The sequence below is a fragment of the Desulfonatronovibrio magnus genome (assembly GCF_000934755.1).
Classification (GTDB): domain Bacteria; phylum Desulfobacterota; class Desulfovibrionia; order Desulfovibrionales; family Desulfonatronovibrionaceae; genus Desulfonatronovibrio; species Desulfonatronovibrio magnus.
Genome location: NZ_KN882175.1, coordinates 562,422 through 619,135 on the forward strand (window position 1 = coordinate 562,422; position 56,714 = coordinate 619,135).

47 protein-coding genes (1 of these 47 only partly in view) are annotated in these 56,714 nt (G+C 44.8%); 5 read left to right on the forward strand and 42 right to left on the reverse strand.

From position 1 onward, the window contains the following. Both LZ23_RS14345 and LZ23_RS14350 read right to left on the reverse strand, forming a co-directional pair. Positions 1–2,171: the 5' portion of a hybrid sensor histidine kinase/response regulator gene (locus tag LZ23_RS14345; protein ID WP_045215133.1), read on the reverse strand. 460 nt of this gene lie to the left of the window's left edge; the window shows 2,171 of its 2,631 coding nt (coding positions 1–2,171); its start codon is at positions 2,169–2,171; the stop codon falls past the left edge of the window. After that, positions 2,161–3,360: an amino acid ABC transporter substrate-binding protein gene (locus LZ23_RS14350; RefSeq protein WP_045215134.1), complete on the reverse strand. Its 1,200-nt coding sequence runs from the start codon at positions 3,358–3,360 to the stop codon at positions 2,161–2,163. The genes LZ23_RS14345 and LZ23_RS14350 overlap by 11 nt, the downstream gene beginning before the upstream one ends. Positions 3,361–3,551: 191 nt before the next feature. Between LZ23_RS14350 and upp the strand changes: the two genes are divergently transcribed. Continuing rightward, complete coding sequence (upp, locus tag LZ23_RS14355) at positions 3,552–4,178, forward strand: uracil phosphoribosyltransferase (protein ID WP_045215136.1); 627 nt, start codon at positions 3,552–3,554, stop codon at positions 4,176–4,178. A gap of 150 nt (positions 4,179–4,328) precedes the next feature. Next, complete coding sequence (locus tag LZ23_RS14360; protein ID WP_045215137.1) at positions 4,329–5,579, forward strand: uracil-xanthine permease family protein; 1,251 nt, start codon at positions 4,329–4,331, stop codon at positions 5,577–5,579. A 153-nt stretch (positions 5,580–5,732) separates the two neighbouring features. Here the strand turns inward: LZ23_RS14360 and LZ23_RS14365 are convergent, their stop codons facing one another. Further along, the gene (locus LZ23_RS14365; RefSeq protein ID WP_045215139.1) at positions 5,733–6,821 is read right to left on the reverse strand and encodes an AI-2E family transporter; all 1,089 of its coding nucleotides are present in this window, start codon (positions 6,819–6,821) and stop codon (positions 5,733–5,735) included. A 283-nt stretch (positions 6,822–7,104) separates the two neighbouring features. On the opposite strand from LZ23_RS14365, the gene zupT reads away from it, so the two are divergent. Beyond that, the gene (gene zupT, locus LZ23_RS14370; protein ID WP_045215140.1) at positions 7,105–7,908 is read left to right on the forward strand and encodes a zinc transporter ZupT; all 804 of its coding nucleotides are present in this window, start codon (positions 7,105–7,107) and stop codon (positions 7,906–7,908) included. 27 nt (positions 7,909–7,935) lie between these two features. Here the strand turns inward: zupT and LZ23_RS14375 are convergent, their stop codons facing one another. The 18 genes from LZ23_RS14375 to mraZ form a co-directional block, all read right to left on the reverse strand. Continuing rightward, entirely contained in the window at positions 7,936–8,190 is a 255-nt protein-coding gene (locus LZ23_RS14375) for a DUF6899 family protein (RefSeq protein ID WP_045215142.1), read from the reverse strand. 5 nt (positions 8,191–8,195) lie between these two features. Next, on the reverse strand, positions 8,196–8,492 hold the full coding sequence (locus tag LZ23_RS14380; protein ID WP_045215549.1) for a MoaD/ThiS family protein: 297 nt from the start codon (positions 8,490–8,492) through the stop codon (positions 8,196–8,198). Between the two features lie 77 nt (positions 8,493–8,569). Continuing rightward, a complete protein-coding gene (locus tag LZ23_RS14385) occupies positions 8,570–10,201 on the reverse strand; it encodes a radical SAM protein (protein WP_052507405.1) in 1,632 nt (543 codons plus the stop codon). Positions 10,202–10,458: 257 nt separating this feature from the next. Continuing rightward, positions 10,459–11,685: a cell division protein FtsZ gene (ftsZ, locus tag LZ23_RS14390; protein WP_045215145.1), complete on the reverse strand. Its 1,227-nt coding sequence runs from the start codon at positions 11,683–11,685 to the stop codon at positions 10,459–10,461. Between the two features lie 402 nt (positions 11,686–12,087). Beyond that, positions 12,088–13,314 carry a cell division protein FtsA gene (gene ftsA, locus LZ23_RS14395; protein WP_045215551.1) on the reverse strand — a complete coding sequence of 409 codons (1,227 nt, stop codon included), beginning with the start codon at positions 13,312–13,314 and terminating at the stop codon, positions 12,088–12,090. 61 nt (positions 13,315–13,375) lie between these two features. Then, positions 13,376–14,200: a cell division protein FtsQ/DivIB gene (locus LZ23_RS14400; RefSeq protein ID WP_045215147.1), complete on the reverse strand. Its 825-nt coding sequence runs from the start codon at positions 14,198–14,200 to the stop codon at positions 13,376–13,378. Then, positions 14,200–15,078 (reverse strand): UDP-N-acetylmuramate dehydrogenase, encoded by an 879-nt coding sequence (gene murB / locus LZ23_RS14405; protein ID WP_045215149.1) that lies wholly within the window; start codon positions 15,076–15,078, stop codon positions 14,200–14,202. Before murB ends, LZ23_RS14400 begins: the two co-directional genes overlap by 1 nt. Further along, the gene (gene murC, locus LZ23_RS14410; RefSeq protein ID WP_045215150.1) at positions 15,075–16,442 is read right to left on the reverse strand and encodes a UDP-N-acetylmuramate--L-alanine ligase; all 1,368 of its coding nucleotides are present in this window, start codon (positions 16,440–16,442) and stop codon (positions 15,075–15,077) included. Before murC ends, murB begins: the two co-directional genes overlap by 4 nt. Continuing rightward, on the reverse strand, positions 16,439–17,542 hold the full coding sequence (gene murG / locus LZ23_RS14415) for an undecaprenyldiphospho-muramoylpentapeptide beta-N-acetylglucosaminyltransferase (RefSeq protein ID WP_045215152.1): 1,104 nt from the start codon (positions 17,540–17,542) through the stop codon (positions 16,439–16,441). The genes murC and murG overlap by 4 nt, the downstream gene beginning before the upstream one ends. Next, entirely contained in the window at positions 17,542–18,651 is a 1,110-nt protein-coding gene (ftsW, locus tag LZ23_RS14420; protein ID WP_045215154.1) for a putative lipid II flippase FtsW, read from the reverse strand. The genes murG and ftsW overlap by 1 nt, the downstream gene beginning before the upstream one ends. Then, complete coding sequence (gene murD / locus LZ23_RS14425; RefSeq protein ID WP_045215155.1) at positions 18,651–19,964, reverse strand: UDP-N-acetylmuramoyl-L-alanine--D-glutamate ligase; 1,314 nt, start codon at positions 19,962–19,964, stop codon at positions 18,651–18,653. The genes ftsW and murD overlap by 1 nt, the downstream gene beginning before the upstream one ends. Before the next feature lie 79 nt (positions 19,965–20,043). Then, positions 20,044–21,120, reverse strand: a complete 1,077-nt coding sequence (mraY, locus tag LZ23_RS14430) for a phospho-N-acetylmuramoyl-pentapeptide-transferase (RefSeq protein WP_045215156.1) — start codon at positions 21,118–21,120, stop codon at positions 20,044–20,046. Positions 21,121–21,415: 295 nt separating this feature from the next. Then, positions 21,416–22,816, reverse strand: coding sequence for a UDP-N-acetylmuramoyl-tripeptide--D-alanyl-D-alanine ligase (locus LZ23_RS14440; RefSeq protein ID WP_084591074.1), 1,401 nt, complete (start codon positions 22,814–22,816; stop codon positions 21,416–21,418). Further along, positions 22,813–24,255, reverse strand: a complete 1,443-nt coding sequence (locus LZ23_RS14445) for a UDP-N-acetylmuramoyl-L-alanyl-D-glutamate--2,6-diaminopimelate ligase (RefSeq protein WP_045215159.1) — start codon at positions 24,253–24,255, stop codon at positions 22,813–22,815. Before LZ23_RS14445 ends, LZ23_RS14440 begins: the two co-directional genes overlap by 4 nt. 29 nt (positions 24,256–24,284) lie before the next feature. Next, positions 24,285–26,240 (reverse strand): penicillin-binding transpeptidase domain-containing protein, encoded by a 1,956-nt coding sequence (locus LZ23_RS14450; protein ID WP_045215161.1) that lies wholly within the window; start codon positions 26,238–26,240, stop codon positions 24,285–24,287. Between the two features lie 136 nt (positions 26,241–26,376). Beyond that, positions 26,377–26,652 (reverse strand): hypothetical protein, encoded by a 276-nt coding sequence (locus LZ23_RS14455; protein ID WP_045215162.1) that lies wholly within the window; start codon positions 26,650–26,652, stop codon positions 26,377–26,379. 1 nt (position 26,653) lies between these two features. Then, a complete protein-coding gene (gene rsmH, locus LZ23_RS14460; protein ID WP_232300502.1) occupies positions 26,654–27,601 on the reverse strand; it encodes a 16S rRNA (cytosine(1402)-N(4))-methyltransferase RsmH in 948 nt (315 codons plus the stop codon). A 1-nt stretch (position 27,602) separates the two neighbouring features. Beyond that, on the reverse strand, positions 27,603–28,058 hold the full coding sequence (gene mraZ, locus LZ23_RS14465; protein WP_045215164.1) for a division/cell wall cluster transcriptional repressor MraZ: 456 nt from the start codon (positions 28,056–28,058) through the stop codon (positions 27,603–27,605). A 490-nt stretch (positions 28,059–28,548) separates the two neighbouring features. Between mraZ and pyk the strand changes: the two genes are divergently transcribed. Beyond that, on the forward strand, positions 28,549–29,955 hold the full coding sequence (pyk, locus tag LZ23_RS14470; RefSeq protein ID WP_045215166.1) for a pyruvate kinase: 1,407 nt from the start codon (positions 28,549–28,551) through the stop codon (positions 29,953–29,955). Positions 29,956–29,957: 2 nt separating this feature from the next. Further along, complete coding sequence (locus LZ23_RS14475) at positions 29,958–30,971, forward strand: HD-GYP domain-containing protein (protein WP_045215167.1); 1,014 nt, start codon at positions 29,958–29,960, stop codon at positions 30,969–30,971. A gap of 511 nt (positions 30,972–31,482) precedes the next feature. Here the strand turns inward: LZ23_RS14475 and queD are convergent. From queD to pyrH, 21 genes are all read right to left on the reverse strand, one after another. Beyond that, positions 31,483–31,866: a 6-carboxytetrahydropterin synthase QueD gene (queD, locus tag LZ23_RS14480; RefSeq protein WP_045215169.1), complete on the reverse strand. Its 384-nt coding sequence runs from the start codon at positions 31,864–31,866 to the stop codon at positions 31,483–31,485. Between the two features lie 27 nt (positions 31,867–31,893). Continuing rightward, positions 31,894–35,364, reverse strand: coding sequence for a DNA polymerase III subunit alpha (gene dnaE / locus LZ23_RS14485; protein WP_045215170.1), 3,471 nt, complete (start codon positions 35,362–35,364; stop codon positions 31,894–31,896). 2 nt (positions 35,365–35,366) lie between these two features. Beyond that, a complete protein-coding gene (locus LZ23_RS14490) occupies positions 35,367–37,061 on the reverse strand; it encodes an AMP-binding protein (protein ID WP_232300503.1) in 1,695 nt (564 codons plus the stop codon). Further along, positions 37,058–37,555 carry a siroheme decarboxylase subunit alpha gene (gene ahbA, locus LZ23_RS14495; protein ID WP_435050742.1) on the reverse strand — a complete coding sequence of 166 codons (498 nt, stop codon included), beginning with the start codon at positions 37,553–37,555 and terminating at the stop codon, positions 37,058–37,060. The genes LZ23_RS14490 and ahbA overlap by 4 nt, the downstream gene beginning before the upstream one ends. Next, positions 37,552–38,637 carry a heme b synthase gene (ahbD, locus tag LZ23_RS14500; RefSeq protein ID WP_045215173.1) on the reverse strand — a complete coding sequence of 362 codons (1,086 nt, stop codon included), beginning with the start codon at positions 38,635–38,637 and terminating at the stop codon, positions 37,552–37,554. Before ahbD ends, ahbA begins: the two co-directional genes overlap by 4 nt. 1 nt (position 38,638) lies before the next feature. Further along, positions 38,639–39,616 (reverse strand): porphobilinogen synthase, encoded by a 978-nt coding sequence (hemB, locus tag LZ23_RS14505; protein WP_045215175.1) that lies wholly within the window; start codon positions 39,614–39,616, stop codon positions 38,639–38,641. A 251-nt stretch (positions 39,617–39,867) separates the two neighbouring features. Next, positions 39,868–41,052, reverse strand: a complete 1,185-nt coding sequence (ahbC, locus tag LZ23_RS14510; protein WP_045215176.1) for a 12,18-didecarboxysiroheme deacetylase — start codon at positions 41,050–41,052, stop codon at positions 39,868–39,870. 188 nt (positions 41,053–41,240) lie between these two features. Then, a complete protein-coding gene (locus LZ23_RS14520; protein WP_045215179.1) occupies positions 41,241–42,125 on the reverse strand; it encodes a YIP1 family protein in 885 nt (294 codons plus the stop codon). A gap of 424 nt (positions 42,126–42,549) precedes the next feature. Continuing rightward, the gene (gene fliS, locus LZ23_RS14525; protein WP_045215181.1) at positions 42,550–42,933 is read right to left on the reverse strand and encodes a flagellar export chaperone FliS; all 384 of its coding nucleotides are present in this window, start codon (positions 42,931–42,933) and stop codon (positions 42,550–42,552) included. A 95-nt stretch (positions 42,934–43,028) separates the two neighbouring features. Next, positions 43,029–44,771, reverse strand: coding sequence for a flagellar filament capping protein FliD (gene fliD, locus LZ23_RS14530; protein ID WP_052507406.1), 1,743 nt, complete (start codon positions 44,769–44,771; stop codon positions 43,029–43,031). A gap of 156 nt (positions 44,772–44,927) precedes the next feature. After that, positions 44,928–45,878 carry a flagellin N-terminal helical domain-containing protein gene (locus tag LZ23_RS14535; protein ID WP_045215182.1) on the reverse strand — a complete coding sequence of 317 codons (951 nt, stop codon included), beginning with the start codon at positions 45,876–45,878 and terminating at the stop codon, positions 44,928–44,930. An 86-nt stretch (positions 45,879–45,964) separates the two neighbouring features. After that, entirely contained in the window at positions 45,965–46,687 is a 723-nt protein-coding gene (gene tsaB / locus LZ23_RS14540) for a tRNA (adenosine(37)-N6)-threonylcarbamoyltransferase complex dimerization subunit type 1 TsaB (protein WP_045215184.1), read from the reverse strand. Between the two features lie 214 nt (positions 46,688–46,901). Continuing rightward, positions 46,902–47,834 carry a glycosyltransferase gene (locus tag LZ23_RS14545; RefSeq protein WP_045215186.1) on the reverse strand — a complete coding sequence of 311 codons (933 nt, stop codon included), beginning with the start codon at positions 47,832–47,834 and terminating at the stop codon, positions 46,902–46,904. 251 nt (positions 47,835–48,085) lie between these two features. Further along, positions 48,086–49,303: a glycosyltransferase gene (locus LZ23_RS14550; protein WP_045215188.1), complete on the reverse strand. Its 1,218-nt coding sequence runs from the start codon at positions 49,301–49,303 to the stop codon at positions 48,086–48,088. An 89-nt stretch (positions 49,304–49,392) separates the two neighbouring features. Then, the gene (locus LZ23_RS14555; protein ID WP_157493238.1) at positions 49,393–49,842 is read right to left on the reverse strand and encodes a hypothetical protein; all 450 of its coding nucleotides are present in this window, start codon (positions 49,840–49,842) and stop codon (positions 49,393–49,395) included. A 9-nt stretch (positions 49,843–49,851) separates the two neighbouring features. Then, positions 49,852–50,919 (reverse strand): RIP metalloprotease RseP, encoded by a 1,068-nt coding sequence (gene rseP, locus LZ23_RS14560; RefSeq protein ID WP_045215191.1) that lies wholly within the window; start codon positions 50,917–50,919, stop codon positions 49,852–49,854. A 3-nt stretch (positions 50,920–50,922) separates the two neighbouring features. After that, positions 50,923–52,125 carry a 1-deoxy-D-xylulose-5-phosphate reductoisomerase gene (gene dxr / locus LZ23_RS14565; protein ID WP_045215193.1) on the reverse strand — a complete coding sequence of 401 codons (1,203 nt, stop codon included), beginning with the start codon at positions 52,123–52,125 and terminating at the stop codon, positions 50,923–50,925. A 12-nt stretch (positions 52,126–52,137) separates the two neighbouring features. Then, the gene (locus LZ23_RS14570; protein ID WP_045215194.1) at positions 52,138–52,941 is read right to left on the reverse strand and encodes a phosphatidate cytidylyltransferase; all 804 of its coding nucleotides are present in this window, start codon (positions 52,939–52,941) and stop codon (positions 52,138–52,140) included. Next, positions 52,938–53,639 (reverse strand): undecaprenyl pyrophosphate synthase, encoded by a 702-nt coding sequence (gene uppS / locus LZ23_RS14575; RefSeq protein WP_045215196.1) that lies wholly within the window; start codon positions 53,637–53,639, stop codon positions 52,938–52,940. Before uppS ends, LZ23_RS14570 begins: the two co-directional genes overlap by 4 nt. 1 nt (position 53,640) lies before the next feature. Next, entirely contained in the window at positions 53,641–54,195 is a 555-nt protein-coding gene (gene frr, locus LZ23_RS14580) for a ribosome recycling factor (protein WP_045215198.1), read from the reverse strand. Positions 54,196–55,367: 1,172 nt separating this feature from the next. Continuing rightward, positions 55,368–56,081: a UMP kinase gene (pyrH, locus tag LZ23_RS14590; protein WP_045215201.1), complete on the reverse strand. Its 714-nt coding sequence runs from the start codon at positions 56,079–56,081 to the stop codon at positions 55,368–55,370. Positions 56,082–56,714 lie beyond the last annotated feature (633 nt).

Consider the following 56,714-nt stretch of genomic DNA (forward strand, 5'->3'; position numbering starts at 1 on the left):
GTTCCTGAGCCCACCTCGCTATGGCAGAAAATATACCCGTTATGCTCCTTGATGATGCCGAACACCGTAGGCAGACCAAGCCCGGTTCCCTTGCCCAGTTCCTTGGTGGTGTAAAATGGATCATACATTCTTTCTCTGATCTTTTCATCCATGCCTGCCCCGGTATCACTCACGGAAAGAGCAACATACCTGCCTGGAGCAACATCCCTGCAAGGACTGCTTAGCGCTTTCACATTATCAATATTCACCTGCTCAGTGCGTACTATGATGTCTCCAGATCCATCTATTGCATCACCGGCATTTTTGATAAGGTTCATCAGCACAAGCTCAATCTGGTGGCGGTCAATTAACACTTCGCTTATGTCGGAATCAAGATCGTGAGTCAGATTTATCATTTTGGGCAGTGCATGCCTGAGAATTTCCATTTCCTGCAGTACCAGGTCATTGAGATTGACTTGTGACAGTTGGGGCTCCATTTTTCTGCTAAAGGCCATGATTCTTTTAACAAGGCTTACGCCCCTGTCCACAAGAGCTGATATACGTTTAAGAAATCTTTGGATGCCATGGTCCTCATGTCTGGCATTCATCAACTGCACCTGACCTGAGACTGCCTGTAAAATATTATTGAAATCATGGGCAATGCCTCCGGCCAGAACTCCAAGGGCTTCCATCTTTCTGGCCTGATGGAGTTCCTGCTCCATCTTCCTGTTCTCTGCTGCCTGCAGCTCCTTCTGGGTCATATCCATAAGAAATGAAACCACCCGTCCGTCAGGCAAAGCGGAAAAGCTGAGTTCTACCTTCTTATGGCTGCCGGACCTGTCTTTAATTCCCACCATTCTGGTAACTGTCTGACCTGAAGCAGCATTTATCCAGTCTTTTCTAAGACACTCCAAATCCTCAGGATCTTCTGTTATCCTGGCTAACCATGAGCCAAGTTCATGAACATCACTTCTTTTATACCCGGTCAGCTGGAAAAACTGCTGATTTACATCCAGGATTTCTCCAGAATTGCCAACCACCATCTGAGCCAGAGGAGAACTGTCAAATAATGAGTAAATAAGCATGCGCTCTTTCTCAAGAGACTTCTCAGTCTGCTTGAGTCTGGAAATATCAGACCCTGTGTAGATCATCCAGTCCTGTCCAGACTCATTATCAGTAAAATGACGACTATACCACAATATATGCAGTTTTTTGCCTGATCTGGTCAGAATGCTCATTTCTTCGCCATTCACTGTAAAGCCTGTCTTATGATGCTCAAACAGTTTTTTTATGAACTTGCTTCTTCTCTTGGGAACTATTTCCCATAATCCTTTGCCCACAATTTCATCGCGACTGAAGCCGCTCAGGGAGCAAAGGTAGTTATTGGCCATGGCCACGCGTCCGTTTTTATCCACTACCACAATTATAATACTGATAATTTCAAACAGATTGGAGATAAACTGATTCTTGGATTTGATGGAGTTCATCATCCCTTCTATAGTTCTGCTCAGGTATGTGAACTCTGCAACGCCCTTGTAATCCGGAGACTCTTCATTTTTCAGCCTGCTGATAATCTTGGAAAGCGGTGCTGAAACATTGACTATAATTAAAAGCATGATCAGCAGCACACCGGCTCCCAATATGCTCAGCACACCCCAGTAGACAGCTTTGATATGCCCCAGCATAGACTCATAGTACTGGGTATCCTGCATGATATAAATATCCCAGTCCCAGAGTTCAAAATGAAGCCTGCCGGTAAGATAGTCTGAACCTTTTAGTGTGGACACGGAAATGGCAGGTAGATCCTGGAAAAAGTCATAAATTGTTTTATCTTCTTTGGTTGTGTTAAAAGACATGACCGCTTGTCCGGATCCTGTGAAAATGGCCCCGGATAGCTGCTGGCTCTCAAGATAGATTTCAATTTCAGACATGGTTCTGGCCTGAACAATGGTATAATTCAAATGAGAACCTGAAGTTATAAGCAGAAAATCATTAAGATTACCGTCGCAGATGTCATAGATGCTATCCATCATCCAATGCATTTTTTCGCGCATATGTCTGTCCAGAAAGTCATCTACAGTGCCCACTACCAAGCTTTGCAGCCAGAAGGAAATAACTAACAGCCCGAGCAGAAGAGGAACAATCATCCTGACGAAAATACTCTGCAGCGGACTGCTTTTATCACCGTCCATATTCCAACCTCGGCTGTGAAGTAGACAGGCTCGGAGGCCAGACTATCTCCTGCTGACCTCTTTGCCACTGAACAGTAAAAGGTACATGTCTGATCTGGGCCCCCCTGTAATTCACTCCGTAGCGGCCAAGAACAGTAAATGCCCTTTTTTGTGCCAGTACCTCGCGCAATTGCTGCAAATCAAAACTGCCGCTTGTTTCCATGGCTCTAACCATCAGCTGACCTGCCGCATATGCCGTAGCTGCGTGATAGTTGGGAGCCTGACCGTAACTCAGCTCAAAGTCTGCGTTAAAGCGGTGCACTCCAGGATATACTAAATTTGAATGATAACGCCATATGGCTGTGGAAAATGTATTTTCACTGAGCTCTCTTAGATTTTCATAATATGCGTCACTAACCGGACCCACTGTGGAATAGTATGCTGCAGGTTTATAATCTGCATCCAGGATGGCCCTGCGCATCATGACGGAAGCCTCAAAATAGCCGAACTTCATAAGTGCTTGAGCATCCTTTTCCCTTGCCCTGGCTGCCACTGCGACAAACTCGTCGTAATCAAGCTCCACTTCCTCAAAAATGGTAATATTCATACCCAGGCGCTGGGCCCATTGCAAGGCACCTTGAGCCGCACTTCTGGAAAAAATATCCGGAGAATTGATCATGGCGATATTTCTTATGTTACGCATGGACATTATCTCTAAAAAACCCTGAGCATATTGATCCGCAGGACTGTATAAGCCAAAGAGATACTTATAGCCATGTTCCCACAATGAAGGTGCAGAAGCTCCTGAAGCCAGCACAGGAATTTTATATTCCTCAAAAAGAGGGACAACTGTTTCAGTATGTGCACTGGAATATGGTCCAAAAACAAAATCAGCCTTGTCCGTGGAGAGCATTTGCTGGTAATGGTCATAAAGTTTTTCAAGACACCCCTGATTATCCAGAATGCTGACCTGCACTTGACGGCCCAGAATGCCGCCGGCGGCATTGACGTGTTTTTCCCAGAGAAGAAAGCCCTTTTTCTGCATTGCGCTCATATGGGCATGAGAACCTGTGAGGTCCAGGCTGACTCCAAACACAACATGTTCAGGCTCTGCAGCAGCCTGAGCATGAGTATTGAATAACCCGGAGATACCGAAAACAATTACAAATAAAACCTTTACTAATACAGTAGCGCAAAATCTCGAGCACATGTTTGATCCCCCCGGCATTGCTTACAAACAATATCACATTCTGCAGCCAATATATCCGCTCAATGTTGTGCATAAAGCATTAAACACTTTTTGACACAAAATCATACTTGACCTTGCTTGGATGAAAATTCTATACAAACATAATTTTGTTTTAAAATCCAGTAGCAATTTATCCCAAAAGGAGGTTTTCCTTGGCTGTTCACGTGGTTGATCACCCTTTAGTCCGGCACAAACTCGGCTTGATTCGCCAAAACGATGTTGGCACTAACAACTTTCGTGCCTTATGCCTTGAATTGACTCGTTTTTTATTCTATGAAGCCACTAAAGATCTTGAACTGGAGTCCAAAACAGTACAGGGCTGGGCCGGTCCGGTTCCAGTCCAATCCGTCAAAGGCAAAAAAATAACTCTGGTGCCCATCTTGAGGGCTGGACTGGGTATGCTTGACGGTGCCTTAGATCTCATACCCGGAGCCAAGGTAAGCGTGGTAGGCTTTTACCGCAACGAAGAAACTCTTGAACCGGTTAAATATTATGTGAAACTGGCTTCAGACATTGCCAACCGGACAGCCATCATACTTGACCCCATGCTGGCTACCGGAGGAACCCTGCTGGCCACTATAGATCTGCTCAAGTCTTCGGGATGCCGTACCATCAAGGGAGTATTTCTAGTGGCTGCTCCTGAGGGCCTGGCAAAGGTAACCGACAAGCACCCTGACATTGATATTTACCTTGCTGCAATAGACGAGAAACTCAATGCTCAGGGCTACATTCTTCCTGGACTTGGGGACGCTGGGGATAGAATCTTTGGTACAAAATAGGCGCTTTTTTCAAGGCGCCTGTTTTTTTGTAAAACTTTAGCTTTTTACATGTGCCAGGAAACCGGCCTTTGAAAATTGCATAAAGCTCCACTGTGCTTTTTTCAAATACCGGGCGAACTGCTATTTTTTTAAAAGGAGATAAAATACAAGATGGACAATTCCACCACCATGCCATACCAACTGCGCATCAAAGACAGCCTGATGGGTGCGCAGATTCTGTTCGTGGCCTTTGGAGCTCTGGTTCTCGTCCCCCTGCTCACCGGACTTGATCCCAGTGTAGCCCTTTTTACAGCCGGTCTTGGCACCCTGATCTTTCAATTCATAACCGGCAGACAAATTCCCATTTTTCTGGCCTCTTCCTTTGCTTTTATCGCTCCTATTATTTATGGAGTACAAACCTGGGGCATTCCTGCCACCATGTGCGGTCTCATGGCTGCGGGCCTTTTGTATGTACTGCTGAGTATAATCATTTCCCTGCGCGGACCTGGGGTTATTCTTCGCGTTCTGCCTCCCATTGTAACTGGTCCGGTGATAATGGTCATAGGCCTGGTCCTTGCACCTGTGGCGGTCAACATGGCCCTTGGTAAAACAGGAGACGGTTCTGTTCAGTTAGTTCCGGAAACAACAGCACTGATCATATCCATGCTTTCTCTTGGAGTAACCATAGCTGTTTCAATATTTGCAAAGGGAATTATCAGGCTGATTCCCATACTTGCCGGGATCATGGTTGGATACGCAGTCTGTATTCCTCTTGGGCTGGTAGACTTTTCACCTGTCAGGGAAGCGTCCTGGATTGCTGTCCCCAATTTCACCTTTCCTGAATGGAACTGGCACGCCATCCTGTTCATAGTGCCTGTGGCCATTGCACCAGCCATTGAACATTTTGGAGACATTATGGCCATCAGCTCTGTAACTGGCAAAAACTATATTGAAAAGCCCGGCATCAATAAAACACTTCTTGGGGATGGTGTTGCTACTTCAGTAGCCTCCATGCTGGGCGGACCTCCAAATACCACTTACTCTGAAGTTACAGGGGCTGTAGCCCTGCTTAAAATATTCAATGTGGGAGTAATGACATGGGCTGCTATCTTCGCCATTTTACTGGCCTTTGTGGCCAAATTGGGCGCACTTCTTTCCACTATTCCGGTTCCGGTCATGGGTGGAATCATGATCCTGCTTTTCGGGGCCATCATGGTTGTGGGAATTGGCAGTCTGGTTCGGGCCGGGGTTGACATGATGCAGCCCAGAAACATGGCCATAGCCGCTGTTATTGTTGTTTTTGGAATTGGCGGAATGTCATTTTCTGCCGGAGAATTCTCATTGCAGGGTATTGGACTGGCCGGAATAGTCGGGGTTGTTCTGAATCTGGTCCTGCCGAGAAAACAGGCAATAGCTGATTAGATACTGAAGGTTGATAGGCTGTAACTAAAAAAACTCAAGACATTTTTTAAATCAGAAATACCAATGTGCAATGCCGTGAGCCTTCAGCCTTCAGCCTTCAGCCTTCAGTCTTCAGCCTTCAGTCTTTATGCTTCAGCCTTTATTCTTGAACGTTCAATCTGCGGCTTCCTCATCAGCCAGATCATTTAAATCTGCATGGACCTGTTTTGGCCAGGCGCGGATAACAGCCTGAACCAGGGTTGCAAGAGGTATGGCAAAAAAGATGCCCCAGAATCCCCACAGACCTCCAAACACAAGGATTGCAGCAATTACACCTACAGGATGAATATCCACTACCTCAGCCAGAAGAAGAGGGGCCAGAACATTGCCATCCAGCATCTGAATAATGGCATAAACAATAAGAACCCAGACAAATTCTGAACCCAGCCCCCATTGAAAATACGCCACCAGGGCAACTGGTACCGTAGCCACTGCAGCCCCCACATAGGGTATGAGCACTGAAAAGCCCACTATGGCTCCAAGAAGAACAGCATACTGTAGTTTTAAAATGGTAAATATCAGGTAAGTACAGATCCAGACAATAATAATTTCCCAGGTTTTGCCTCTTATATAGTTGGCAATCTGCATGTTGACGTCTTCCCACACCTGTACAGCAAGGGAGCGGTCTCTCGGCAGAAATGAAGAAAACCATTCCAGAATTTTTTCTTTATCTTTGAGAAAGAAAAATACCAGCAAAGGCACAATAACTAAGTAAACCAGCAATGTGATCAGCCCCATCACTGAAGCAACCGATATAGACAATATGTTTTGAGCCAGTTTACCAACTTCGCCTCTGATGACTGAAAAAATTTCAAATACCTGTTCTTCCGAAATAAACTTGGGATAATGTTCTGGAAGCTGAAGTAAGAGGTTCTGAGCTTCTGCTATCATCGAGGGCAACTGCTGCACCAGCTGGGTGATTTGCTTGGTCAGCATGGGAACCAGCCAGAAAAAGGTAAAAAACAGGATCATTACAAAAAACAAAAAAGTAATGATGACTGCAAGTAATTGCGGAGCTCCCCTTTTTGTGAACTGCTTGACAACGCCATCCAGCAGGTAGGCAATTATCAGTCCCGCAAAAAAAGGAACGAGCATCTTGCCCAAAAAATAAATCACTGCAAATCCTGAAAGCAGCAGGACAAGCAGTATAACTACTTGCGGGTTGTTAAACTGGTTTTCAAACCAATTTTTGACTAATTGCATAAATCCCCCAATACCGTATCAGCTTTGCTCTTTTGAGAAAACATAAGGCAGACATTCCGGCACTGAACTTTTACAAAATATCACAATTCGTAACAGTTTAGCCATTTGCATGTGGCACGGCTTCCTGCCCGGAGGCATACAGCCCGGAGGGGGACTGGCTCTCCCAGCCCTTGTTTTATTAAGTCTGTGTTTTACATCAACAAAAAACAAGGGCTGGGGTGCCTGTCCCCTGCTTACCTTAGAAAAGGGCTAAACTATTACCACAATTCTATCAGGAGTTACCATGTTTGAAGAAAATATCATGCTCGCTTTTTCCCTGACCCTCTTGGCCGGATTATCCACGGGCATAGGCAGTTTCATTGCTTTTTTCACTAAACATACCAACAAGGCTTTTTTATCCATAGCCCTGGGTTTTTCCGCCGGAGTCATGATTTATATTTCATTCGTAGAACTCATGCCCGAAGCTTTAGAAATGCTTGAACCTGAGCACGGTCACAACCTGGCGGCCTGGATCATGACCGCCGGCTTTTTTGCCGGAGTATTCTTCATTGCCGTGATAGACCGTATGGTGCCGGAACATGAGAATCCCCATGAAGCAAGAAGAGTAGAAGATTTAAATGAAGGTATAGACAGAGGCAAAATGCACAGGATGGGAATTTTTGCTGCCCTGGCCATTGCCATACACAACTTTCCCGAAGGCATGGCAACCTTTTTTGCCACCCTTGCTGATCCTACTTTGGGAATAGCTATAGCCATCGCCATTGCACTGCACAACATCCCGGAAGGAATTGCCGTGGCTGTGCCCATTTATTACTCCACTAAAAGCAGAGCCAAGGCATTCTGGCTGTCACTTTCCACCGGTCTGGCCGAACCCCTTGGCGCATTGATCGGCTTCATGATTTTGCGGCCCTTCATATCTCCCACATCCATGGGCTTTATTTTTGCCTTTATCGCGGGAATAATGGTTTTCATTTCTTTAGATGAACTCTTCCCCGCAGCCAAGGAGTACGGCAAAGGGCATCTGGCCATCTATGCCCTTATTGCGGGCATGCTGATTATGGCCATTACTCTGCTTTTGCTGATGTGACAATAAGCAGGACTTGGGATGGTGGTGTTAAATATCGCTGTTTTCCCTTATTTTAACTTCTTCATAAGGAGCAAGAACCTTTCTGTACCATTCCAGCTTGGCATGTTCCATGGCTGAAGAACACATGCTGATATTCTCATAGCTTTCGCCCATGCGCTCTAAAATAAGCTTTGACAACTTATAAATGCAGTAATTGAGCTCACCCTGGTTCTGCACCTGGGATGCAAGCTGGCTGATGGCAGAGTCAAATACTTCTCTTCTTGTCTGACTGATATATGGCAATACTTTTACTCCTTCCTGTCTGACTTATTATCCCTGATACCCAGCAAAACCCGGTAAGGTCCCGGAGTACCGGGTGGGATCAGTGCTACACGATCATTGTCCTGCAGAGGAATATTCAGAGGCTGCACCCGACCATTGATAAAAGCAGCCTCTACAAGACTTTTGTCAATACCCAGCCTGGTCAAAAGATGATCTACAGTTTCATTTTCTTCAATTGCCATACACTCATCCAGGGCCTTGACGCCCAGCTTATCCAGCTCTGCCTGAAGAAATGAAAATGCTCTGAAACATATGCTTGCCATAAATAACACTCCATGAATCGCAACATTTTCGGCCGCTTCTCGCAGGTTCTGTCCCGGTCCACCCGCGGATAAGAAGCTCACATAAACTTTTCCATGCCGCAGCGCCTGCATTTCAGGCATCCTGTATCAGGACAGGGTTTAGTTTGCATAACTCTGAAATATTTTTCCCATTCCTGCATTAGATAAGACTTGCTGACTCCAACATCCAAGCCATCCCAGACAAAACTCTGATCTAAGGACAAGTCCTGGTCAATGTATTCTTCCATCCTGCCCGGCCATTCCCGCAATGCTTTCTTCCAGCTGCCTGTTTCAGCAGCAAGAATGATCAACTCGTATAACTTTTCATCTCCCTTTGACAACAACCCCTGAACCCTTGCAGCAAAGGGCTTTTCCGCCTGAAATCTGAGCCCCTTGTATCCTGTACACATTTTTTTAAATATCTTGACCTTTTCATTGAAAAAATTTTCCTTATCCATGCGTGACCATTGCAGAGGAGTCCAGGGTTTGGGTACAAACATGGACACGCTGATATTAATCAGATCCAGGCCCTTATGTCTATTGCCCATTCCTTCTTTTCTAGCCTGATTCAGTCTTTTGAGAAAAACCGACAGATCATTAAAATCATCAATTTCTTCTCCTGGCAATCCCAGAATGAAATATAATTTCAGAGTATTGTATCTCTGAGTGCTTAAATTTTTTACAACCTGAAAAAATATATCCTCATCAAAATTTTTATTAATTGCTGTTCTGATTCTCTGACTGATCCCCTCCACAGCAAGAGTTATGCTTCTGGCCCCTGCTCTGCGCAAAAACTGAAGAAAATCTTCATCCAACCCACTGGCCCGCATGGATGACAGGGAAAACTTTATACCTTTAGAGTAAAGCCAGTGCAAAAAATGCTTTAAGTCCGCCCAGTCTGTAAGAGCGGTACCAACTAAACCTACCTTTCCAGGAGATTGCTCACGCACCAGTTTTTTTAAATCTTCCAGTCTGGACTGCCTGTGAGGGCGATAAATAAATCCAGCTGCGCAAAACCTGCACCCATAGGGACACCCTCGATTAACTTCCAGCAGCAGGCTGTCCTTGAAGACTGATGCACCTGAAACAAATGTTGAAAAAGCAGGTTTTTCAAGGGTTCCTGTCAGGCCCGGCATAATCAGCCTTTTAACAGGAAGTCCAGTTTCAGAAGTAAGTATTCCCGGGAGAGTTTTGACCTGCTCCAATGCAGCCTTTGAGCCAAGATTATCTAACCAGCAATCCCTGATTACTCTGGCGGACAAGCTGAACCCTGCCTCGGATTCCCCAACAAAAATAAAGTCAAACCCGGGCAATAAAGGATATGGATTGAGAAATGCAACAGGCCCACCTGCCATGATAACAGGCCAGTCACTTCTCTGGTCTGCGTAAAGGGGAATACCCTCAGCATTTAAAATCTTAATTATATTGGGAAAATCACCTTCAAAATTAAGACTGAAGCATATTAACGGGAACTGCACCAGAGCTCTGCCTGTATCAGGACTGCAGGCACGGGTCATGTCCTGGCTGAGAAAAAACCTCTGCACATAAAACCCGTCATCAGCTGACAGTTGCTGATAAACCATCTGCCACCCCAGAGTGGACAGTGCAACGCGCTCCCGTTCTGGAAACACCAGTGCCACTGGCAAACGTCCGCCCCACTCTCCTGCCTCTTTTAAAACACTGCCGGACATATCGTTAGTCCGGGTGTGCATTAAAAGCTGAGCACTTTTCGAAACTGTTCACGAAAAAAGTGACCCTTTGGAATCAGCTGCATGATAATACTGTTTTAAATGAAACATTGCCGGTTAAATAGCTCTAAGCGCAAGCGAGGAACATTCAGCCTGTGATCTTATGCCAGCAGGCCTTTCCTGATGATGAGCCTGCAAGCCGTTAACTCAATTTACGCTTGTTTCAATTACCAGCTTGCATGTTTGCATTTTCAAGTCAGCTAATCAGCCTGCCTCCTGATAAATGAAGGTATCTCAAACTCATCCTCATCAAATATAAACTCCTCATTTTTTTTGGTAGACCCTGTCTTTCCATCAGCATTGGCAAGACTATCAATATTCTTCTTGGTTCTCAAGTATGTAGGGATATTCAGATTTTCTCTGCTGTCGGGATTTACCTGCATGGACCGCGGTCTTTTGACCAGTCTGGTATTGGTTTTCTGGGTATCCAGTTTGGTAACATTGGGATTTTTATCTTCAACCTTGTCAAAGGCTCCTTCAATGCCTGTGGCAATAACGGTAATCCTGATTTCGTCCTCAATCTCCTGATCAAAGACTGTTCCAAAGTAGATCTGGGCATCCTCATGCGCTGCCTCATGAATTATCTCAGCAGCTTCACTGACCTCGTCAATGGCCAGATCAGTACCACATGTAACATTCATAAGAACTCCCCTGGCTCCATCAATGGATACATCCTCTAATAAAGGACTGGTTATGGCTTTCATGGCTGCTTCCCTGGCCCGTCCTTCACCCTTGGCAATGCCTGTACCCATCATGGCCAGCCCCATCTGAGACATTACCGCCTTGACGTCTGCAAAATCTAAGTTAATGAGTCCAGGGACCATAATCAGATCGGAAATGCCCTTAACGCCATAATAAAGTACTTCGTCGGCCTTTTTCAGCATTTCAAGAAAAGATGCCTTTTTCGAGGCCAGCGATAGAAGTCGGTCATTAGGAATGGTAATAATACTGTCCACCACTTCCTTGAGAGCTTCAATACCTTTATCGCCCTGACTGCGCCGCCTTTTGCCCTCAAAATAAAAGGGCTTGGTCACAACAGCAACCGTAAGAGCCTCCATCTCCCGGGCAACCCTGGCAATGACCGGTGCTGCTCCTGTACCTGTGCCACCGCCCATTCCAGCAGTAACGAACACCATGTCGCACCCTTCTAAGGTCTCTTTGAGCTGATCAATACTCTCCTGAGCAGCTTCCTTGCCAACTTCCGGATCAGCTCCGGCTCCCAGTCCCTTGGTCAGCTTCTCGCCCAGCTGAATCTTGTGCTCTGCTCTAGAATGCTTCAAGGCCTGAACATCAGTGTTGGCTACTATAAAGGTCACACCTTTCATTGCCGAACAAATCATATTGTTGACAGCATTTCCACCGCCACCTCCAACACCTACTACTTTTATCCTGGCATTGCCTTCCATTTCTATTTCCTGAAATTCCATGGCTTCCTCCTTACCCCTGTATATTCTTTGTTCAATTTCTATATTTTTATCGGCATGAACCTGGCAACAAAACTTAATAAACTCAGCATTTGGCCAAATTTGGACTGGTGCCCGCACAAATGCGTGAACCTTGCTGCAGGGTTTACCGCCGGTAGCTTTTCACATCCTGTTGTATTTTCAAGTGTGCCCCCTGAAATAAACTGATTAGATCCATCATACCTGTTTATCGCTTTTATGGAAAGCAGGGGACAGGCACTCCGGGACCCACTTGAGCATCAATTTGTGCTCAAAATGACTCATTTTTTGGGCAAGTGGGTCCCGGAAGAGCCAGTCCCCATGCCACAACATCCAAAGCGCTAAACATATTCGATCCATCAATGAACATGGTTTGAGCATGGGGCATCATTTGATGTCCACAAACCACTTGCGCATCTTGGTCAAAATGCGGTTAAACATATTTTTATCTCTTATGCGGAAACTTTTTTCAGTGCTCTCTTTTTCAGCACCATAAATCAACACGCCTACTGCAGTAGCAAACATGGGATTATTGACTACATCCTTAAGTCCCCCTACTTTTCTGGGATAACCAATTCTGGTAGGCAACCCGAAAATTTGTTCTGCCAATTCCTGTGAGCCTTCAATAAGAGAAGCACCACCGGTAAGGACTACGCCTGCGCCAATGGAATTTTTAAAACCTGAACGAAGCAGCTCCTGATCCACGAGCACCAGCAGCTCTTCCATGCGAGGCTCACATATTTCAGCCAGAACATGTCGGGACAGCTTCCGAGAAGGTCGTCCTCCAACGCTGGGTACCTCGATAACTTCATCTTCTTCGATCATGTCTGCCAGAGCACAACCATATCTGGTCTTGATTTTTTCTGCTGCCACCATGGGTGTTCGCAGACCAAAAGCAATATCATTGGTCAGATTGGCTCCTCCTATGGCAATAACGCCAGTATGTTTAATGGAATCATTGCTGAATATGGCAACATCAGTGGTGCCGCCGCCAATATCCACCAGGGCTACTCCTATCTCTCTTTCTTCCTCGGTAAGCACAGCCTTGGATGAAGCAAGAGATTCAAGAACTATATCTGACACATCAAGACCGGAGCGGTGGCAGGATCTAACAATATTTTGAGCACTGCTAACAGCTCCGGTCACTATATGCACCTTGACCTCTAACCTGACTCCGGCCATTCCAAGAGGATCAGCAATACCTCTCTGATCATCCACAATATATTCCTGCGGCAAAATATGTATTACTTCCCGATCCAGAGGAATGGCTACAGCCTTGGCCGCGTCAATGACCCTTTCTACATCACGGCTGCCCACTTCGCCACCTTTGACAGCAATAACCCCATGACTGTTAAAGCCCTTTATATGGCTGCCGGCAATGCCTGCATACACTGCCCTGATTTCACAGCCTGCCATGAGTTCCGCCTCTTCTAAGGCCTTTTTTATTGACTGGACAGTCTGTTCAATATTCACCACCACTCCTTTGCGCAGACCAGTGGACGGACTTGTTCCAATCCCCACAATATCCACGCCTTCGGGTGTCATTTCGCCCACAACAGCGGATATTTTTGTGGTGCCCAGATCTAGCCCTACGATTAGATCAGCTTTGGCCATAACTCCTTCCTTATTTTTAACAGTTTTGCCCTTTGCAAGTGGTCCGGGCATTTTTTCCGACTCAATCCCTGTAGGCCACCCATGCATGACTGCCTGCAATAATGATCCTCTGCACTGAATCGGTTTCCCCTCTGGTTCGCAAATCAGCCCAAAGTCGGTTCAACTTAACTGGACCGGAGCGTAAATTTTTTCTGTCCATAATTATTTTCATTCTTTGAGATTCCACCCGCATTTCAACGGTGCCTGAGTTCCGGATGTTAATCCAGGAAATATCCTGCAATGAAAATGGAAATGCCCGGTTCTCCAGCATCATGACCAGTGATTCAAGATCTTCTTCTCTTTTGTCTCGTTCAATATATAGAACCGGCAAAGAGACAAACCTGCCCGGGCTGAGACTGGTAATGATTCGCCCCCGGGCATCTGCATAACACATTTTTTCACCGTCCTGAATCCAGAAATAGGCCTGCCTCTCACTGATATTGATAACCAGCTTATCAGGAAAAACCCGCTGCAATGATACGCTTTCAACCCATGGATTGACCCGGAGCCTTGATTGCAGTTCCGACATACGCAGCTGCAGAACATTATCACCGGGGTTTACCTCCATGAGCTCTGTAAGCTTGGCATAGGTCAGCTGCTTATTCCCGTTGACTTCAATATGCTTAAGAGCAAAAAAATCACTGTGCATGGCCAGGTTATAACCATACAGAATCCCAATGCTGACGGTTATCAGAAAAATTATGCTCAGAGCCAGCAGAAACGAGGCACCCATAAGTCGCAAAAGGCCCATAAAAAGACCTTTAATCAGGCCCTTTTTTCGAGGCTTTCTGTACTTATTGGAGCGAACAGAACGATGACCAGTTCTGACGCTTGCGCTGTATGCCATCAGATAACCCTGATTTCCAGTTCCAGGTTTACTTCAAACTTTTTTCTGACCTTTTCTGTTGCCTCATTTATCAGATCAAGAGCCTCTGAGCTTTCAGCTCCACCCATATTAATTAGAAAGTTGGCATGTCTGCCGGAAAAACAAGCATTTTTTCTTGCTCTTCCCCGCATTCCGGCCTTATCGAGAAGCTGACCCGCAGCCATGTTGTGACTTGGATTTTTAAATACACAGCCTGCTGTCTGCTCTAAAACCGGCTGGGTCAATTTTTTCTTCAGATAATTTTCCTTGATTCTGTCTCTGACATCACGCGGCTTAGCTTGAGTCAACTGAAAACTGGCCCTTATTATTATGTATTGACTGTAATCATAATTAATTTTGAATTTTCTGTAACTGTATGTAAAATCTTCTTTATCTAACTCTGCAACACCATGCTCAAGACTCCAGACTGTCAGCCCTGTAATGTGCGCCAGGGTTTCAGATCCATAAGAACCGGCATTCATGGCCACAGCCCCCCCCACAGTGCCCGGGATCCCGGCCAGACCTTCCAGGCCGCTCAGCCCCCGGACAGCACACCATCTTAGAAATCCCGGCAAACTCTGAGCTGCATCAACTGATACCAGAACGTCGTTGTGAAATTGTTTAATAATTCTGGTTTCACTTCTGCCTGCCCAGCTCAACAAAACCAGATCTCGCTCACCATCCTGAAACAATATATTACTGCCGCGCCCCACAACTAATATGTCCTGTCCAAGTTCAGAACATATAGTTTGCAGCTTTTCCAGATCTCTAATATTTTCCAGATATACTGCAGAAGCAGCCCGTCCTCCCATACGCAAGGTGGACATGCTTCTCAGATCGGGCCGGTCAATAATTTTCATGCTGCGCCTTTGAGAAAAGCTTCCCCTGTCTTCCAGACATTGCCTGCACCCATTGTAATAAACAGATCACCGGGTTTGAGAATGTTACTCAGTTCCCCCTGAACTTCCTCCAATGTTGCAAAATAGTTGACCCCGGTTTTGCTTATCTGTCTGATACCCTGAGCCAGGCTCTGACCGTTGACACCTGGAATGGGTGATTCTGATGCAGGATAAATTTCTGTCAGCAACAATTCATCAACACCTGCCAGCACTTTGCAGAAATCCCCAAAAAGAGCCTGGGTTCTGGTAAAACGATGAGGCTGAAAAAGGACTACCAGCCTCCTGTCCGGATAACATTGCCTTGCGGTTTCAATGGTCGCCTTGATTTCCGTGGGATGATGTCCATAGTCGTCTACCACCATGACCTGATTTTTTATTCCCTTGATTTCAAACCTGCGACCAACTCCACCAAAGGATGACAAACCTGTCAGAATATCCTCGGAACCAAGACCGCAATGCATTGAAATGCCAATGGCCGCCAGGCTGTTGAGAACATTGTGCCTTCCCGGGTGACTCAATCTGACTTTTGCCCAGTATTCATTCTTAATCATTACATTGAATTCCGAGTCCTGACCCCTGGACAAAATTTCAGCCCTGATATCGTTGCCTTCATTCAGTCCATAAGTCACAACTGGACGATTGACCTGCTGAAGTAATGACTTTACCCCGGCATCATCACCGCATACTACATTGACACCGTAAAATGGAACGCTGTTCATAAAATTGACAAAGCATTCCTTAATTTCTTCATAATCTTTGTAGTAATCAAGATGGTCTGCATCAACATTTGTAACTATGTTCATAATGGGTTTGAGGCAAAGAAATGAACCGTCTGACTCGTCTGCCTCGGCAATGAGATATTCTCCGGTTCCTGGCAGGGCATTGCTGCCGTATGAATTGAGCAGTCCTCCGATAATCACAGTGGGATCTAATCCTGCTTCTTTAAATATTGTACCGAGAAAAGAAGTTGTGGTGGTCTTGCCATGCGTTCCGGCAACAGCTATTCCAGTCTTGAGACGCATAAGCTCAGCCAGCATTTCCGCGCGCGGTATTACCGGTATGTTATGCTCTCTCGCGGCTTTTACTTCTGGATTATCATCTTTTACTGCTGTGGATTTGACCAGTACCTGAGCATCTCCAAGATTTTCTGACCTATGACCGTAATAAACTTCAGCCCCAAGCAATTTCAGCCTGCTCACAGCACTTCCATTTGACAGGTCAGAACCAGTAACCTCATAACCCAGATTGAGCAGGACTTCAGCTATGCCGCTCATTCCGGACCCGCCAATGCCTACCATATGTATTTTATTTATATTGCCCTTCATGCTCTGTCTGTTTTGCCCTGTTTTTCTGATACCAAATATTCTATCTGTTTCACGATTTCCTCTGCAGCCTCGGCCTTGCCCTCACGCATGGCTGCTTTACCCATGTTTCTAAGTTTATCAGGTGCAGCCAGCAAGTCTCCGATTACTCTGGCAGGATGTATTTCACTTAAGTAACTCTGGGCCAGAACCAGTGCTGCTCCCAGGCCTTCCAAGTGTCTGGCGTTAATCATCTGATGATCATGCGTGGCATAGGGGAACGGAACAAGTACTGAAGGCCTGCCCATGGCGCACAACTCAGAAATGGTAGATGCTCCTGCCCTGCAGAGCACCAGTGTAGCAAAGCTGTAGGCATCAACCATATTGTCAATAAATGGTTCCACCCTGGCTTCGGGAAATTCCCGGTCATAAACCTTTTGGACCCTGGCAAAATCATTTTGTCCGGTCTGATGCCATATCTCCACTCCCAGTGCTTTAAATTCACTCAAACTGCTGACAACGGCATCATTGACTGCCCGGGCTCCCTGACTGCCGCCAAGAACCAGAAGACGCCTTTTATGTCTATCCAGTTCCGGACTGTTTCTCGATGCTTCAACAAATTCTCTGCGCACAGGATTTCCGGTCTGAACAGTTTTTTCCGGAGGGAAATATCCGTTTATATCAGGAAAGCTGAGCATCACTTTGTCAACTCTTTTACTTAATATTCTGTTGGTCACGCCTGGAATGCTGTTCTGCTCGTGAATGGCTGTAGGATATTTCAGCCATCTTGCTGCCAGTACCGGCATGAATCCGGCATAACCTCCAAAGCCAATTACTATTTGAGGTTTGAAAGAACGGATAAATTTCATGGACTGAGCCAGACTTCTAACCATCCAGACCATTGCCCCAAGAGATCTGATTCCGCGACCCAGAACTCCTCTCGCTGGAAAAGCTTTAAATTTGATACCTGCTTTTTGTGTTATTTCCCGTTCAGGACCATACTCACCACCTGCGAAAACAATTTCGCAACCTGGATACATTTCTGAAATTTTTTGAGCCGTGGCAATGGCAGGAAATATATGGCCTCCAGTGCCCCCGGTGGTCAGCAGGACCTTCTTGAGCATCATTTCTCCCTTGAGAGATTAAGTAAAAACCCTGCGCAAAACATGGCAACCAGCAGACTGCTCCCTCCATAACTGACAAAAGGCATGGGCAGTCCCTTGGGTGGAAGCATGCCCAGAACCACTGCAAGATTGAGCAGACTTCCAAGCATAAGTATCGCACCCATGCCAAATCCTGCAAAACGATCTTCAAGTCGGCTTTGTCTTATGGAAATGACAAGCGTTCTCCAGATTACTATTCCCAGAAGCACAAAAAAGAGCGAGATGCCGATAAAACCCAGCTCCTCGCCTATCACCGCCATAATAAAGTCATTGTGCGCTTCGGGCAGAAAAAAAAGTTTCTGCCTTCCTTCTCCGAGACCCAGCCCCCATATTCCGCCTGATCCAAATGCATATAGAGACTGCACTAATTGATATCCTGAATCCTGAGCATCCTGAAAGGGGTCAAGAAAAGAAAACCATCTTCTAAACCTGTATGGAGACTGCACTATGAGAATAGCGGCTGTAATTGCCGCCAGAACAGAAGAGGAAAAGAGATAAATTAACTTGGTTCCACCCACCAGACTCATCAGAAAAAACAAAGCTGCAATATAAACGGCACCGCCAAAGTCCGGCTGGGCCAGCAGCAATAGACAAAACATTCCGGTAATCAGGGTGGGAGGCACAAAACCTACACTGAAACTTTTGACCTTATCCTGCTTGCCTGCGAAAAAACTTGCCAGATAAAGGACTAAGGCCACCTTGGCAGCCTCTAACGGCTGAATATTTATTGCCCCCAGGCTGAGCCATCTCGTTGCACCTCCTGCACTGACACCAAGGGGAGAGTAAAGGGTAAGCAGAAAAGCGACGAGTGTTCCGAAAATCCAGAAATATTTCAGCCTGTAAAAAACGTTTATGGGAGTCAGGTAAACCAGCAGCATGACAATGGTTCCTGCTGAGGCATAAATTACCTGTTTTCTGAAAAAAAAGTATTTGTCAGCATAAAACCTCTCGGCCATGATGGCACTGGTGCTTAGTATCATGGTTAATCCCAGCCCGCACAAGATCATTACCGCAAATAACAGCCACAAATCCGGGGTGCTGGTATGATTTCCTCTATGCTGTTCAGTCATCACTTATCCGTATTTCTGGTGGAAATATTCAGTTTTTCAAGCACTAATGACTTAAAAGTATCCCCTCTATCTTTATAGTCAGAAAATTGATCAAAACTGGCTGTACCCGGAGACAACAACATGGTCTCTCCCTGTTGCATCTCTGAAAGGGCCTTGTCTAAAGCCTGATCCATAGTGGGAAAGTACTCTACATCAGTATGATCTCTCCAGGCTTCTTGAAATATTTCTCGACCGCTCCCGTAAAGATAGACCTTGGCCACTCTGGCTGTTACCAGCGGAACAAGTTGAGAAAAATCTCCTCCTTTGTAAACTCCACCTGCCAGGAGCCTTATGGGTTTATCAAAGGCATTTAAAGCTGCAGAAACAGCAGTTGTGGTCGTAGCTTTTGAATCATTGACAAACACTTTGCCCTGATATTTTAAAAATACCTCCTGCCGGTGTGCTGGAGGATTAAAATCATAAATGGCATCCTGAAATGTTCCAGGCTCTATTCCAAAATATCTGCATGCCTGAAATGCTGCTTCCATATTGGCCTGATTGTGTTCTCCGGCAAGAGCGGGACATGAAAATCTCTTACCAGGTACAAAATAAATCCTTTTACCCTTTAACAGGCCTGCAGCTTCCATCCTGTCCTGTAAAGCCAAATCAATTACCGCCAGATCATTTTCTGCCTGCTTTGCAAAAAGCCGGGTTTTAGCATTGAAATAGTCGGCAGAGCTTTTATGGTGGTCCAGATGGTTATCTGAAAAATTAAGAAAAACACCCACCCTGGGGTGAAAACCACTACAAGCTTCAAGCTGAAAACTGCTGACTTCGAGAACAAGGATATCACATTGATTGCTGTCTAAAACATATTCACTTAAGGGAGTTCCCAGGTTGCCCCCGGCAAACACCTTGAAGCCGGATTTTTTTAAGGCATGAGCTGTAAGCAGAGTTGTTGTGGTCTTGCCATTGGTGCCTGTAACAGCAATAATCGGCTCATGGATAAACCATGAAGCAAATTCCAGTTCAGAATAAAGAGGAGTATTCTCAGGAAGCAAATTTCCAACACTTTGAACAGGAATGCCAGGACTGATAATTACCATTTGCTGACCAGTAAAATGCTCTTTTTCATGGTCGCCGCATATAAACTCCACATCTGACAATCCCATCTCTTGGAGCCTGGTAGTATTATAGCCCTTGTCTTTTTCCAGCACCCGGACATGTGCTCCGAGAGCTTTGGCCAGCAATGCTGCAGACAAGCCTGAACGACCTGCTCCCACCACTGCTATATTGTGGCCCCGAAGTTGTCCCGAATGAATAAGCTGTTTCATAATCCTGATCCTGCTCCCTGCCCCTCGACCCCCTGACCTCTGCCCCCTGACTTCTGATCTCTGACCTCTGATCTCTGACTTACCGAAGCTTAAGAGTACTCAATGCCGCCAATGCGAACAATATTGATAAAATCCAGAATCTGATGATAATCTTTGACTCAGGCACCCCTTTTAACTCAAAATGATGATGCAGTGGAGCCATGCGAAAAATTCTTTTGCCTCCGCTCATTTTAAAGTATCCTACCTGCAAAATAACTGAAAGTGTTTCTATAACAAACAGTCCACCGACAATTATCAGCAAAAGCTCTTGCTTGCACAACACAGCAATAAATCCCAGGGTGCCCCCCAGACTTACACTGCCTGTATCACCCATAAAAATCTGTGCAGGATAGGCATTGAACCACAAAAAACCCAGTCCAGCCCCCACCATGGCCCCGCAAAATACAGTCACTTCTCCAATGTTGGGGATATAAGGCACCTGGAGGTAACCGGCCAGCTGGGAGTGCCCGGATACATATACAAAAACCGACAGACAGGCTGCGCTGACAATGAAAGGTCCAATGGCCAGGCCATCTAAGCCGTCAGTCAGATTAACACCGTTGGATGCTCCCACCATGACAAGAGCAGCAAAAGGCACATAAAATAGAAAAAGGTCCGGACGCAGACCTTTAAAAAACGGTACCAGAAGTTCAGTACTGTATCCTGGTAATGTAAGCAGAATCGATACCGCGCCCAGGGCTATGATGCATTGCCCGAAAAACTTTCCTCTGGCGCTTAAACCCTTATTTTGTTTTTTAATCACCTTCAGATAGTCATCATAAAAACCCACCAGAAAAAAACCAAGAAACACAAAAATGGAAAGCCAGACAAACAGATTGGTCAAATCACCCCATAACAGAACGCTTACCAGCATGCTGAAGGCAATGAGTACCCCCCCCATGGTCGGGGTTCCCTGCTTGACCTGATGTTCAGGACCATCATCCTGTACATATTGTCCACATTTAATCTTCTGAAGCCAGCCGATAAATCTCGGTCCCAGCCACAGGCTGATGAGCAAAGCCGTGAGCAAAGCATATATGCTTCTGAAGGTTATGTACCTGAATACATTAAAAACGCTTATGTCTTCACTTAATGGAAATAGCAGATGATAAAGCATCCTGTCTCCCCGACAATATCAGTATAGTTTTCTGAAACGCGTAATGCTTCCTTCAGCCTTCTTCCCTTCAGCCTTCCGCCTTCAGCCTTCTTCCTTTCAACCTTCAGTCTTCAGTCTTCAGTCTTCTTCCCTTCAGCCTTCAGCCTTCAGCCTTCTTCCTTTCAACCTTCAGTCTTCAGTCTTCTTCCCTTCAGCCTTCAGCCTTCTTCCTTTCAACCTTCAGTCTTCAGTCTTCTTCCCTTCAGCCTTCAGCCTTCCAAACTCTGCCTGAATAAAAATACATAAAAGACAAGCCCTAAGGTGACTCAGTATTTGTACTTTTGGACGCATCTGCCAGCCAGTCTTTAAACACTGTCAAAAACTGCTCCATTGAAGCACTTCTGGACCCCTTGAAAAGTATTACCCCACCCTGGGGAGCAAGACTGTTCAAAGCAGACCTGAAGCTGGCTTGACTCTTCAGGGCAAAAAACCTTTCTGCATGCTCTTTAGCCAGCCCTTGAAGCACGTGGTTTTTGTTTCTGCCGTAAAAGAAAATCCCAGAACTGCAGGTTTTAGATATTTCCCTGCCCAAATCCACATGAGCAGAGGCTTCTAAGTCTCCCAGTTCAGCCATATCGCCCAGAACAAGAAAAAGATTTCTGTCCCCGGCCATAGATCGTGTTGAGTGAATGGCCCTGCTCATGGACAAGGGGTTGGCATTGTAGGTATCATCAATAATTGTCCAGTCAGCCAGATTTTTTATGGTAAACCGCTGCTCGGGCGGCTGAAAATTTTGCACTCCCTGAATGATTTCTTGAGAGTTCAACCCGGCCAGAGTTGCAACAGCCCAGCATGCAGCAATATTTTCACAATATTGTGACCATTGATCCGAGCCCTGAAAAATAACCTTTCCATCAGGACCGTTTACCTCAAACATGCCTCTTCCAAGATAACTGACCATATAATCTGCATTTATATTATAACTTGAAATCCAGGCGGGCTTAAGTTCTAACCTGGATGCAACTTCTTTTACAAGAAAAGGATAATCTGATGAGGCAATAACATTTTGCGGACCTTGCAAGTAATCCAAAAGCTTTGCTTTACAATTGGCTACATTTTCCACACTTTTCAAACCCTCAAGATGGCATGGGCCAACATTAAGCAACACTGCAGTATCAGGTGAAGCAATCCTTGCCAGCTCATCCATGTCAGTATCATTATTGATTCCCAGTTCCAGCACCCAATAATCTTCGTCAGCACCCAGATTAAGTATGGATAGAGGCAGGCCTATCTGATTGTTCCAGTTTTTAAAATTTCTGCCGGTGTTATATTTTTGAGCAAGAGTTTGCCATATCATTTCCCTGGTTGTGGTCTTACCGGCTGAGCCTGTGATGGCAATAACATGCCTTGCATTTTTATGCCTCCAATATGCGCCAAGCCTGCCCAGAGCCTCAACAGTATCACTGACCAGCAAGACTGGAATTGACATTTCAGGCATGGGTTTATGGGAAACCAGCGCAATGGCCCCATTATCCCTGGCCTGGCCTGCAAAATTATGACCGTCAAAACGCTCTCCGTTTATACATATGAATAGATCACCTTGTCTGACCAGCCTGCTGTCGGTCTGAACAGCTGTTACAACATTATTCTCTAATCCATTTAAATCTCCAACGCTTTTAAGCGCATGTGCAGTTTCCTGAAGAGTCATTTTCATCATGATCCACCCGAAGTTTCGTATGCCGCAGCCAGCCTTATTTCTTCAGCATCATTAAAATGATTCCTGACGCCGCGTATTTCCTGATATTGTTCATGTCCTTTTCCTGCCACCAGCAATGCATCCCCAGGTTTCATGAAATATACCGCCTGTTGGATGGCAGACCGTCTTTCCTCTTCAATGAAATACTCATCTCCATTTACAAAGCCTGAGCAGGCATCATGTATGATGGAAAGTGGATCTTCAAATCTGGGATTGTCAGAGGTCAGGAAAACAACATCAGCATACTTTGCCGCAGCCCTGGTCATTAAAGGCCTCTTTGCCTTGTCACGATCCCCCCCGCATCCAAAAAGAACCAGAAGCCTGCTGTAGTCAAGATCTTTGATGGTCTTGCAGACATTTTCCAGAGCGTCAGGGGTATGTGCATAATCCACATAGATATCCAACCCGCGATCATTTATAATTTTTTCTAATCGACCCGGCACCTGCCCTGCATTTTCAAGGCATTCAAACTGCTTGGGGTTGAGCCCCAGGGCCAGTCCCGCTCCTTGAGCAGCCAGGAGATTGGAGCCGTTATGCCTGCCTGATAATGGCGAGGAGACAACCCATTCCTGATCCTGATAAGAACACTGCAAAGTTATTCCAGTCCGGTCGTTTTTCAAAAGTTTACCACATAAACGGGTCTGAACTGAATGATTAAGTCCAAAACTAAGTGCCCCTGACACCTGACAAAGAAGTCTCTGGCCATACGAGTCATCTGAATTAATAACCGATTGAAATGTTTTCTTTTTCCCGCTGCTTAGAAATAGCTTGATCTTGGCTTGAAAGTAATCCTCCATATTCTTGTGGTAGTCTAAGTGATCCTGAGTCAAGTTCAAAAAAACACCTGCATCAAAAGTAATGCCTGCCACCCTGTCCTGATCCAGAGCATGGGATGAAACCTCCATTATCACCATCTCCACTCCATCCTGATCCATCTTAGACAGAATATCATGCACCTGAAGACAGTCCGGGGTAGTCATGGAAGAATCAATCAGATTATTACCCCAGCGATAATTTACTGTCCCCAGTACTCCTGTTTTGAATCCATTACTTTTAAAAATATGCTCTAACAGATAAGTTACTGTAGTTTTACCATTGGTGCCGGTTATTCCGATTATGCCAAGCTCCATTCGCCCTGTCCGATAGTAGGCCTGGGCCAATTGCCCCAGAGCAAAAACAGGATTTTCGTGGATTAGAATTTTATCATGCTGTTGTCTTAAGTCTTCCTGCCGGGCCACTGCCATGAATGCTCCACGCTCCAGAGCCTCCTGAATAAACTGCCCCCCATGCACTCTGGTACCTGACAGGGCAACAAATATATCCCCCTGTTGAACAGCGCCTGAATGGGATTTAACCGGCCTTCCTAATTCGGCTTCTTTCAGTAAATTTTCGTAATCCATTTCTCACCTGCCTTGCCGCCGATTCACGGCTATGATTCAGAAAGCCTCAAGACTACCTGCACATTGTCACCCTGCCAGTTCTCTCCAGGTCCAGGAGCGTGATCTTTAACCAGAACTCCTTTGCCTTTTAATACAGGAACAACTCCTGCACGCAGCAGACTTTCCATGGCTTCCCTCAGACTGACTCCACGCAAGTCCGGCATCTCATTGCCCAGCATGCTCGTATTCCTTCTCTGGGTGACACTGAATCTGCCATTATCTGAAACACTGATTTCTGTCAGATTCGGAACATTTTGAGCATGGTAGCTGCGCAGCCTGAACCCTGACCCTGAAGCCATTATACTGTTGCCAATCTGCGCGAAAACAGGAGCTGCCACCACTCCTCCATAATGCTGTGGCGCGGGCTCATCAACAATAATCAGCACCAGATACTCGGGATCAAGTGCTGGAATAAAACCCACAAATGATGCTACGTACTTATCGCCATAACCTCCCGACTCAGATGCTTTTTGAGCTGTACCGGTTTTTCCCCCGACCTCTATTCCTGATATGGCGGCTCTTGTACCTGTACCATCCATCTCGACTACTTCCCTGAGCATTTCCATTACCTGCCGACTGACCCGGGGTGAAAAAACCTGATGTCCTTCATTTTGGACCCTGCTTTCATTCATCAAAATATTAAGATCAGTAAATCGTCCGTCGTTGGCCAGGGTCAGATAAGCCCTTGCAAGCTGCAAAGGAGTTCCTGACAAGCCCTGACCAAAAGAGATGGTGGCCAGGTCCATTCTGCTCCACACATTGGGAGGCCTCAAAATGCCGCGCGTCTCTCCAGGCAGAGGCAAACCGGTTGTTTCTGCAAAACCCAGCCTGTCTAAATATTCAAAGTACTTCCCGGGACCAAGATCCAGACCTATTTTAGCTGAACAGATATTACTGGAATATCGGATTATTCTGTTTATTGTCAGCCAACCGTGGTCTCGCACATCTCTTATATTATTTCGTCCCAGCCTCCATCTGCCATTTTCGCAAAAGTATATGGTATCGTGATCAACAATGCCTTCTTCAAGAGCTGCTGCAATTAAAAAAGGCTTAAGGGTTGAGCCAGGTTCCAGAGCATCCACCGCACCTCGATTTCGCCAGATTGATGAGTGGCTGCCCCGGAAATTATTGGGATTGAAAAAAGGATAATTTGCCCAGGCCAGGATATCACCAGTTGGAACATGCACCACAAGGGATACACCATGTCTGGCGTTATAATTTTCAACTGCACGGGATAGTGCCTTTTCCGCAGCGAACTGGAGCTCTGCATCAATGGTCAGGACAACATCACGACCCGCCACTTCGCTGGACACATCCTGTGGCATCAAGGTCATTCTGTGGCCTGATGCATCTCTTTGCAATGCCACCAACATTTCAGCTCCAGCCAGAGTTTCTTCAAGAGATTTTTCCAGGCCTTCCAGACCCTCATTATCCACTCCTACAAAACCCATAATCTGGCCAAGCATATGACCTCTGGGATAGACCCGGGTGTGCTCGTCAATGATATAAATCCCAGGAATTTTTTTTTCAGCGATGGATTGTGCCCGTCTATCACTGATTTTCCTCTGAACCCAGACAAACCTGCTCTGCCGGTCCAGAAGCTGTCTCAATCTGCCTGAATCCACATCCAGAACTTTTGCCAGCTCAAACGCTGCTCGTGCGCTGTCCTCGACACGAAGAGGATCAGCATAGATTGATTTTACACGTACGCTTTGAGCCAGAACCACACCGTTACGGTCAAAAATCTCCCCCCTTTTGCCTGTGATTTTCTCTCTGCTGAAGTACTGACGATCAGCCATCCGGGCCAACTCTTCTCCCTGGAGCACCTGAACAAAAAAAGCTCTGGACCACAGCCCTGCCCAGGCAATAATAAACAGACTGAGGATCAAAATAATCTTCAGCCTGCTCCTGTCTTTTTTGGTAGTATCAGTAACTCTTTTGCTCATATCTAAATCTTATATCAAATTGAGAGAAAAAACTTCTTGCCCAGCCAATTTCCATAACTCTGGTATTTTTTATACCTTCATCCCAGCATCACATAATTCCAGCATCCCAGCATTCCAGCATCCCAGCATTAAAACCCTATTTTTGTATTTTCCGTATCTGACTGTCATCCGGGCTGAAAAAACCTCTTTGTTCCCCCAGTTCTCGCAGCCTGTATGGAGATAAAAGATTATTTTTTTCTATTGTCAGTTTAATTTTTAATTCCTGGTTGTCTCTAAATTCACTTTGCAGACGCTGCATCCTGTAGGAAAGATCAACCCTTTCAATATTGACCCAGACCGTAGCCAGCCCAACAACAAAAGTCAGCACCAGAACCATCACCAGCCTGCCCCATGCTCCTGAATTAAATATCATATCAGACGTACCCTGTTCTTTGCGCGGCCCTTAGCTTGGCGCTTCTGGATCTTGGATTATCAGCAACCTCTTCATCAGATGCCATAACAGGCTTTTTGGTCAAAATCTCAAACTGCTTTTCATGTCCACAGCAACACATTGGATACTGTGGGGGGCAAAGGCATGTTTGAGCAAGTTTTTTAAAGCTGTGTTTCACCAGCCTGTCTTCAAGAGAATGAAACGAAATAACGACAATCCTGCCTCCCGGCCTCAGGTATCCGGGTATTTTTTTAAGAAAAAACTCGAGACTCTCCAACTCGCAATTTACCTTCATCCTCAAGGCCTGAAAAGTTCTGGTGGCTGGATGATTCCTGGCCATTGCCCTTTTTTTCGCTGGATAAGCCTTCTCAATTATCTCGGCCAGTTCTAAAGTGGTCTGAATTTTTTTTTGCTCTCTTGCATCAATTATTGCTCTTGCAATCTTGCCGGCAAGAGGTTCTTCACCATATTTTGCTATAATATTGCGCAATTCATACTGGGATATTCTTTCCAGCAGCTTAGAGACAGGCTCAAACCCAGAACCTTTGCCCATACGCATGTCAAGAGGGCCGTCCTTGATAAAACTAAAACCCTTTTCAGGGGTATCTAACTGCAGAGATGATACTCCAAGATCAAGGATGACTCCATCAAGCTTCTCCCATCCCAATTCCAGCATATAAGAATCAAAATTTTCAAATGAGCCCTGAAAAATAAAAAGTCGGTCCTGATAAGACTCTAACCTCTGCTGTGCGGCTGTTATGGCATCAGCATCATGGTCAGCGCCCAAAATAAAACAGTCACCCTGGCAGGCATTATATATTTCCAGGCTGTGTCCGCCTCCCCCCAGGGTACCGTCAAAATATCTGCCACCCTTCTCAGGCTGTAAATAGTGCATCACCTGATCAGGCATGACTGACTTGTGAATACTCACATTAAAACCTCAGTTCAAAGCCGTTTTCAGCAAGAGAATCCATTATGCCATCAAAATCCTGCTCCATTTTTTTGCGTTGCGCTTCAAAGCGAGTCAAATCCCAAATTTCAAACTTTCTGCCTACTCCTGCAAGCACCACTTCCTTGGTAATTTCCGCATAAGTTCGCAAATACGGAGGGACAAGTATCCGTCCCTGCTTATCTAAGGTGGTCTGGGTTGCACCGGATATAAAGAACCTGTGAAAATCCCTGAACTTTCTGTTGGCCATATTGAGGCGGTTAAAACTCTGTTCAATCTCTTCCCATTCAGGTAAGGGATAGGCAACGACACAATCATCAAAGTTAGTGATCATGAGCTCTCCACCCGGAGCCTGCTCCATAATCACTTCCCTGAAATCAGGCGGCAACATAAGCCTGCCCTTGGGATCTATACTTCTTTGACTGTGTCCTCTAAACATTGACTCCCCTTTAACAACCACCATTTACCACTTTTTACCACCTGATTTCACTTTAGGCAAGAGAAAGTCAATCGGAAATTTTGTTATTCGAATTACAATACAATAGTTAACGACTCTTTTCACAGATAACTATCTATTATTTCATAATATTTTTTTTTTGATTTTTTTAAAAAAAATTTCTATCTGGGAAAATTGTTGATCTTTAAAGCATTGCAAGTATATGCATTAAAAGGTAAGGTTAAGGAAATTACATAAATTTTCAGCAGAAAACCTTTATTGTCTGCAGGCGGTTCAGCCCCCTTTAATGAAACAAGTAAGAGGAGCATTACCCGTTTCTGAAAATTGTTAATTTGAGTTGTATGTCATAGCTGCTTTAGAATTAAAACCTGATTGCGAGAGCTTGGCACAGGGAAAGGGGAGACTGACCCTGCTTTCCACAGAAAATGGCTAAACAGTTACACATTTTGAAAACCTAATAAAAGGATAATTCATGCACACTAAAATTCTGGCCACCATCGGCCCAGCCTGCTCAGAAAAAAAAATGATTCAACAGCTTACCGACAGGGGAGTTAGGATCTTCAGACTGAATTTTTCCCACGGCTCAGCTGAAGACTTCATAGATATCATCAACAGAATAAGAGAAGTGGAAAAGGAATCCAATGTCAGTCTGACCATTCTCCAGGACCTTTCAGGCCCGAAAATAAGAGCAGGAGATTTGAAAGAATCTCCCATGTCCATAAATGTCGGCGACGAAATCCATATGGGCCCCTCAGATGCAGCCGCTGAATATCTTAATTACATACCTTTTGACCATCCCCGCCTTTTGTCGGATCTCAATACCGGAGATATTGTCCGGGTCAGCGACGGTGGCCTTAAATTTGAAGTCACTGGCCGCAAAAATGATATGATCAGTCTGGTAGCTGCTGATGCCGGCATTATCTCCTCGCGCAAGGGTATTTCCTTTCCAGGCATCAGAACATCCATATCCGCCCTGACAGACAAGGACAGAAAAGATCTGGCTGAAGGCCTTGATCTCGGCATAGACGCTGTTGCCCTGTCCTTTGTGCAGGGGCCTGAAGATATTGCCGAGGCTAAGGATATTATTGAGGAAAAAGGAAAGTGGATTCCTGTTGTGGCCAAGCTGGAAAGAGAGATAGCCCTTAAAAGGCTTGATGAGATTATTGATATATGTGATGTAGTTATGGTTGCCAGGGGAGATTTGGGGCTGGAATGTCCTCTGCCCTCTCTGCCTACATTACAGAAAAGAATTATTTCAGCTTGCAATGAAGCAGCCAAGCCGGTCATAGTTGCTACTCAGATGCTTCTGTCCATGGTTCATAATCCCATGCCCACCAGGGCCGAGACCACTGATGTAGCCAACGCAGTTCTGGATGGCGCAGATTGCCTGATGCTCTCCGAAGAAACTGCCATTGGCAATTATCCTGTGGAAAGCGTCAGTTATATGCGTGAGATCTCTTCAGAAGCTGAAAAACTGTTCTTTGAGAAAAAAATCAGTCCTGTGGAACCAGCCCGAACCGGAGGAGAAAGTTTCCTGGCCTACGCAGCATGCCTTATGGCTGACAAGGTTAAAGCCAAAGCGCTGGTGGCCCACACAGACTCTGGCTTTACCGCTCGACTCATAAGTTCGTGCAGACCGCGACAGAATATTTATGGCTTGAGCCCCAACTGCAATATGCAAAAATACATGAATTTCTCCTGGGGCGTAACATCAGTGGATATTCCTGAAGAACCGCATGACCATCTGCAGCGTACTGAGAATTTTGCTGAAAGTTTTTCCGACTTTGCCTCTGGAGACAGGATTGTTATTACAGCCGGACACCCCAAAACAGGACAGGAAAGATCTTTAACTAACCTTCTTAAAATATACAGAAAATAATTATGAAACAAACAGATATTGATACCCAAACCCTTAATGAAGAGTTTTATCAGATATCTCCGGATATACTGGCCAGCTTTCCCAAGTTCAGACTCCCACTGAATTTATACCGCTTTGATGAAAAAATATCCCAGCTTGCACCTTACTATAAGAAAGGAAATAGACTACCGCAGGAACAGCAGAGAGAGATGGCCAAAATAAGCAGAGAGGGCCAGCTTTTTGTATCTCGGGAAGACCACAAGATTTATGCCAAACACATTAGTAAACAGCTTGACCTGGTTCTCATGGATAAGCACCTGACCACCGGTGAAATAGTTTACATCATAAAGTATGCCCTTACCGAAAAAATTGATGATTTTTTTGAACAGCCCGTTGACGCAGCCCTGAGCAAACTATTTTCAGACACAAAAGTAGTGACTGAATATATTATCTCTGAACTTGACAACATCAACCATCTTTTGAACCAGTTGCATGAAGATTACTCCAATGCACACCTCTGCTACAATAGCTCCATCTTAGGCCTGGCTGTATTTCTTGATGCTCAAGGTGAAGAATATAAAAGAAAGGCTCTGGATCAGCTGGCCTTAGGCCTTTTCACCCACGGACTCGGGCTCTCCAGAATACCCAAGTTCATCCTGGAGAAAAAAACCAATCTGACTCCTGATGAGCAGAGCAAACTTACCAACTATCCCATGAACGGGGCAGGAATAATGCGCAAGCTTGATATCATGGATGAAATCGTCTTAAATTGTCATCTTGAGCATAAGGAAATGATGGATGGCAGTGGCATTCCCCGGGGGATGCGCGGCAACGAACTGAGTCTGCATGGGAAAATTGCTTCAGTCTGTCACGCCTTCTGCGAACTGACGCTCATTAGAAACGACAAATCCCTGCCATATAACAAGGCGCTTGAGTTCCTGACAGCATCTCAGCAGAAATATGACCCAAAAATCACCAAAAGACTGAACAAAATCGTTTTGAAACTGATGGGAAGACAGCAACTGAATAAATCATGATGCGTAACTTACAAGTAACTACAATGTTTTTGCCAATAAAATCAGATGTTTACAGTTTTCATATTTTGACGATTTTTGCTCATGATTGATGCACATTTGCCAGAAAAGTTCCGTCAAAGATGAGAGCTTTACGCCTGGTACAGGGACTGTCCCTCGCTGTGTAGATTTTTTCATCAAAGCAAATTTCTTCCAGGAACCAATGCAGAATCAATCTGTTTTATAGTACCTCGCGGGGACTGTCCCAATTTCCAGAAAAGTGACAGAGTCTTAAAGTTACTCGCAGGTTCGGTCCTGGTCCGCCCAGGTGAGGAGCTATTAAGCAAGATCGAATAAGAATACATGGGGCTTGGATCCGTTATCCCGGACTCGATCCGGGACCGGGGTGAAAGTTAAAGCAGACACTTGCCTTTTTTGTTATTACGGCAAGAGCCGGAACCCATTACATTGGAATAAACTGGCTGTCTGTAGTGAATAGTTACGATGGACCTTTAACATATCTGGGTTGCGCAAATCATCTTTCCTGGTAAAAGGCCCTGGAAGACTTTTTTTCCGCCACCATGACCCAGTCCGGATCAACCTGGGGCGGCAGGACAGGCTTTATTCTTTCATAAATATATCTTGCAATATTTTCTGATGATGGATTTATGGTTTTGAAATATTCCAGGTCATTGAGGTGCTTATGATCAAGCTCCTCCAACACTGTATTCAAAATTTTTTTCAAATCTTTGAAGTCCATGAGCATTCCGGTATCGGCATTCACTTCTACTCCCTTAACCTGCACTTCCACTTGGAAGTTGTGTCCATGCAGATTCTCACATTTTCCACAATAATTGCGCAACTGATGAGATGAGCTGAATTCCGCACTGACCCTTAATTGCCATTGAGGCCTTGTCATATCTTACCTGCTTTTTTTCCTGTCCGGTTATTGAATCCCCGACCTGCTCAGTTCCGACCAGAACTCTCTGCCAGGGGTTACACTGAATTTTGGCCCAAGCTGCATTCTGCACTGGACTTCGTCATCTAAAACTACGTTCATCTGCACAGGCACCTTACCAGGAAACCGGTTTACAATATCTTTCAAGGTTTCAAGCACCTTGGAAACGTCTTTCTCCGTGTTTACCAGAAGATCAATGCGCACTGGTTCTGAGCCTGCTGAAATTACATCTTCGAGAGACAATACCTCTATGGCCGTAAACTTGACCTTTTTTTGAACTTCAGATCCTCCATTACTCTCTGCCTGGGATCCTCCCTGATAACCACTGACCTTGGCCTTAACCACGAGAGGCTCTTCGCTGTCCACGAGAGAACGGGATTTTGAATAAACATCCGGAAAAAAAACCACTTCGGCTGACCCTGTCATGTCTTCAATCTGACAAAATGCCATCTTTTCACCCTTTTTACTCATGATTTCTTTTTTACCAACTACCACGGCAGGCAATTCCACTTCTGTATGCGCCCCCAGCTCCTGACAGTTCTGGATATTTTTCAGGTTGAGACGGGAAATATCACGCCTAAAAGGCAAAAGGGGATGACCGCTCAGATAAAATCCCAGAGCTTCTTTTTCTAACTTGAGCTTTTCATCTTCAAGAAACTCAGGCTCCTGATTTTCAGGACATTCAATACCCAGACCACAGACAACCGGTTTTTTATCAGGCGCTATAAGACTAAGTAAAGACGGCTGGCCTCGGTATTTAGGTTTGGCGGCACGCTGCGATCTGGCAACAACCATATCCATGCCGGACATAAGCGCCTTGCGAGAACATCCAAAACAATCCATGGCACCGCTTTTAATGAGCATTTCCACTACTCTCTTGGTTACTTTACGCAGGTTGACCCGAGTACAAAAATCCAGCAGGCTTGTATATGGCCCTTTTTTCGTCCTTTCTTTGACAATACTCTCAATGGCCCCTTTGCCCACGTTTTTTATAGCGCTTAGACCAAACAAAACTTTCCCCTCATCAACACTGAACTGATACTGACTTGTGTTGACGCATGGAGGAAGAATATCAATCTCAAGATCACGAGAGGCATTGATGTGAGAAATGACCTTGTCAGTATTGCTGACTTCAGAGGTAATCAGGGCAGCCATGAACTCCTGGGGGTAATGGGCCTTGAGATATGCTGTCTGATAAGAAATGAGGGCATACGCTGCACTATGGGACTTATTAAAACCATAGCCTGCAAACTTTTCCATGAGATTGAAAATATATTCAGCTGTTTCCTCAGGCACATTGTTCTTTCTGGCCCCATCCATAAATTTGGAACGCTGCTGAGCCATTACTGCGGGCTCTTTTTTGCCCATGGCCCTGCGAAGCATATCCCCGTCCCCAAGAGAATAGCCCGCCAGAACCTGAGCGATTTTCATTACCTGCTCCTGGTAAAGTATCACTCCGTAGGTATCTTTGAGGATTGGCTCAAGGTCCGGATGAGGGTATTCCACCTGGGTCCGTCCGTGTTTGCGATTTATGAAATCGCTGACCATGCCGCTTTCCAGAGGGCCAGGTCTGTACAAAGCCAGAAGCGCAATAATATCCTCAAAACAATTGGGCTGAAGTTCGGTCAAAACATTACGCATACCTGAACTTTCCAGCTGAAAAACCCCGTCAGTCAGCCCTCTCCCCAGCAGCCTGAATGTCTCTTTATCATCAAGAGGCAGGGTATTAATATCCGGCACCTGTTTGTTGCTGGACTTTATCAGCTTCAGAGAGTCACTTATAACGGTCAAGGTTTTGAGCCCCAGAAAATCAAATTTGATAAGCCCTACCTTTTCCACCCTCTTCATATCGTACTGAGTTACAACCTCGCCCTTTTTCCCCTTGTAAAGAGGAAGGTATTCATCCATGGCCTTGTCTGAAATCACAATGCCCGCAGCATGGGTGGATGCATGCCTGACCATGCCTTCCAAGCGCCTGGCAATATCCATGAGCTTGGATACCTGCTCGTCTTCTTCCATCAATTTTACCAGATCCGGCTCCCTGTCTATGGCCTTGTCCAGTGTCATCTTAAGTTCATCTGGAATGAGCTTGGCTATTTTGTCAACATGACTAAGACTTATGCCCATGGCCCGGCCCACGTCTCTAATGACAGCTCTGGCTTTCATGCTGCCGAATGTGGTTATCTGGGCCACACTGTCATGACCATATTTATCAGCAACATACTTGATTACTTCCTCCCGGCGGTCATAGCAGAAATCCACATCAATATCAGGCATGCTGGCCCTTTCCACATTGAGAAACCTTTCAAACAGCAGGGTATACTTAATGGGGTCAAGGTCAGTAATGCCCAGAGCATACGCAGCTATACTGCCAGCAGCCGAACCCCGTCCCGGCCCCACCGGAATACCCTTGTCCTTGGCCCAGTTGATAAAATCCTGCACAATAAGAAAATAGCCAGGAAAACCCATATCACAGATGATGCCTGTTTCTTCATCCAATCTTGCAAAATATTTTTCCCGGTCTACTTCATATGGTAATTTCTTTATTCGCTCTTCCAGACCTTGCCGGGCAAGAGTAATAAACTCATGCTCCAGAGTGTCTGCCTTGGAAGGTTCATAATTGGGAAAATGATGTTTGCCCAGGTCTAAGTCAACATGGCATTTGTCAATTATTTGCTGCACACTTTCCAAAGCCATGGGACAATGGGCGAACTCCCTTTCCATTTCTTCAGGAGATTTAAAGTAAAGCTCGTCAGTGTCAAACTTCATTCTGGACGGGCTGTCAATTCTGGAATTGGTCTGAATGCACAGCAAAGTATCATGCGCTTCTACATCATCAGCATTAAGGTAGTGACAATCGTTGGTGGCCACAAGAGGCAGACTGTTTTTCCTGGACATCTCAATGAGTTTTTCATTCACCTCTTCCTGCTCTTTGATGCCATTGGCTTCAAGTTCCAGGTAAAATCTGCCCGGAAAAATATTTGCGTATTGAGCTGCACTTTCCATGGCCTGGTCAAAACCTTGTCTGCGCATCACATGCTGCACTTCACCCTGCAGACAGGCGGATAAGGCGATAAGCCCGTCGCTGTTGGCCTTGAGTATTTCCTTGTCCACTCTTGGTTTATAATAAAATCCCTTGAGCCAGCCTATGCTGACGATCTTGATAAGGTTTTGATATCCCTGATTATTCATGGCCAGGAGCACCAGGTGATAACGAAGCTGCTCCTTTTCCTTATGGCTTTTACTCGCAACATATACTTCACAGCCGATAATGGGTTTGACACCGTACTTTTTCGCCGTAAGATAAAAAGTAAGTGCCCCGAAAAGATTGCCGTGATCAGTTATGGCCACTGCAGGCATACCCATATCCACAGCCTTGGAGCAAAGATCTTCAATTCTGATGGCTCCATCCAGTAGACTGTATTCAGTATGGCAGTGCAGATGAGTAAAATAAGACATAATTATTCCTCAATATATAGATATCTTTTAATTTTCTGGGTTGGGGTCTTTTCAAAAGGTTCAGTCTGCTCAATGATTTTGTGCAGTCTGGAAAACTCAGAGACCTGCGAATTTACATTTTGCCGCAGTTCCTGCAGTAGTTCCTTTACCTGCTGAGCCACTTTTGTCTCTGGAATATTTTTCAGACCAAAATCCTCATCAAGTTTTTCATAATTGAGATGCACCCTGGCTATCAGGCGGTTGTTCACAGAATAGACCAGGGATTCAAGTACGTAGTCATATTGATTGATCACTGCCTCAACTTCCTCAGGGTATATATTTTCACCGCTGGGCCCCACAATAACATTTTTGAGCCTGCCCTTGATATACAGATAGTTGTCCTGGTCTATCTTGCCCAGATCACCTGTATGCAGCCAACCTTCAGGAGTAAGCACTTCACTGGTAAGTGCCGGAGATTTGTAATAACCCTGCATTACATTGGGGCCTTTAACCAGTATTTCCCCAATTCCGGTCCTGGGGTCAGGGTTATCGATTTTGATCTCCAGGCCATCTAAGGCAGGACCTGTTGATGTAAACTTGGTCTTATCTGTTCTCGCTCCAGCCACTAAGGGAGCAGTTTCAGTAAGCCCATAACCCACAGAGTAGGGAATCCCTGCGTCCCTTAAAAACATTTCAGCTTCAGGCGCAAGCGCAGCCCCACCAATGCACAGGGCCTTGATTTCCCCCCCAAAGGAACTCATAAGCTTTTTACCGGCCAGCTTGTGCAGCTTCTTACGAATGAATGAAAAACCGTACAAAAAGGACATAAACCTGCTTTTATTCAGTTGAGGCAAAATTCTGGTTTTGAAAATCTTTTCAATAACCAGTGGCACCATGAGCATGATTGTCGGTTTGACTTTGCCCATAGCAGGTATAAGTATCCTGGGTGTTGGCGCCTCCTGCAGGTAATAAACTGCTGCACCGAAGGTGACAGGAGCAAGCAGTCCAAGAGAACACTCATAGGTATGAGCTAATGGCAGGATGGATAAAAATCTATCCTCAGAGCCTGCATCAACAATGTTGCCTGCCATCCTGGCATCATAAACCATACTGCCATGACTCAGCATGACCCCTTTGGAATTGCCTGTTGTACCTGATGTATAAACAATCACCGCAAGATCATCCGGACTTGTGTCGCCCAGTTTATCCCAGCCGGCAAACTTGTAGGCTGATTGCTTAAGTCGATCAAACCCTTTCAGGCTGGTATTTAATGCGTCCTTAATCTTTGTCCTGCTCTGCGGATTTTCATCTACTACAGAAAAGTCATCAATAAGAAAAACAGTCAAGCCTGAAAGGTCAGCATCATCAATTTTGGGAAAAAGAGATCGGGATGTAAAGATGACTTTAGTTTCAGAATGCTTGATGATATGCACAACTGCACCAGAATGGAATTGTGGAAGTATAGGGACAGCCACCGCCCCCATGGACACAACCGAAAGGAAAACCATCCCCCAGTTGGGACAGTTTTCACTGAGTATGGCAACCTTATCCCCTTTTTTTACTCCGCTTTCTTCAAGAAGTGCGCACAGGCCCTGCACTTTATCATTGAGCTGGGCATAGCTTAAAGGTTCTTGACCCACATAACCCAATGCCGGCCGCTGGGGAAAAAATTCAACACTTTTTTGAAAAATTTGACCAATAGTTTGTTCAGTGCTCACAATTTACCTCTAAAAATGTCCAAATTACGTTGCATTGGAAAATCTACCTTGATCTTGAACAGATTTCTGGCAGGCAGGTTAAGGATTTCTATGCCGGTTTTGCGGGTGATATCCTGCAAAGAGTCAGCTACATCCTTTTCAGAGGGTCCGATGTATGTGAACCATACGTTTTGTCGATGCTTGCGCAGGTAGTTATGGGTTACGCCCGGATGGCTGTTGACCTCGGCTACAAACTCATCAAGCTTATCCTCAGGCACGCTGGCCGCACAAAGAGTGCTGTGCCAGCCCAGTTTTTTGGACTGAAAATTTGCCCCGATGCGTCTGATAACCCCTTTTTGTTTCAAAGCTCTGACCACACTCAGGGTTTCTGCTTCAGTCAGTTCAACCCTCTTGCCAATTTCCGCATACGGCCTTGACGCTATTGGAAAATCAGTCTGGATTATATCAAGAATTTGCCGCTCTACAAAGTTCAGTCCTTCCTGGTGATAGTTCATGCCTTATCCTGTTTGCTTTTCATAGGATCATATGTACACAAAGGCTCAGGAGCAAGAAAGTCCTGATCCATGGTAAAAGCTCTGGCCCGGCAACCTCCACACACTTTGTGGTAATGGCATTGCCCACATTTCCCTTTATATTGGGTCTTGTCACGGAGCTTTAAAAAATTGGGAGAATTTTTCCATATCTCAGGAAAAGGGGTTTTTCTGACATTACCGCAATCAAGCTCAAGGTATCCGCACGGTTGAACCTGCCCCACATGGGAAATAAAACAAAAGCCAATGCCTCCAAGGCATCCTCTGGACATGGCATCCAGCCCGAAGTTTTCCTGATTGACTTCTATCTTTTCCTCTCTGGCCCTTTGACGCATAATGCGGTAATAATGAGGAGCGCAGGTTGCCTTGAGATGCATGTTTGTTGTTTTGCGGAAGTCATAAAACCAGTTGAGAACCTCTTCATATTCCACAGCGGAAATGGCCTGATCCTTAATATCCGCGCCTCTGCCAGTGGGGACCAGCATGAATATATGCCAGGCCACTGCACCAAGCTCCTGGGCCAGCTTGAAAATATCCCTGAACTGATGGAGATTGTCCCTGGTCACTGTAGTATTAATCTGAAAGGGAATGCCTGCTTCTTTTAAGTAATCAATCCCCTGCATGGAAAGGCCAAAACTTCCAGGTACGCCCCTGAACAGATCATGTTCAGCAGCATTTGGTCCGTCTATGGAGATGCTGCAGCGCTGGATACCTGAATCCTTCATCAACCTGGCATTCTCCGGGTTAATCAATGTTCCATTGGGCGCCATTACGCAGCGCAACCCTTTGGAATCTGCATAACTGACCAGCTCGAAAACATCCGGACGAAGCAGAGGTTCTCCTCCGGTAAATATCACTACTGGATCTCCTGCCTGCTTGAAAGAATCAATCAGCTTTTTGGCCTCTGCAGTGTCGAGTTCTCCTGCAAATGGTTCAGGATGTGCCTCTGCCCGGCAATGTTTGCAGGCCAGATTGCATGACCTGGTTATTTCCCAGGCTACAAGCCTGAGTCCCGGGCCACCGTGCCCTTTAATATGATGGCCCATTTCAACTCTCCTGTTCAAGCCAACGGGCAATATCAGCAGCGTAATAAGTCAGAATAATATCTGCCCCGGCTCTTTTGATACAAGTAATGGATTCCATGACTATTTTTCTCTCATCTATCCGGCCAGCCTCTGCAGCAGACTTGATCAAGGCGTATTCCCCGCTTACATGATAAGCTGCCAGAGGAAGATCAAAATTTTGTTTCAAGTCCCTGATTATATCTAAATATGGCATGGCCGGCTTAACCATAAGCATATCTGCACCCTCAGCAACGTCTGCGGCTGCCTCACGCATGGCTTCCTTAGAATTGGCAGGGTCCATCTGGTAAGACTTGCGATCACCAAATGATGGCGCACTTTGAGCAGCATCTCTAAAAGGTCCGTAAAAGGCTGAAGCATATTTCACTGCATAGGACATAATGGGCAGGTCTGTATAGCCCTCTGTGTCCAAAGCTTGGCGGATGTGTTTTATTCTTCCGTCCATCATGTCCGAAGGTGCGACAATATCCGCTCCTGCACGGGCATGAGATACTGCTGTTCTAACCAGAATATCCAAGGTAGCATCATTTACCACATGCCCGTTTTTTATTATTCCGCAATGCCCATGACTCATATATTCACATAAGCATACATCAGTGATGACAATAAGCTCAGGAAAAGATCTTTTTAACCTTGAAACAGCCTTTTGAACAATGCCGTCCTCAGCAAAGGCCTGAGAGGCTGCTTCGTCTTTTTCATTGGGCACCCCGAAAAGAATCACGCTGGAAATACCTTTTTCCACGACATCCTCCACATGCTCAAGCAGTTTATCTACTCCAAGCTGATATTGCCCGGGCATGGATTCTATGGGTCTTTCCAGGTCATCGTCCTCTTCTGACACAAAAAAAGGCTGTATCAGGTCCTGGGGTGCCACTGCGGTTTCTCGGACCATCTTTCTGATGGCTGGTGTTTTGCGAAGTCTTCTTCCTCGATAAAAGCTCATACTAATCTGGTCTCCTGTATATGCAGCGAATTTGCAAAGGTTGAAATATTGTAAACGCCTCACACATAAAGTTTTATACACAGGCAAAAGCCAAAATGACCAATATCCCAGCGTTTCAGCCCTCAGCTACCAGCTATCAACTACCAGCTACCAGCTATCAGCCTTAAGTCATCAGCCTGAAAATCCAGTCACTGCCAATAGCAAATGAACCTTATGCCACCTGGGGCCAATGTATAAGTTTCGCAACAATACTATATTTTGAGAATTTCTTCATCCGTCAGGTAACAGGCAGGGTCTTCAGCCCAGATGTCTCCATGGTAAGCCTCTGCCCTGGCCCGAAAGTTTCCAGCGCATACATTCAAAAATCTGCAGCTTGCGCAGCGACCACCCACGTAACTCTTTTTATCTTTCAACCTGGCCAGCAACTCAATGGATGGATCATCCCATATTTCTGAAAAGGGCCTTTGCAGCACATTACCAAAAACGTGATGCCTCCAGAACTGATCAGGGTGCACACTGCCGTCCCAGGAAATACAGCCAATGCCCCGGCCAGAATTATTGCCTTCATTATATTGCAAAAGCTCAAAAACATCCCTGGCTCTGTCAGGATCTTCCTTGAGCAGACGCAGATAAATGTAAGGTCCATCTGCGTGATTATCCACAGTGAGAACTTCCTTGGTCATGCCTGATTCATACATGTTTCTGGTCTCATCCATAATCATGTCCACAAGCTGCCTTGTTTCCGTGTGACTCAGATCTTCTTTCATCAAATCTGAACCACGACCTGAATAAACCAGATGATAAAAGCAGATTCTGGGAATTTCCATATCTCTTATGAGTTGAAAAATGCCGGGGACCTCCTGAACATTCCTCTTATTAACTGTAAAGCGCAGGCCAACCTTAAGCCCCTCTGCCTGACAGTTTTCTACTCCCTGCATGGCCTTTTTAAATGAGCCCTTTACTGCCCGAAAGCGGTCATGAACCTCTTCCCCACCGTCAATGGATATACCTACATATGACAGCCCGACCTGCTTGAGTTCTCTCGCCTTGGACCTGGTTATTAAGGTACCATTAGTGGAAATTACCGCCCGCATGCCCTGACCGACTGCGTAGCTGGCCAACTCCACCAGATCTTTTCGCACCAGCGGTTCGCCGCCTGAAAAAAGCATTACTGGAGAGCCATACTGGGCCAGATCATCAATTATGGCCTTGCCCTGCTGGGTGCTGATCTCGTCGGTTCCTTCCTCCTGCTCAGCCTGGGCGTAACAGTGAACGCATTTCAGATTGCAACGCCTGGTCATGTTCCAGACAACAACGGGTTTTTTATCCTTGGAAAACTGCAGAAGATGAGAAGGCAATTTTCCGGCCTCCCTGCCATAACGTAAAGCATCTGAAGGTTCTATGGACGCACAATATAGTTTTGATATTCCGATCATTTTGTTTCCTTGAAAAAAGTTGCAAGTTTGATGTAATTATTCATCACATACGGCCAGTCTTTTCAACTGCACTGGATTCCGGCTTTCGCCGGAATGACGGAGAAGGGCAACTGCCTGTTTTAGATGTCTCCGCAGCCCTGGACCAGGAGACCAAGTCTTTTTATGCGATCCTGCAGAATGGTTAATCTTTAATAAAATAATGCAGCCATGACGATTACAAGAACAATAGGTGTCAGCATGGCCATGATAACTTTCATGTAAGTTGATTCATGTATCTGTTTGTATCCTATTATTGTTATGCCCAATGACCAGGCTGCACCAATAATTGGTCCGATAAAAGGTAGAAGCCCCAATACCATTGGCGCACTGCCATAGGCAGTTGCCCGGAAAGTGCCTTCAAACCCTGCCCTGCCTGATTGAAAAAGCATCAGAAAAAGATGCGTCACACCTGCGGCTACAAACAGCCAGACACCCATAAAAAAAGGATAAACAATAACAATAAAAAATGAGCCAATGCCCATCATGCCCATACCAAGGCCACTGGCATCGTGTTGAGCAGTGGTGGGGAAAACACCGGCCATATTCCAGATAAAAGTTCCAAGGGCCTGTATTACGGATACCAGTAAAAAAAAGGCCAGAGGCATTACAAAACCCTTTAAAGGCATTTTGTAAAAAAAAGCTGAGGGCGCCAGCATGGCCCTTTTAATGGTTTCTATAAATCCTGGAAAAAAACCATGCTCATCAAGATTTTCCCATGGGACCTCATAACCCTGCTCTAAAGAGTCATCCGAGTCGAGTATGGCTTCACTTTGTTCCTGCCCCCCCATACTTTCAAGACGAGACCAGATGGAGTCATCCTCAGCATTCTTTTCTCCTGTGGGTTCAGGATCAGGCCTTTTAAGCTGTTCCTGATCTTTTACAGAAGGTTCCTCATCAATGTGAAATTCCGGTTGTACCGTCCTGAACTGAAACTTTTCTCCACATTTGGGGCAAGTAGCTTTTTCCGCTTTGGGAGGTATCTTTTCATCAGGTACATTCTGCATAAAATTGCATTTGGGACAAATTATCTCCATTTATACCTATTCCTTTATGACTTTTTTGGTAATAGTTTAGCCTTACAAGCAACTACAGTAGTATATGTAATAAATTCAGGGCATTATGGCTTTAACACACAGATTGCTTCGGTCGCTTAGTCTCCCTCGTGGGTGACAGGTTTTCAGCAACTACATCCCTGACAGCTCAGGTGTCATTGCGAGCGAGTCTTCGAGCGCGGCAATCTCTAACGCCGAACATCCGTTACAGACAACCTTCTTCTCACCTCATACTCTACCGGGATAAAAGCCTGGAATCAAGCTTTGAAATTCAGCAAAAAAAAAGGACCCTCACGGGTCCTTTACATGACTTGAACTATTTCAAAGGTATAGGCTTAATTCTTATACGTCAAAAAAACTTGAACTGTCTGACTGTCTCAATATGCATAGATTTTTTATGCAAAACTTAACCATTGCCCTTCTGCTTTTTTATAACTTCGGCAAATGCCGATCCAACACTCTTAAGCATTTGAATTACTTCATCAATGATTGCAATATCCATCTTCAGGTTGGCCATAAGCAATCGGGACTGGCAAAACATATACATGGCATGCAGATTCTGGGCAACTTCTCCACCTTTTTCAGTATTCAGGCTTCCATCAAGCTCAGCTATAATATCAAGAGCCTTGGATATGGAGTTACCTTTTTCCTGATAGTCCTTTTCTTCAATCATTACCTTGGCCTGCTCCAGAAACTTGATTGCTGCTTCATAGAGCATGACAACGATTTCTTCCTGGCTGGTAGTTGTAACCTTGGTATTAAAGTATGCTCTTGCTGCTGTACTGTACATCTATGACCTCCTCGGGTTTTGCGCGCTGCCATCAACGCGGCTTAAGTACTGTATCGTCCGCAAGAGCAATTTCTTTAGTGTTTTGCTTGAAAAAATTAATCAAAATTCAACGACTGTATCTGAGAACCCATGGCATTCTGCAAACCATCGTAATACCCGAGCAATTCTTCCAGTCTGGCAAACCTCATGCGCAGGTCACGTTCAAATCTGTCAAGCCTTCTTTGTTCAAAATCTATTTTATTATCAATATTGCGCATAATATCTTCATAATTTCTTTCCAGAATCTTTAAAGTACCATTACTGGAGTCGGTCAGATCCTTGAGAATATCACGCATTTCGTTTACTTTTCCTGACTTGAGCCTGACATTTCCTTTATATTCTCCGGGATTCAGATTATCAACCTGAATTGATAAACCTCTTGAATCGCCCTCTCTTGAAGTAATGAAGTTGCCATCAATGCCAGCAGTGTTGCCATCAATTGTGGCCCAAATTATTTTGCCATTTCCATCGATTTCATACTCCACGTCATAAAGCCCAGGCCTGGTAACACCTCTGACAAGAGTACCGAATCTGAAGTCCTGACTTTTTGTATCAGGCTCCAGGTTACCACTTATCAGCTCTGCTACTCCTCTTGGATCATTTTTCAAAACATGATCCAGAACTTCATCATCAATAATATATCTGCCAAAAGTTGGAGATCCCCTTTCAGCGTCAATAGTTACTCCTATTGTAGACATGGAAGGTAAGTTATCGCCTCCTTTCTGGCGATCAAAGCCTATGCCTATGGACGACATAACACTCTTGAGCTTGGCTTCAATCATCTGCAGACCATAGTTTCCAGTAAGCAAAGATCCTTTACCTGACTCACTTACCTTTGTCTGGCTGTTGATTAAATCCAGGACTTCATTAACCTGGTCAACAAAAGAATAAACCTGCTCTTTTATTGCCTTTTGATCATTTTCAATATTGATTTGAGCAAGACCTTCACTATATATATTAAGTGTCACTCCTTCAACAATATCACTGAAAGAATTGGAAGTTCTCTCTATCCAGACCTGATTAACAATATTGCCCTCTTCATCAGTTTCATCTACAGGCCAGCCATTCACTTTAATTTTTGCATTTTGTGCTGCCTGGCTGGTATCCATTTTTTCGCCATCAATATCAAAAAACTTGGACAAAGTGCGACCCTCTTCTGGATTCCCTTCATCATCTTCAGCATATGTAAGCTCAATGACATTATCCTTACCCTGATCCATGCCCCGAAGCTGCAAAAAGTACTCATCTCCCCGGTTTACTATGCTTGCTCTAATTCCAGGATTATTGGGGTCACTATTAATCATATTCACAAAGCCATTTAAACTGGTGTTCTCCGGCAGCTCCAGCTCAACTCTCTTGCCGCCGTAAGAATAGGCAAACTTGTCCTCTCCAGGCTGATTGACTGGGTCACTAGTACTGGCAAAACCTTCTCTGGAAAAAACAATATGATTCTGGGCCAGGCTGCCTACCTCAATATTATAGCTCCCTTCTTCAGCATCACTGTTGGCAGTTGCCCTAACCACTCCTGGGTTGGAGGAAGTTGTCTCTTTGACAAAAAACTTATTCACCGAGTCCATGCTTGCCAGATTGCTTCTTAATGATACCATTTTGGTCTGAAGCTCCTGAAAGGCTTCTACCTTCTCCTCCCAGTCACTTTTCCAAAGTTCCCATCTCGCAACTCGCCGCTGTTCAAGCTTGACCAGCTGTTCCACCATCTGGTTAAAATCAGTACCTGAACCAAGGCCGGTAAAATGCATGCTTCCTGATATGAGATTTTCCATTTCCATTGTATCTGGCATACTTTCAACTCCCGGGAAAATTATTCCTGTTAGATTTATCCATAAGAGAGTTTTGCAATAAAAGTTCCCAAAGACAAAGGGGCTGGATCACGCCCTCTGCGCAAACCAGCCCCTGCCTGAATAATACTTATTTAACCTGACTGCCAGGCGGAAAATTTATCCACCGATAAGCTGCATGGCCATCCTGGGCAGATTGTTTGCCTGGGAAAGCATGGCTACTGCGGACTGGGTAAGTATCTGATTACGGACAAATTGTGTCATTTCCTGAGCCACATCAACATCTGATATCCGAGATTCAGCAGCCTGCAGGTTTTCGGACTGAATCTGCAGATTGGTTATGGTGTTTTCAAGCCTGTTCTGTAACGCTCCAAGCTGAGCCCTTATTTTGTCCTTGGATATAATGGCTTGATCTAAAGTTTCCAGTGCTTGCTGTGCTCCCTGCTGAGTTGAGATGGAGTAACCTCCACTATTTTCAGTGGTGCTATGGTTTGCTCTATTGGGATCTGAGCTATTACCCACACCAAGAGCAGAGGCTGTAGCAATGCCTATTTCAATATAATAGTAATCTTCTTTTGATTGATTTGTAGGCCCAAAATGAATTTTCAGTGGTCCATCGGGAGACAATGTATCAAGATCATTCGGGGACCATTTATCTGGATTATCTCCAAATGTACTGTGTGACAAATTTCCATTAAGCAGGTAAATGCCATTAAATTTAGTAGCATTGGCAATACGGGTGATTTCTGAAGCCATGGCCTGATATTCAGAGTCAATGATGAGCCTCTGATCAGAGTTATATGTTCCTGTAGCTGCCTGTTCTGCAAGTTCTTTCATACGAATAAGCTTTTCATCGATAACACCCAAAGCACCATCTGCTGTCTGAATCAGTGATATACCATCATTGGCATTCCTAATGCCCTGGTTCAGTGCTGCAATATCCGCACGCATAAGCTCTCTTGCTGCCAGACCCGCTGCATCATCAGCAGCAGTGCCTACCCTGAGCCCCGATGAAAGCCTTCTGGTTGAAGTTGCAAGATTTCCATAATGATTCGTAAGATTGTTGGCCGCATTGTTGGCCATTGCGTTGTAATTAATTACCATTGACATAGTGTATTCCTCCTTGAAGTCTGGAAACGGCGTCCTTGCCATTCCTGGTTCTTGTGATTTGAACTATTTATCGACGCAGGGAGGAATTACTTTAGGGTGAAGTTGTTTTTTTTTGCTAAGTTTTCTTCAGCGTCTGAGGCACGAAGGTATCTTGGGAGGAGGTAGTGGTAACTTTTAGAAGCTTTAATGGTTAGACAAAGAAGAGACTCAGGTAAGGCTTTATCCCATACAGGATCAAGAATTTTGAAATTGCCATGTTTAAAAATATTAGAATTTCTGCGAACGCCGCTGCCCATTATATTCAATTTGCCATTAGTGTCCAAACCTGCAATTTTTGCCACATTACTCAGTGCAATATTTGCAGGAGCATATAGTAGCTCAAGACCGGGAGTCTTGTAAGCAGCAGCATAGACCTGGCCAATCCTGGAGTGCACAAATATCCACAAAGGATTTTTCAATAATTTTCCAGGACCATACGCCAAAGCATCAAAGTAAGAGATCCTGCCCATGGGAACTTGTGCTCCTGCAGCCATACCCATAGCGTGAGCAAAGATCATGCGGATTCCGGTAAAGCTTCCCGGACCTTCCACACATGATATGGCAGCTAACTCACATGGTTCCATACCAAGAAAGTTCAGGCCGGACTTTATGGTTGGAGCAATATACTTCATAGCCCGGCCAGGTACATAAAGAGTCTCGGACCATAGCACCTGCTCTTCCTCACCGAAAACTACCTGTAAATGCGCTTCAGCACAATTAAGGACAAGATGAATGGAAGAGGAAGAGGTAGAGCTTGATATTTTACTCATGACTTTCTCAACTTGAAATATTTATTATGCGATATTCTGCTTACTGAACAGACATCTTTACTGCAGAGTCAAATTTCATTGTGCAACATATTGATTTTATGAAACCTTTCTACACTATGGATGTTTACAAGTGTATCCAGCAATACCGCATGAAATCATGATCTTTTTTATTTCACAATTCATAAATAACTGATAACTTTTATTCTAAAGATCTTTATTCCCATCCAGAAAAAAAAGCATGTTCATGAGGCACTAACTCTTTCCAGTGATACAGTTCTTTATGTTTTCTATATGCCTGACGTATATTTTGCCAACGCAACTCCCAATGATGCTGATCAGGATTACTTCTGAATACATCATTATAACTTTTATTTTTTGCCAGCTCTTTTTCAGTTGTTTTTAATTTTTTTTTCATCTTAAAAAGCTTATCTTCAAGAATTATTTTCCGCAAACGATTTGAAGTTGTATTAATACTCCTGTAAGGAAAGTGATGGGTAAATATGCCATGTATAGGTTCTACTAAAGGACAGGAATCGCAAGCAAAAATATGATATCCAGGTCCAATAATTATCCGTGACTGGTCTTGGTCATACCTTATTAACTGGTGCTTCATGTGATTATAGTTACAATATGACAAGGTTTCCATTTCAGCTTTGGGATAAGCAAATGCTGGGTTAGATCCAGGTTTATAAATGCTGTTGCCTGGGTAATGATTTAAGAAAGTAGAACCTATAACCCTGTATTCAGTTGAAATAGATCTAATATACTCCTTGATAGTCTTGCCAAAAGGACCATGTGGCAATTCGTCAGCATCAATAAACAACCACCAAATGTGCTTTTCATTTACCTTACTACTAACCTCGTCCATACACCTATTAGCTATAAGCACTTTTTGATCTTCTTCGAAATATTTAGAATTATATCGATCATAAAGAATAGCACCTGCATCAATAGCCTTTTCCACTGTGTTATCATCACTACAGTGATCTACGACAAACACCTTGTCACATCCCTGGATAAAGGCATTCTTTATGGTAGACTCAATAATGTCAGACTCATTATAAGCAAAAATAAAAGCATATAGTGGAAAATTTTCAAGCGAGAAGCCCAAAATGTCCTCTGAGTATACCATTTTTGAGTTAACCATAAGCATCCTCTTAGAATTACAATACTATCAATAGCTTAGTCTTGCTTAAAGAAATCAAGACTTTGCAAAACGGCCCAGATTGAGCATCGACCGATATACAGAATGTGAAATTTTTAAAGCAAGTAGATCCCGGATGAGCCAGCCCCCGAGCCACATTCAAAAGATGAAGCTGTTACCAAAAAATGATCTTTCATACGTGCTATAATCTGCCTTGATGGGATTTCATACCATACAGTAATTCCTACCCAATATCATTTCATAAATGATCTATAGTATTCACCAATCTTTACAGCATCATCGTAAATTGTCTTGACCGGTTTAATACCTGATTTTAAACTAAGCAAAATCTCTGGATCCTTAGCAACCCTAAAAATATTCATTGCTAAGTCTGCACCATCGCCACTCTTAAACAAAAAACCGTTTTTTCCATGCTTAACAATTTCAGACAGGGCTCCGGCATTGGATGCTATGACAGGCACTCCTGCTGATAGTGCTTCACGTACAACAAATGAGTAACTTTCGATACGTGAGGGTAGAATTACACAGTCAGTGGACTCGAATATGGATCCCAAATCAGATTTACTATATGCGCCACAGTATTGTATCCGTGAGTCGCCATTTGCTATTTCCATGACCTTTTCAAAATAATGAGTGCTGGAAATATGCCCGTATATATTTAAAATGATATTGTTAATCTTAAGCGCACGAAAAGCGCTTACAGCAACATCTAACCCTTTGAACCAACAGATCCCTCCAAGGTATGTAAAACGTACAGGATCTCCATTGTTTTTTGAAAAGTTCGTCATAGAAACTGGTTTCATACCAAGAGATTCGTGAACAATTTTGAAGTCAGGTTCTCCATATTTTTTATATTTAAACAGGCTAAACCTTGATGGGCATATGCCGAGATTCACACGCTTCATAACCTTAGCAGCGTAATTTTTTCTTTGTATCAGCCAGGCGGAAGACAGATTATCGGTATGAACACGCTGGCATTCGACGCATTTATCAAGAGTGTCAGGCCCGCTACACACCTTTCCTGCTGAATGTATCAAAATTGCGTTGGCACATAACAACCAAAAGTCATGAAAAGTAAACATAACAGGAATATGTCTACCTATTACATCTATTAATGAACATGAATAATTTATCATGCTGTGTATATGAACTAAACTAAAGTCCATACCTTGCATCCAAGGTTTTAGGGTATTTAGAAGATATGAATTATATAGTAAGTTTTTATGGGACAAGGGTATGGTCAGAACATATGTAGGTATATTCTGGTATTCAGATTCTGTGATTATATAGAAGGGTTCATGATTAACATTGCTGTCTTCCAAAATTTTTGTGTACAGTACTGAGGGCAGGTAACCCAATTCCATTTGAGCTTCAGATAACTCTGAAATATAGTATTCAGTCCCTGCTTTGCTATTGGGGAGATAATCATTGACGATATGCAAAATACGCATTTGTGGTATCAACTCAGAGGGATAGAAGGGATATCTGACATTAATTTAACAAAGCTTTTTCTACGGGGATGAAGCATAGCCCGTAATAGTTACTGCCAAAGATGTAAATCCGGAAGCACAGACGGATCCAATGGTCCTTTAATGATGTATAAGGCAATAGATATCTTTCGCCCCTCCACCATTGCTGAGACTGACCTGTGATTTCCATCCAGCAGAAGTATGTCAGGACCTGGAGGCTTATAGCCTGGAAAAACAAAATTTGTGTTTTGCCCCATCAGCCTATTTTGTACTTCATGATATTCCAAAAGTTCGGAGTTACTGGCTGCATGTATCACTGAATTAGGCATTGCATCATTGTGATAGAACTCTCTTGGTCTTCCTGATTCGTCTGTATACCATGGTGTCCAGATTTTGTCTGCTGCTGCAGGCAAACTGCATCCATATTTTTCTATCCTTGGCCTGTAGGTAAGCAAAAGTTTCCAATTCAGAGCGCAGCGAATAGTTAAAGCAAACTTGTAGAAAAAATCCCTGATATGCATTTCAAGCAACTACCTGAAAATCCTCAACAAATCATTAAATATGGCCAGACTCATAAGGGCCAGCAGCAGCGCAAGGCCAATTCTTGTGGCCACCTGGCGCATGCGGTCGTTCAGAGGTTTTCCGGTAATCATTTCAGCAGTGTAAAAAACTATGTGCCCACCATCAAGAACTGGAATGGGCAAAAGGTTTATCAGTCCAAGATTGATGCTGATAAGCGCAGTTAAAGCCAGCAGGTTAGTCAGTCCTTCATGGGTCTGCTCACTCACAAGCTGGGCAATCATTATGGGACCACCAATATTATCCAAGGGAATGATGCGCTCGATGAGTTTAATAATGCCTTCTACTGTGAGTTTCATGAGCATCCAGGTCTGGGCCGCACCCTCAGCAGCTGCAGAAGTAAAACTCAAGGGAATTTCTACAGTGTCCCCTGATGCTATGATTCCAACCTGAGGAGTAATTATCTCTTCTCCAAAGATATTTTCACGGGTGGCCATATGAGGTATGATTTCAAAGTCCAGTATATTGGCACTGCGTTCAACCTGAAAAGACAGTGCATCTCCGCCGCTGCCCTGGATGTACTGAACCATTTCTTCCCAGTTTTGAATCTCATGGCCATTAATGGCTATTACCCTGTCTCCCGGTTCCAGTCCGGCTTCATAAGCAGGGCTGTCATCTGCCACCTGTCCGATATGAGCCAGCATTTCCATCTGCCCATGTGCCCAGAAAAGCCCCCAGTATATAAACCAGGCCAGAACAAAGTTAAAAACCGGACCGGCTGCCACAACAAGGATACGCTGCCACGGAGGTCGCCTTGCAAAACTTTCTTCCTTATTGAACTTATCCGGCAAGTCTGCATCCTCAGCCTCTCCCACCAGACTTACATAACCTCCCAATGGAACGGCTGAAAGACGATATTCGGTTTTGCCAAAATTAAAGGCCAGCAGCTTTGGGCCAAACCCCAGGGAGAACACTGACACTCCAATGCCGAACATTCTGGCCACAAGAAAGTGCCCCAGTTCATGAAAAAAAATCAGTACACCAAGTACCAGTATGAATGCTACAATACTTTCAATCATGCATTATGCCTCTATCCATTGCCGCACCATGCTTCTCGTTTTCAGGTCAAGCTCCATAATCTGCTCTAAGGAATTGACCCTGCTGGAAACATGTTCGTCCAGAGCTTTAGCGTTTAAAAGCGCGATATCCATAAAACCAATTTTATTATTAAGAAATCCTTCAACACAAATTTCGTTGGCAGCATTAAGCACCACGGGGTAGTCAGGGCCACTCTCAAAAGCCTTTAATGCCAGCTTAAGACAGGGGAAAGCCTGGTAATCAGGAGCAAAAAAAGTCAGTCTCTCCAGAGCCGTCAGATCTAATGGTTCCAGACCTGTATGCAGCCTGCCCGGGAAACCCAGACAATGAGCAATGGGTATCATCATATCTGGTGTTCCCATATGGGCCAGCAATGATCCGTCAATATAGCCAACAAGAGAATGCACAATACTCTCGGGATGCACAAGCACTTTGATTTTGTCAGTTGAAATACCAAAAAGATGACAAGCCTCAATAACCTCAAGGCCTTTGTTCATCATGGTGGCTGAGTCAATGCTGATTTTGGCACCCATGGACCAGTTGGGATGATCCAAAGCCTGCTCAGGTGTCACCTTGCTCATAAATGCTTTGTCACGTCCTCGAAACGGACCACCTGAAGCAGTAATTATTATGGATTCCACACCCTTGAATTCATGGCCCTGCATGGCCTGAAACAGAGCATTATGTTCTGAGTCCACCGGCAATATTACACTCTGATACTTATTGCAGGTCTCGCCGATAAGATCTCCCGCCAAAACCAGAGACTCTTTATTGGCCAGCAGAATTACCTTGCCCTTTTGCGCGGCTGCCATGGTGGGCCGAAGCCCAGCCGCCCCAACCATGGCAGACATAATAAAGTCCGCATCATCCATCATAGCCATGTTTTCATAACCAGATGTACCATAAACAATATCAGGACAATATCCTGAATCTAATCTGGAACTAAGCTCCCCGGCCAAAGATTCATTATATACCCCCAGAACTCCAGGTCTGAATTCATTGGCCTGTTCCGCAAGCAGCTCAATATTCCTGGCACCGGCCAGCCCCACCACCTGGAAGTCATCCCTGTTGTGCCGAATTACATTGAGAGAACTGGTTCCAATGGATCCAGTGGAACCCAGTATGGTTATTGTTCGCTTTTTTGCTTTAAAATGAGGGGAATCGGTGGGTGAAATATATGATATCAAGGATTATCCACCTTAAAATACTGAAAATAAAGTGTTGTATATAACAAAAACAGGCAAAAGCAGCAGCAGGCTGTCAATACGATCCAGAATTCCACCATGCCCGGGCAGTATATGTCCTGTGTCCTTTACATTATTCCAGCGCTTCAGTGAAGATTGAAAAAAATCACCAAGTTGGGCAGCTATGTTCATGAACACTGCAAGCAGCAGATAATGCCACCAGACAGAATTACCAAAAGCCAGACTCATGCCAAGCACCACAGCAACACAGAGAAGCATCCCCCCGGCACTGCCGGCCCAGGTCTTTTTGGGGCTGACATCAGGCCAGATCTTTTTTCCCCCAAGCCATGAACCAGCATAATAAGCACCAGCATCCGAAGCAACTACTGCCAGAAGCACAATTATAATCTGAACTGAATCAAGGTTGAAAAAAAGGCTCAATACCAGAGGAAGGTAAGACATGCCCCCAATGAGAATAAGGTAGTCTTTAAATTCAGCCTGTTCTTTTTTCCTGCTGTATTCTATCAGAAAAAGAAGCCAGGTGATCCAGAAAAACACCACCAGAAACAGAACCGGATTCTCAGTCCAGCCAAGGCCTGTATCCAATAAAAAGAGAGTTCCACCAAGGCTTCCTGTGAGCTTTAGAAAAAGCTTGGAGCCCCGCTCCCAGAAAAGATTGTAGAATTCCCACAGACCAATAAAACCTGCCAGACCAATGGTCAAGGTCTTGATCAGACCACCGGCGTAAATGACTGCTCCCATAAGTGGAATAAGCACTAAGGCAGTCAGTATTCTTTTTTGATGTGAGGTAAATTTCATATGGATTCCACCCTGCCCAGCCTTCTCTGCCTGGTGGCAAAATCTTCTAAGGCTGTACGCAGTTCCTGAGGTGTAAAATCAGGCCATAGCGTTGGTGTAAAGTACAGTTCTGAATAAGCAGACTGATATAACAGATAGTTACTGATGCGCAGCTCACCACTGGTCCTGATAATTAAATCAGGATCAGGCTGGCCTGCTGTATATAAATATTCACTGAATACTTCTTCAGTCAAATCATCAGGGGAAAGTCCTTTTTGCATGACAGCCTTGCAGGCTCTGACAATTTCATGGCGTCCAGAGTAGTTCAAAGCAAGGTTCAGATTCATGCTGGAGCATGATTTAGTTTTGGAGCAGGCATGATTCACCACTTTTCGGGTGGGCATCGGAAGCTCATCAAGCTCTCCCAGAATATTCAACCTGATATCCTGTTTGATAAGACTTTGCAGCTCTCCCTGAATAAAGCGCCCCAAAAGGCTGAAAAGAAATGATACTTCTTCCCTGGGTCTGGCCCAGTTCTCACGGGAAAAGGCATAAAGAGTCAGATACGGTATTTCTAAGCGCCTGACTTCCTCAACTATGGACCGCGCTGCTCTGGTTCCCTGATTGTGACCTTCACTTCTTGACAGATTTCTTTTATTAGCCCATCTGCCATTACCATCCATGATGATAGCGAGATGTCGGGGTGTTCGATTAAGCAGATCAGATCTCCATTATTTCTTTTTCTTTTTCAGCAAGAACCTGATCCGCCTGTTCCACAAAAGAATCCGTAATCTTCTGCACTTCGTCCTGCCCCTTGTGCATATCATCTTCAGTCAGTTCCTTGCTGTTCTTCATTTTCTTGAGGGTCTCGTTGGCATCACGGCGGACATTGCGCACTGCTACCTTGGTGTCTTCTGAATATTTTTTAGCAAGCTTTACCAGGTCTTTACGTCTTTCTTCAGTCAGCGGCGGAATATTAATCCTGATAACCTTTCCGTCATTGACAGGATTAAGCCCCAGATCAGACTTCATAATGGCCTTTTCCACCCCGGCAAAAGCGTTACGATCCCAGGGCTGAATGGAGATGGTTCTGCTGTCGGGAATAGATATTGAGGCCAACTGGTTAAGAGGTGTAAGTGTTCCATAATAGTCCACCAAAACATCATCCAGCAGACCAGTGGAGGCCCTGCCGGTCCGCAGTTTGGAAAACTCTTTTTCAAGGGTGGCTATGGCTTTTTTCATTCTGGATTTACAATCTTTGAGCACTTCCTGCATTTCATCCTCCTTGAAGTATTTGCCTGTTTCTTATCTGAATCCTGGGAGTTTACAGTTGCCAGTTGTTTGTTAATTGTTAATTGTTATCTGTTATTTGTTATTTGTTATCTGTTATCTGTTATTTGTTAATTGTTATCAGGGTAAGGCAGTGAATTCAGGCTTTTGTCCTGCGACAATGAACTATTAACTTCTAAGTAACTAAAATCAAATTATCAACAAAATCAGACGGTTATAGTTTTCACAATTTTAAGATTTTTACATATGATTGATTCTCAATTACCAGAAAAGTTCCGTCAAAGATGAGAGCTTTGCGCCTGGCACAGGGACTGTCCCTCGCTGTGTAAATTTTTTCATTTAAGCAAATTTTTTCCAGGAACCAATGCAGTATCATTCTTTATTATAGTACCTCGCGGGGACTGTCCCAATTTCCAGAAAAGTGACAGACTCGTAAAGTTACTCGCAAGTTCGGTCCTGGTCCGCCCAGGTGAGGAGCTTACAAGTAACTGGAATAGTTTTGCCAATAAATTCAAATGGTTACAATTTTCACATTTTTATGGTTTTTGCTTATGATTCATGCACATTTGCCAGCAAAGTTCCGTCAAAGATGGGAACTTTGCACCCTGGCACAGGGACTGTCCCTCGCTGTGAAAATTTTTCCATTGAAGCAAATTTCTTCCAGGAACCAATGCAGCATCAATCTTTTTTAAAGCACCTCGCGGGGACTGTCCCAATTTTCAGAAAAGTGACAGATTCGTAAAGTTACTCGCAGGTTCGGTCCCGGGCCGCCCGGGTGAGGAGCTTTTAAACAACTAAAACAAAATTAGCAATAAATTCACAGCATTATGGTTTTACCATAAAGATTGCTTCGGTCGCTTAGGCTCCCTCGTGGGTGACAGGTTTTCAGCAACTACATCTCTGACAGCTCAGGTGTCATTGCGAGCGAGTCTTCGAGCGCGGCAATCCTTGTTGCGAGCGAAGCGAAGCAATCTCGTGTTAAGGCTATTACCTCTTTTTTTGTGGCTTAAGCCACATTTCAAAGAAGCGGCTGGAGCCGCAAGAACAAGACGTCCCCAGGCTGGAGCCTGGGAACGAGTGGCGTAAGTTACTCACAGGTTCGGTCCCGGGCCGCCTGGATGAAGAGCTCTTAACCGATAACAATTGTAAGCCACTAACTAATGAACAACAGTTCCAATTTCCTGACCGCTAATAACTCCGCTTATACTCTTTGCCTGAAAAAGATTGAATACATTTATTGGCATATTGTTGTCCATGCACAGGGAAATAGCAGCCGAATCCATGACCTTCAACTGTTTTTTCAAAACATCAAGATAAGTAAGCCTACTATACATGACAGCATCAGGATTATTAACCGGATCCTTGTCATACACCCCATCAACCTTAGTTGCCTTGAGAATGGCATCAGTCTTCAGTTCCATGGCTCTTAAGGCTGCAGCAGTGTCAGTGGTGAAAAAGGGGTTGCCAGTGCCGGCTGCGCAAATCACAATCCTTTTCTTTTCCAGATGCCTGAGTGCTCGCCGCCGAATATACGGCTCTGCAACTTCATGCATGGAAATTGCGGTCATAACTCTGGTTTCCGCTCCCATCTTCTCCAGAACATCCTGGACCGCCAGCGCATTCATCACCGTGGCCAGCATACCCATATAGTCTGCTGAAGCCCGGTCCATGCCCTTGGAGGACACTGATACGCCCCTAAAAATGTTCCCCCCGCCAATAACGAGAGCAATTTCAGCACCCAGTCCTGAAGAGTCTACAATCTCTTTTGATATGGCATTCACCGTGACCGGGTCAATACCGAAACCTTGATCTCCGGCCAATGCCTCACCACTGAGTTTTAATAGAACCCTTTTATATTTTAATTTTGTCATGTCCTGAGCCTGTTGTCCTGCGATTTCACGGGTTGAAAAAAGTATAGTGCCTGTTTATGTTTTGAGTTACCGATATAAGCCTGCAGCTTGAAAGTTATAAGCGCCTCACCCGGGCGACCTGGGACCAGACTTGCGAGTAACTAAAAAAAGCCTTAGCGCCCGCATCCTGCAGGCTATTTAATCCCAGGCGGCTGGAAGCCGCCTCCACCTTGAAGAACTGTCCCATATTTGAAAATTGGGACAGTCCCCTCGAGGTACTATAAAAAAGATTGATACTGCATTGGTTCCTGGAAAAAATTTGCCTTAATGAAAAAATTTACACAGCGAGGGACAGTCCCTTTGCCAAGCGCAAAGTTCCCATCTTTGACGAAACTTTTCTGGCAAATGTGCATCAATCATAAGCAAAAATCGTAAAAAATGAAAACTATAACTGTCTGATTTTGCTACTAATTTGGTTTTAGTTGCTTATAAGCGCCTCACCCGGACGACCTGGGGCCAGGCTTGCAAATAGCTACCTTCTTTAATTGAAGATTTATGCACACTTAGACATCCAAAATCACTTAGATAAACATCTGCATCACATCTCCAGGACCTTCCGCCTTCACCCTTCAGCCTTCCAACCTTCAGCCTTCA

What these genes read in the sequence shown, in the direction of transcription:
- LZ23_RS14535 (WP_045215182.1), bottom strand. Translation starts at nt 45,878, where the DNA reads ATGTCAATGGTAATTAATTACAACGCAATGGCCAACAATGCGGCCAAC.
- mraY (WP_045215156.1), bottom strand. Translation starts at nt 21,120, where the DNA reads ATGCTTTATCATCTGCTATTTCCATTAAGTGAAGACATAAGCGTTTTT.
- mraZ (WP_045215164.1), bottom strand. Translation starts at nt 28,058, where the DNA reads ATGTTTAGAGGACACAGTCAAAGAAGTATAGATCCCAAGGGCAGGCTT.
- LZ23_RS14455 (WP_045215162.1), bottom strand. Translation starts at nt 26,652, where the DNA reads ATGATATTTAATTCAGGAGCATGGGGCAGGCTGGTGATGGTTCTGGTG.
- frr (WP_045215198.1), bottom strand. Translation starts at nt 54,195, where the DNA reads ATGCAGGAAGTGCTCAAAGATTGTAAATCCAGAATGAAAAAAGCCATA.
- LZ23_RS14555 (WP_157493238.1), bottom strand. Translation starts at nt 49,842, where the DNA reads ATGCATATCAGGGATTTTTTCTACAAGTTTGCTTTAACTATTCGCTGC.
- pyrH (WP_045215201.1), bottom strand. Translation starts at nt 56,081, where the DNA reads ATGACAAAATTAAAATATAAAAGGGTTCTATTAAAACTCAGTGGTGAG.
- LZ23_RS14350 (WP_045215134.1), bottom strand. Translation starts at nt 3,360, where the DNA reads ATGTGCTCGAGATTTTGCGCTACTGTATTAGTAAAGGTTTTATTTGTA.
- murB (WP_045215149.1), bottom strand. Translation starts at nt 15,078, where the DNA reads ATGAAAATTATTGACCGGCCCGATCTGAGAAGCATGTCCACCTTGCGT.
- zupT (WP_045215140.1), top strand. Translation starts at nt 7,105, where the DNA reads ATGTTTGAAGAAAATATCATGCTCGCTTTTTCCCTGACCCTCTTGGCC.
- LZ23_RS14520 (WP_045215179.1), bottom strand. Translation starts at nt 42,125, where the DNA reads ATGGAGATAATTTGTCCCAAATGCAATTTTATGCAGAATGTACCTGAT.
- murD (WP_045215155.1), bottom strand. Translation starts at nt 19,964, where the DNA reads ATGAAACAGCTTATTCATTCGGGACAACTTCGGGGCCACAATATAGCA.
- LZ23_RS14570 (WP_045215194.1), bottom strand. Translation starts at nt 52,941, where the DNA reads ATGAAATTTACCTCACATCAAAAAAGAATACTGACTGCCTTAGTGCTT.
- LZ23_RS14450 (WP_045215161.1), bottom strand. Translation starts at nt 26,240, where the DNA reads ATGAGCAAAAGAGTTACTGATACTACCAAAAAAGACAGGAGCAGGCTG.
- murC (WP_045215150.1), bottom strand. Translation starts at nt 16,442, where the DNA reads ATGAAGGGCAATATAAATAAAATACATATGGTAGGCATTGGCGGGTCC.
- LZ23_RS14380 (WP_045215549.1), bottom strand. Translation starts at nt 8,492, where the DNA reads ATGGCAAGCATATGTTTCAGAGCATTTTCATTTCTTCAGGCAGAGCTG.
- LZ23_RS14545 (WP_045215186.1), bottom strand. Translation starts at nt 47,834, where the DNA reads ATGGTTAACTCAAAAATGGTATACTCAGAGGACATTTTGGGCTTCTCG.
- rseP (WP_045215191.1), bottom strand. Translation starts at nt 50,919, where the DNA reads ATGATTGAAAGTATTGTAGCATTCATACTGGTACTTGGTGTACTGATT.
- pyk (WP_045215166.1), top strand. Translation starts at nt 28,549, where the DNA reads ATGCACACTAAAATTCTGGCCACCATCGGCCCAGCCTGCTCAGAAAAA.
- dnaE (WP_045215170.1), bottom strand. Translation starts at nt 35,364, where the DNA reads ATGTCTTATTTTACTCATCTGCACTGCCATACTGAATACAGTCTACTG.
- LZ23_RS14475 (WP_045215167.1), top strand. Translation starts at nt 29,958, where the DNA reads ATGAAACAAACAGATATTGATACCCAAACCCTTAATGAAGAGTTTTAT.
- tsaB (WP_045215184.1), bottom strand. Translation starts at nt 46,687, where the DNA reads ATGAGTAAAATATCAAGCTCTACCTCTTCCTCTTCCATTCATCTTGTC.
- LZ23_RS14360 (WP_045215137.1), top strand. Translation starts at nt 4,329, where the DNA reads ATGGACAATTCCACCACCATGCCATACCAACTGCGCATCAAAGACAGC.
- queD (WP_045215169.1), bottom strand. Translation starts at nt 31,866, where the DNA reads ATGACAAGGCCTCAATGGCAATTAAGGGTCAGTGCGGAATTCAGCTCA.
- murG (WP_045215152.1), bottom strand. Translation starts at nt 17,542, where the DNA reads ATGCTCAAGAAGGTCCTGCTGACCACCGGGGGCACTGGAGGCCATATA.
- ahbD (WP_045215173.1), bottom strand. Translation starts at nt 38,637, where the DNA reads ATGGGCCATCATATTAAAGGGCACGGTGGCCCGGGACTCAGGCTTGTA.
- ahbC (WP_045215176.1), bottom strand. Translation starts at nt 41,052, where the DNA reads ATGATCGGAATATCAAAACTATATTGTGCGTCCATAGAACCTTCAGAT.
- LZ23_RS14445 (WP_045215159.1), bottom strand. Translation starts at nt 24,255, where the DNA reads ATGGATTACGAAAATTTACTGAAAGAAGCCGAATTAGGAAGGCCGGTT.
- fliS (WP_045215181.1), bottom strand. Translation starts at nt 42,933, where the DNA reads ATGTACAGTACAGCAGCAAGAGCATACTTTAATACCAAGGTTACAACT.
- ftsA (WP_045215551.1), bottom strand. Translation starts at nt 13,314, where the DNA reads ATGGCCAAAGCTGATCTAATCGTAGGGCTAGATCTGGGCACCACAAAA.
- ftsW (WP_045215154.1), bottom strand. Translation starts at nt 18,651, where the DNA reads ATGACTGAACAGCATAGAGGAAATCATACCAGCACCCCGGATTTGTGG.
- ahbA (WP_435050742.1), bottom strand. Translation starts at nt 37,555, where the DNA reads ATGAACTATCACCAGGAAGGACTGAACTTTGTAGAGCGGCAAATTCTT.
- ftsZ (WP_045215145.1), bottom strand. Translation starts at nt 11,685, where the DNA reads ATGGAATTTCAGGAAATAGAAATGGAAGGCAATGCCAGGATAAAAGTA.
- LZ23_RS14365 (WP_045215139.1), bottom strand. Translation starts at nt 6,821, where the DNA reads ATGCAATTAGTCAAAAATTGGTTTGAAAACCAGTTTAACAACCCGCAA.
- LZ23_RS14440 (WP_084591074.1), bottom strand. Translation starts at nt 22,816, where the DNA reads ATGATGAAAATGACTCTTCAGGAAACTGCACATGCGCTTAAAAGCGTT.
- LZ23_RS14385 (WP_052507405.1), bottom strand. Translation starts at nt 10,201, where the DNA reads ATGTCCGGCAGTGTTTTAAAAGAGGCAGGAGAGTGGGGCGGACGTTTG.
- fliD (WP_052507406.1), bottom strand. Translation starts at nt 44,771, where the DNA reads ATGCCAGATACAATGGAAATGGAAAATCTCATATCAGGAAGCATGCAT.
- LZ23_RS14400 (WP_045215147.1), bottom strand. Translation starts at nt 14,200, where the DNA reads ATGGCATACAGCGCAAGCGTCAGAACTGGTCATCGTTCTGTTCGCTCC.
- hemB (WP_045215175.1), bottom strand. Translation starts at nt 39,616, where the DNA reads ATGAGCTTTTATCGAGGAAGAAGACTTCGCAAAACACCAGCCATCAGA.
- LZ23_RS14550 (WP_045215188.1), bottom strand. Translation starts at nt 49,303, where the DNA reads ATGCGTATTTTGCATATCGTCAATGATTATCTCCCCAATAGCAAAGCA.